The sequence below is a fragment of the Nonomuraea pusilla genome (assembly GCF_900109355.1).
Taxonomy (GTDB): Bacteria; Actinomycetota; Actinomycetes; order Streptosporangiales; family Streptosporangiaceae; genus Nonomuraea; species Nonomuraea pusilla.
The window spans coordinates 1-55,170 of record NZ_FOBF01000005.1 but is presented as its reverse complement, the minus strand read 5'-3'; the positions used below and the strand labels follow the sequence as shown (position 1 = coordinate 55,170).

Below are 55,170 nucleotides of genomic sequence, written 5' to 3'. Positions count from 1 at the left end.
CGACCAGGTGACCACCGCGCACCGGGGCCGGGCAGAAGCCGCAGGGCTCACCCTGACCACCGAGGTCACGGGCGCCCCCACCCTGATCGCCGCCCCCGTACGGCTCCGCCAGGCCATCGGCAATCTCGTGACCAACTCCCTGCGCTACACGCCGCCCGGCGGGCACATCACGCTGAGCGCCCGCCAGGACGGCGACCACGTGATCATCGAGGTGACCGACACGGGCATCGGCATCCGCGCCGAGCACCTTCCCCACGTCTTCGACCGGTTCTGGCGAGCGGAGAAGTCACGCAACCGCCGCACCGGCGGCAGCGGCCTCGGCCTCGCCATCGTCCGCGACCTCGCCGAGGCGCACGGCGGCACCGCCACGGTCACCAGCACCCCGGGCGTCCGCACCACCTTCACCCTGCGCCTTCCGTCCCGCCCCTGATCGCCTCCCACCTCGACCGCCACGACCGCCACGACCGCCACGACGAGCTCGCCGCCGCGCGTGGTCTCGACGACGACCGTGCCGCCGTCGAGCGCGAAGTTCACAGGAATGAGGACCACCGCGAACTTTCATTCGCCCCCGGCGCCCCGAACACGGCCTCAGAATTCGCCGAAATCGGGGTGAAACTATCCGGTGGGTCCGGACAGGTACAGGGTGTCGGACCCATCGGACGGAGAGCAGGCAGCGTGAGCCACCATGACCGCAAGCAGCGCTTCGAGGTGATCTACGTTGCCAACTACGCCGACATCCTTGCCTACGTCCGGCGACGCACCGACTCCCACGAGGACGCCGCCGACGCCCTCGCCGAGACGTTCGCCACGGCCTGGCGCCGCCTGGACGACATCGCCGAGGGGCGGGACGCGCGCCTGTGGCTGTTCGGCGTGGCCCGCCGCGTGCTGGCCAACGGCCGCCGCGCCGAGTCGCGCCGCAGCGACCTGGTGGAGCGGCTCGGTCACCAGCTCGCCGTGTGGGCGGAGCACACCGAGGCCGGCGAGAGCCGGGCGGGCGTCCAGGAGGCGTTCGCGCGGCTGAGCCCCGGCGATCGGGAGATCCTCGCGCTGGCCGGCTGGGAGGGGCTGCGCCCCGACGAGATCGCCACCGTCCTCGGCTGCTCTCGCGCCAACACCCGGCTGCGGCTGCACCGGGCCCGCAAACGCCTGGCCAGGCACCTGGACGCGGCCGGCGTGGACATGGCCCGCATCGGCCTGCGCGCCGTCGCCATGACGAAGGGGGTCATGTGATGCACGAGATCGACCGCCTGGTGGCCGGCATCGCACCCGATCCCGGCCCCGGCACCACGCCGATCGCCAGGGAGTTGCTGGAGGAGATCACCTCGGTCCCCGTCGCCGAGCGCCCCCATCGCCGTACGTGGCTCGCCCTTCTCCGGCCACCCAGGTGGGCGACCGTGCCCGTCCTGGCCATGCTGGCGGCCCTGCTGTCCTTCGGCGTCGCCCAGACGCCCGCCTCCGCCGCGCTCGACATCGAACTGGTGGACGACCACTACGTGATCACGGTGAAGGACCTGCTGGCCGAGCCCGAGGTGTACCAGCGCGAGCTCAGGGCCAGAGGCCTCGACATCACGCTCAAACTGGTGCCGACCTCCGCGAGCCTGACGGGCCAGATGTTCGTGATCAACGACATGGACCGGTTGAGGTCCGGCAAGCCGGTGCCCGGCGAAGGCCCGATCACCACGATCGACGCCCCGGGACCGTGCGAACGCTTCTCCGGCTGCCCCATCGGGCTGAAGGTGCCGGTCGGCTTCGACAGGAAGGCGAAGATCAGTCTCGGCAGGCGGGCCCTGCCCGGCGAGAGGTACCTGATGCCGCCAGGCATCGCCATGCCCGGCGAGCCTCTGCACTGCGTGGACTACGTCAACAGGAGCGTCGCCGAGGTCTCGGCCCTGCTCCGCGAGCGGGGCGTCACACCGTCGTACATCCAGTACGGCAGGGCCCCCGCCCCCTCGGCCCCCGGCGGCTGGTACGTGCAGGACGGCGTCATGAGCGCCGACGGCCAGGCCCTCCTGCTGGTCGGCGCCGAGCCCGGCACCCAGCGCAGCCCAGTGCGGCAGCCCCGCTGCTGATCCCGGCCCCGCACCAGGAGCTTCCCCGGAACGCGCCCGCTTGGCGCGCGGCTTAGCGCGCGCGGCTCAGCGCCCGCTGAGCGCGCGCCCCCATCACCGCCATGCGTCGTCCTCGGCATGCGCGGGACCCCCGTCATGCCCCACGATCGGATCTCGCTTGCTCACCGCCACCCGTGTGGCGCCGCCCTCGCGGCGCCGCCTAGCCGCCCTCGCCGACCACCGCGTCTTCGCCGTGTCGCTGGCCCTGGCCGCCGCACTGCGGGTGGTGACGATGCTCGGCTACCGCCCCGCCACGCTCTACTGGTACGACTCCTTCACCTATCTCGACACCGCCGTGCACCCGGCCCCGTCGGCGACGTTCCACCCGATCGGCTACCCGTTGCTGCTGCGCGCGCTGCTGCCGTTCCACAGCGTGGAGCTGGTCGCGGCCGTCCAGCACGTCATCGGCCTGGCCACCGGGATACTGCTCTACGCGGTGCTGCGCCGCAGGTCGGCGCCCGGCTGGGTGGCGGTGTCGGCGACGGTGCCGCTGCTGTTCGACGCGTCCTTCCTGCGCCTGGAGCACGCGGTCCTGTCCGACACGCAGTTCATCTTCCTGATCGTCGCCGGGCCGGCCGTGCTGATGTGGTCGCCCCGGCTGTCCGTGCGCGCCGCCGCCGGAGCGGGCCTGCTGTTCGCCGCGGCCACGCTGACCAGGACGATCGCGCTGCCCCTGCTGCTGCTCGTCGTGCTCGTGCTGGCCGTACGGCGCGTGGGACGGCGGCCGCTGGCCGCGCTGGTCCTGGCCGGCGCCCTGCCGCTGGCCGGCTACGCCGCCTGGTACGCCCAGCACCACGGCCGTTTCGCCGTCAGCGGCGCCGACGGCGTCGCCCTGTGGGCCCGCACGATGACCTTCGCCGACTGCGCCCGCGTCCAGCCGCCGCCCGACCTGGCGCGCCTGTGCCCGAACGGGACGGAAGCCGACGCGGCCTCCGAGTACGTGTGGGCCCCCGGGTCCTCGCTCAACCTGCTGCCCGGCGACCGGTTCGCGCACAACGACCTCGCCCGCTCGTTCGCGATCGACGCGATCCTCGCCCAGCCGCTGGACTACCTGGGCGACGTCGTACGAGACACCGCCATCGCCTTCTCCTGGACCCCGATCCCGCACCCCGACCGCACCACCCCGGCGTTCGGCTTCAGGATCGGGCACTGGGAGCTGCCCGACCAACCGCTGATCGACAAGGTCCGACGGGAGTACGACCCGGACGTCCGGGGGCTGTCGTCGGTGTCGCCGTACGCGGACTTCCTCGTCGCCTACCAGTACGCCGCCTACCTGCGCGGCCCGTTCCTGGGGCTGATCCTCCTGCTGGGCGCGGTCGCCGCGGTGCGGCGGCCGCGCGTGGCGGCGATGCCTTGGGCCCTGGCGGTGGGCCTGCTGATCGGCCCGGTCGCGGTCCTGGACTTCGACCACCGGTACGTGCTGCCCGTCATCCCGGTCGCCTGCCTGGCGGCCGCCCTCGCCCATCCCCGGTGCGGGCGGTCGTGAGACGCCCTGGCTAGTACTCCGCGAGGCAGGCTTCGAAGACGGCGGTGAGTCGCTCGACGTCGGCGGGTGTCGGGGGCTCGGGGCCGAGGCGGCGGCGCATCGCGCCGATGCCGAGGAAGACCGCCGTCGCCATGCGCGCCCTCGCGTACGCGTCGGCCCCGGGGAGCTGCGCGGCCAGCGGGTTGAGCACGGCCGAGCGCAGCCGCTCGCCCACCAGTTCGGCGATCTCGGGATGGTTCGCCGAGCGTTCCAGCGTGCGGAGGATCGGGCTCTCCGGGTCGTGGTGCAGGCGCTCCGCGGCGTACTCGGCGAGGCGCCTCGGCAGGGTCGCCGGGTCGCCCTCGAAGACCCTGCGGACGCTCGGCTCTCCGGCCAGCACCGCGCCGAACAGCCCGGCCTTGGACCCGAAGTACCGTCCTACGAGGGCGATGTTCGCCCCCGCGGCCGACGCGATCATGCGTACGGTCACCTGCTCGTAGCCGTGCTCGCCGAACAGCTGCCTCGCCGCGTCCAGTATCCGCCGGCGGGTGGCCTCGCGGTCGCGCGGCCGCGCCTCCGTCACGTGGGCCTCCATCTGGGCCTCCATCACCTGGGCCTCCGTCACCCGGCCCGTGTCATCCGGTCTCCGTCACCCGGCGCCTGTCACCTGGGCGTTCACGCCCGCACTCTACTCAACCCGTACCCACTTGCCGCGCGGCTAGTAAACATGCGTATACTCGAATGCGGAAAAAGGCGTAAGAAGGGGATGTGGTGTCTTGGTAGCCCAGGCACACGCCGCAGCCCCCACGAAACGGCACTACACCCACCGCGAAATCCTCGAAGTCATGTCCGGGCTCATGCTCGCCATGCTCACGTCGATGATTTCGACCTCGGTGGTGGGCACGGCGCTGCCGACGATCGTGGGGGAGCTCGGCGGGCAGGACCAGTACTCATGGGTGGCCTCCGCCACCATGCTGACGATGACGGTCTCCACGCCACTGTGGGGCAAGCTGTCCGACCTGTTCGGACGCAAGCTGCTCTTCCAGACGGCCCTGGGGCTGTTCGTCGCGGCGTCGCTCGTGGCCGGTCTGTCCCAGGACATCGGGCAGCTCATCGCCGCGCGCGCCGTGCAGGGACTCGGAGTGGGCGGCCTGTCGGCGCTCTCCCAGGTCATCCTGGGCGACATCGTCTCCCCCCGCGAGCGCGGGCGCTACTCCGGCTACATGGGCGCCGTCTTCGGCATCTCCACCGTGGCCGGCCCGCTGCTCGGCGGCTTCATCGTGGACACCGACTGGCTCGGCTGGCGCTGGTGCTTCTACGTGGTGGTGCCCTTCGCCGTGATCTCCTTCGCGGTGATCCAGAGGGTGCTGAAGCTGCCCGCGGTCAAGCGCAACACCTCGGTCGACGTCTTCGGCGCGACGACCATCACGGCCAGCGCCACCGCCCTGATGCTCCTGCTGACGCTCGGCGGCCAGGAGTTCGAGTGGAACTCGTTCTGGACGTACTTCCTCGCCGCGATCAGCCTGCTCATGCTGGCACTCGCGGTGCTCGCCGAGCGCATCGCCCGCAACCCGATCCTGCCGCCCAGGCTGTTCCGCAACCGCACGTTCGTGCTCACCAGCGCCGCCTCGCTGTTCGTCGGCATGGCGATGTTCGGCGCGATGATCTACCTGCCGCAGTACCTGCAGATCGTCAAGGGCATGTCCCCCACCAACTCGGGCCTGATGACCCTGCCCATGGTGGTGGCGCTGTTCCTGGCCGGTGTGGTCTCCGGCAAGATCGTGACGCAGACCGGCAAGTGGAAGATCTTCCCGGTGGCGGGCCTGCTCATCGTGGCCGTGGGCCTGTTCCTGCTGTCGCGGCTGCACGTCGACTCCAGCGGGTGGCTCATCGGCTTCGACGTGGCCGTCCTCGGCATCGGACTGGGCCTGTCCATGCAGATGCTCATCCTGGCCGCGCAGAACGGCTCCGAGCTGCGCGACATGGCCGCCACCACGTCCGGCGTGTCGTTCTTCCGTTCGCTCGGCGGCGCGATGGGCGTCTCCGCGTTCGGCGCGATCCTCACCAACCGCCTCAAGGACGAGATGGCCACCATGCTGGCCGAGGCGGGCATCAGGCTGCCCGGCGGCTCGTCGCCGAAGCTGGGCAGCCCGGCCGAGATCCAGAAGCTGGCCGAGCCGATCAAGCACATCGTGCTGGAGTCGTTCACCCGCGGCCTGGAGACGGTCTTCCTGGTCGGCGTCCCCATCGCGCTGATCGGGTTCGTGGCCGCGCTGTTCCTCAAGGAGCTGCCGCTGCGCGCCGCCGCCGGGCCCGCCCCCGACGCCCCCAAGCCACTCAGCAAGGACGACCTCGTCCTGGCCGGCCTGCTGCTCGAACTCGTCGCCCAGCGGGTCGAGCGGGCGGGCGGCGAAGGCTCCGCGCTGCTGTCCGCGGTCGCCAGGATGGCGCCGCCCGACGGCCGCTCCGAGCGCGAACGGGCCAGAACCGTCGCGCAGACCGTGCTGCGGCCGACCTCACGCGCCCTGCTCGCGCAGGCGGCGCCCGCACAGCAACACCTCGTCTCAGGAGGAGTCACCCGATGATTCGCAAATTCGTGGGCACGGTGGCCTCGGTCCTGGCGCTCGTCGCCGGGCTGTGGCTGATGATCGCCCCGTTCGCCCTCGGCACCCAGCCGGAGAACGCCGACTGGACCGACCCCACCACGTCCGAGTTCTTCACCGGGCTCGTCATCGCCGTCGTCGCGCTGGCGGGCGCCCTCGCCTTCGCCGCGTCCATCCACGAGGAGCTGGTCGCGCGCGGGCTGGTGACCGTGCGCCGCAGGCCCGAGCCCGAGCCCGAGCCGGTGCCCGCCGCGCCGCAGGGCGCGTCGTCCGCCGAGCTCGCGAGCCTGCTCGCCCCGCTCGTCGAGGCGCTGCGCGAGGACATGAACAAGACCGCACACGCCGGGGAGCACCGCCAGAACGGCAAGGCCACCCTGGTGGGAGTGGAGGAGAACCGATGAAGGCCAAGCTGGGCGTCTCCGCCCTCGTCCTGCTGTTCCTCGCCGGCCTGTGGCTGGTCGCCGCCCCGTTCGCGGTCGGCTACCAGCCGAGGGGCGCCGCGTACGTGGACGCCACGCTGAACGACCTCTGGCTCGGCGGCTCGCTCGCCGCCGTCTCGTTCGTCGCCCTCGTGGTGTACGCCGCCGACGCCCTGCGTGAGCTGGCCCGGCGCGCCAAGCACGCCGAGAGCTGACGCGGGACGCGACGTGTCGGGCGGCAGCACCGACCCGCGGGAACCACTGCTGGGCAGGAACCCCGCGGGGGAGTTCGAGATCGGCAAGGACGGCGCCGGCCTGCTCGTGGTGGGCTTCGACGGGTCGGCACCGAGCCGCAACGCCCTGGCGTACGCCGCCGGGCTCGCCCGGCGCGACGGCGCGGCGCTGCTCGTCGTGTTCGTCGAGTCGCTCAACAGCGCGACCCTGTGGTTCTTCGCCGGGGCGCCGGTCGTCCCCGACGCCGCGGCCGACCTGACCGAGGACCTCAGGGACGAGCTGAAGGGCGCCGGCGTGCCCTGGCGCTTCGTCAGCGTGCGCGGTGACACCGCCCGTGAGCTGGAGATGCTCGCCGAGAGGTACATGGCGGACGCGATCGTGGTCGGCCGCTCCCGCTCCCCCTGGCACGCGCTGGGCGGGTCGGTGGCGGTCGGCCTGGCGAAACATGCCAGACGTACGGTGCTGATAGTGCCCTGACCTGGTGTGACGTCGCATATGGTGGCGAGATGAAACGTGCAGCCGCCATCGCGTTCGTGGTGCTCGCGTCCGTTTCGTGCGGCGCTACCGAGCCGGTCGCCTCGTCCGCGCCGACCACGCCGGGATCGCCCGCACCGTCGCCCGCGCCGTCGTCCGTCCCGCCGTCCACCGCGACCACGCCGGCCTCTCCGCGGACGCCTTCGCCCACCCGGACGGGTCCGCCGGCGTTCAGCGCCAAGGTCACGAAGATCTCCCGGGACCGCCTGCCGTACTCGTGGCGGCCCGGGTGTCCCGTCCCGTACCAGGATCTCCGGCTCGTCACCATGACGTACTGGGGGTTCGACGACAAGCCGCACACCGGCGAGCTGGTGGTGCGCGACACCGTCACCGACGACGTGGTGACGGTGTTCAGGAAGCTGTACGACTGGCGCTGGCCGATCAGGCAGATGAAGCTCGTCGACGCGTACAAGGCCGACGACTACGCCTCGATCGACGCGGACAACACGTCGGCGTTCAACTGCCGGCGGGCCACGGGGTCGAGCAGCTGGTCGAAGCACTCGTACGGGCAGGCCATCGACCTGAATCCCCTCGAAAACCCATATGTCACGGCAGACGGCGGCACAGCGCACAAAAACGCGAAAAAGTACGCTAGTAGGCCCATGTCGGGCAAAGGTGTGATAAATGCTGGTGACAAGGTGGTGAAGGCCTTCGCGAACGTCGGCTGGGAGTGGGGCGGCTACTGGTCGGGCACGAAGGACTACCAGCACTTCTCCAAGGGCGGAGGCTGAGGCACCCATCATGACGGCCGCATCATGACGGCGAAGGACGGCGACGGCTGGGCCGAGTGCGACCTGGGCCACCGGCACTGGGGGGTGCACGGCGCCTCCGGCCTCCTCCTCGTCCACCACGACGAGCAGGGCCTGCCGCACGTGCTCATGCAGAAACGCTCCTGGTGGAGCCACCACGGCGGCACCTGGGGTCTGCCGGGCGGCGCCCGCGACAGCCACGAGGACGCCGTCGCCGGCGCGCTGCGCGAGGCCCGCGAGGAAGCCGCGCTCGGCCCCGAGGGGCTGCGCGTCCAGGGCGTCTACCTCGACGACCACGGCGGCTGGACGTTCGAGACCGTGATCGCGGAGGCCCCCGTGCTGCTGGCCGCCGCCCCCGCCAACAGCGAGAGCACCGAGCTGCGCTGGCTGCCCCTGCCCGAGGTCGCCACCCGCAGGCTGCACCCCGGCTTCGCCGCCACCTGGTCCGAGATCCAGAACACCATCCGCCCCGAGACCGTCGTGCTCGACGTCGCCAACATCGTCGGCGCGCGTGCCGAGCACGGCTGGTGGAACGACCGGCTGGGCGCCGCCACCCGCCTCCTCGAAGCCGTCGCGGGACGGCGGCTGGAGCACCCGGTGCTGGCCCAGTGGTACCCGCGCCTGGTCGCCGTCGTCGAGGGCGCCGCGAGGAGCGTCCCCGACATCCCGGGCATCCAGGTGGTGGCCGCCACCGGCAGCGGCGACGACGCCGTCGTCGGCGTCGTCCGCCGGGCCAAGCCGTGGGAGCGCGTGCTCGTCGTCACCGCCGACCGCGGGCTGCGCGAGCGCGTCACCGAGCTGGGCGCGGAGACGGTCGGGCCGAGGTGGCTGCTGTCACAGCTCGGCGAGCGGGGCCGGCCTCAGGGACGCTGAGGCGACTCCGCCCCCGCTCCGGGAACGTGCGTCCGGGGCTTGAGGTTGCGGGCACGCTGGGCGGCTTGTTGGGATATGCCGGAATCCTCCTTCGCCTGACCGCACATCCGGGCCACCGCAGCCGCTATCGTGGTGTGCGCACTGGAGGGTTCGCATAGTGGACGAGTGCAGCCGCCTTGAAAGCGGCCAGGTCAGCGATGGCCTCGTGGGTTCGAATCCCACACCCTCCGCTCACTCCCGGGTTCCGGCGAACCCGTCGCCCACGCACGCCGCGAGCTGCAGGTAGGCGTCCCTGGTCGCCTCCTGCAGCCGGTCCAGGTCGATCTCCGCCCCCTCCTCCAGATGCGGGTCGTACGGAACGCGGATCACCGCCCGGCAGCGCGCCGCGAAGTGAGCCTCCAGCTTCGAGATGTCCACCGCCGACTTCGACCTCGGCCGGACGCTGCACAGCACCACCGTCGCGTTCCGCACCAGGTCGCCGTAGTGGTGGGCCTCCAGCCAGTCCAGCGTCGCCGACGCCGCCCGCGCGCCGTCCACCGAGGGCGAACTGACCAGCACGATCTGGTCGGCCAGCCCCAGCACGCCGCCCATCGCGGAGTGCAGCAGGCCCGTGCCGCAGTCGGTGATGCAGATCGAGTAGAAGTTCTCCAGCACCTGCGAGACGGCCTGGTAGTCGGCCCCGCTGAACGCCTCCGAGACCGACGGGTCGCGGTCGCTCGCCAGCACCTCCAGCCGCGACGGCGCCTGCGACGTGAACGCCCTGATGTCCACGTACCGCTTGACCTGGTTCCGCTCGGTCAGCAGGTCCCTGACCGTGGCCGACGTCTCCAGCACCAGCTTGTCCGACAGGGTGCCCCTGTCGGGGTTGGCGTCGACGGCGATCACCCGGTCGCCGCGCACCTGCGCCAGCGTGGCGCCCAGCCCGACCGTCGTCGTGGTCTTGCCCACGCCGCCCTTCAGGCTCAGCACGGCCACCCGGTGGTGTCCGGTCGTCACCGGCGTACGGGCCCGCGTCAGCAACTCGCGGCGGCGCCGCACCTCCGGCGGTTCGCCCGGCTTGATCCAGCCGCCCGACGCCTTGTAGACCAGGCGGCGCCAGCCCTTGGAGGGGGCGTTCCGCCGTCCGCGCAGCAGCGACTCGGGATCAAGGCTGTCGGCGTTGGGACGTCCCGCGACAGGCGCCCGCGGCGGAGCCGCGAACACCGGCACCGGCGCCGCCCGCCGCCGCCCCACACCGGAGGCCTGCCCCTGCTCACCGCGCTCCTCGCGTTCCTCGAAGGACGCCCGCCCCGTCGACGCGCGCCCCTGCGGGCTGACCTCGCCGCCCTGAACCGCGTGCCGACCATGCACCCGCCCGCCATCCAGGAGGCCGGACTCGGACTGCTGACCGTGCCCCGGGCCGCCGTCCTGGAGGCCCGGCTGCTGACCGTACGCCCGGCCGCCGTCCTGGAGACCCAGCTGGTGGCCGTGCGCCCGGCCGCCGTCCTGGAGATCCGGCTGGTGGCTGTGCGGGCCGAGGCGGCCGACGTCAGGGAGGCTCGGCTGCTGCGGCTGCGTGTCGGGCTGCGGCAGCACCCGCCGGTCGGCGGGCCGCCATTCCGGTACGCCGCCATCGCCAGAGCCCCCCGCCCCGAACGTCCCGGTCCACTCGACCCCGGGGCCCCAGAACGTCCCGGCCCCCTCGGACGCGGAGCCCGCGAACGCCCCACGACCCTCAGACCCGGAGCCCGCGAACGCCCCAGGCCCCTCAGACCTGGAATCCCCGAACGCCCCCGGCCCCTCAGAACCGGAGTCCCCGAACTTCCCGGTCCCCTCGGGCCCGAGGACCTCGGACGCCGCGCGTCCTTCCCCGGCCTCTGTGCCGAACGTCCCGCGCCGCTCGCGGGCGGCCGCTTCGAACGCCTCCTGCGCTTCGCGGGCCGCCGCGTCGAACGCCGCACGGCCCTCAACCGCGTCGAAGGCCGCAGGGCCCTCAGCCGCGTCAGGCGCCGTCCGCCCGTCGGCACCACCGGCAGCGCCGAGCGCGCTCTCTCCCCCGGCCGCGCCGGACGCCTCCCGCCCCTCGGGACCGGCCGTCTCGAACGCCGCCCCTCCCTCGGAACCGGCCGTCTCGAACGCCGCCCCTCCCTTGGGGGCTGGGGTGTCGAGCGGTGTGCGCCGGTCGTCCGCCTGCGGCTGGAAGGCGGAGCGGGCGCCGTCACCGGGCGAGCCGGGCAGGCGTCCGACCGTCGCGGAGCCCTCCGACACAGCCGCCTTGCCAGCGCTCTCGGAACCGGCCAGTCCAGAGTCCCCGGAAGCGGCGCGCTTCGGCAGGAGACCCGGTGTGGGGCCGTCCTCGGGGTCGGCGTCCCCGCGCTCCGCCTCCGCCTGCGGGGCGAGACGAGCGTCCTCGCCCGAACGGGACGACGCCGTGGGCAGACCGTCATCGTCCGAGCCCGCCGTCGCCTCGGACGCAGGCCGCCCGACGGCCCTATCTGCCGGGCTCGTGAGCCACGCCGTACCGGAACCCTCGCCGCTCGAAGGCCCTTCACCAGCGCGCCCATCGGCAGGAGACGCCTCCCCGAAGCGCGCACCGGCCAGCGGCCCGTCCCCGGAACGAACGTCACCAGCGCGCCCGCCGCCGGGGCGGGCGTCCTTCATGGAGGAGGAGGTGGAAGCGGGCGCCGTGGAAGCGGGCGCCGTGGAAGCGGGCGCCGTGGAGGCGGGCGCCGTGGAGGCGGGCGCGGTGGAGGTGGCGGGCCTGGAGGCGGAAGGCGTGGCGGTGGCCGGCGTGGAAGCGGGAGTCGTGGGGGTGGAGGTGCTATGGGTGGAGGGCGTGGCGGTGGGGTGGTCTGTCCAGAGGGGGCTGTCGGGAGGTAGCGGCCACGGCAGGTCCGCCGTGTCCTGCTCGCCGGGTTGCTCGCCGCCCGACGGGGTAAGCCGGGCGCCCAGCGACGGCAGGGTCATCCCGTGGGGGTCGGTGTCGTCAGCCTGGAGACCCCCGGGCCTCGCGGCCTCCTGGCCCTGGCCCTGATCCTGGCCCGGACCCCGGCCCTGGCCCTGGCCCTGGCCCTGATCCTGGCCCGGACCCCGGCCCTGGCCCTGGCCCTGGCCCTGATGATCCTGGCCCTGGCCCTGGCCCTGGCCCTGATGATCCTGGCCCTGGCCCTGGCCCTGGCCCTGGCCCTGATGATCCTGGCCCTGGCCCTGGCCCTGGCCCTGGCCCTGATGATCCTGGCCCGGACCCTGGCCCTGATCCTGGTCCCGGCCGTGGTCTCGGTTCTGGCCCCTGTCTCGGACCTGGCCTCGGGCCCAGCCCCTGTCCTGGTCCTGGTCCTGGCCTTGATTCTGGTCTCGGTCCTGGTCCTGGACGGGCCCGGTGGTGGGCTCGCCTGTGGTTCGGAGCGGCTCGTCGTGGCGGGGCAGGGGCCTGAGCGGGGCGTGGAACGGATCGTCCGTCTCGGTCGGAGCGGCGGCGGCGGCGGGTGCGGCGTCGTCCCTGCGCACGTCGGTTCTGGCGCTGCCGTCGCCCGTGGTGTCACGGGTGCTCAGCCACTCGGCGGCCTCGGACTCCTCCTCCGGCAGTTCCCCGGCCGCCCCCGGGCCGTACACGGAGTCGACGGCGGCGCGGAACAGCGGCGGGGTGGGCGTCTCGTGCTGCGCGTTCGCCAGCCCCCACGGGTCCTCCGGGTACGGCGAAGCGGCGGACACCTCGACGGGGCCGGTCTTGGCGCTGACGGTGACGCTGTTGTCCTCCGTGTCCTTGATCGCGTCGAGCCACGCCAGCTGTTCCTCGAGAGATTCCTCTCGATCGTGTCTTGCCACCGTGTTCCCCCTCGGGTGGGTCTAAAGGGGCAGCAAATTACCTTGCACATTAACGTGACGGGTTCCCGAGGGGCCGGGCAACCCACAACTTCTTTGCCCGGCTACCGTGGTCGGCATGCGAGCCATTGAGATCGCCGAGCCGGGCGGGCCCGAGGTGCTGCGGTGGCATGAGGTCCCGGAGCCGGAGGTCGGGCCGGGGGACGTGCTCGTCGAGGTGGCGGCTTCCGCGGTGAACAGGGCCGACGTGCTGCAGCGCCAGGGGTTCTACGATCCGCCGCCGGGCGCGTCCCCGTACCCGGGGCTGGAGGTCTCGGGCGTGGTGGCGCGGGTCGGCGCGGACGTCGAGCACGTCAGGCCGGGCGACGAGGTCTGCGCGCTGCTGGCGGGCGGCGGGTACGCGGAGCGGGTGGCGGTGCCGTGGCAGCAGGTCATGCGGGCGCCCGCCGGGGTGCCGCTGGTGGAGGCGGCCGGGCTGCCCGAGGTGGCGTGCACGGTGTGGTCGAACGTCTTCATGACGGGCCGGCTGCGCAGGGGCGAGACGCTGCTGGTGCACGGCGGCGCGAGCGGCATCGGCACGTTCGCGGTGCAGCTGGCGAAGGCGTTCGGCTCGCGCGTGGTCGCCACGGTGGGGTCGGCGGAGAAGGCCGAGCGGGTCAGGGAGCTGGGCGCCGACGAGGTGATCAACTACCGCGAGGAGGACTTCTCGGAGAAGGTGCGGGCCGATGTGATCCTCGACATCATCGGCGCGAAGTACCTCGCCAGGAACGTCCGGGCGCTGCGTACGGGCGGGCGGCTGGTGGTCATCGGCCTGCAGGGGGGTTCGAAGGCGGAGCTGGACCTCGGGGCGCTCCTGGCCAAGCGGGCGTCGGTCCACGCGACGGCGCTGCGCTCCCGTCCGGTGGACGAGAAGGGCGCCATCGTCCGTAGCCTTGTGGACAACGTGTGGCCCCTGGTCGAGGCGGGTGCGGTCCGGCCGGTCGTGTACGCCAGGGTCCCTCTCGCGGAGGCCGCCGAAGCGCACCGGATGGTGGATTCGGGGGAGCACGTCGGCAAGATCCTGCTAGTACGGTGAGTGTTATGAGTGCTGAAGAGAACAACACCCCCCACATCGTGGTGGTGGGCCCCGACTTCCAGGGTGGTCAGGGCGACAGCGGCGAGGAAGAGCGCTCGGTGACGAACCTGGTCGAGCAGCCCGCCAAGGTGATGCGCATCGGCAGCATGATCAGGCAGCTCCTGGAGGAGGTCAGGGCGGCTCCCCTCGACGAGGCCAGCCGCAAGCGGTTGAAGGAGATCCACGAGTCGTCCATCAAGGAGCTTGAGGACGGTCTCGCGCCTGAGCTGGTGGAGGAGCTGGAGCGGCTGTCGCTGCCGTTCCACGACGACCACGGTGAGCCCCCGACGGAGGCGGAGCTGCGCATCGCGCACGCCCAGCTCGTCGGCTGGCTCGAAGGGTTGTTCCACGGCATCCAGACCACGCTGTTCGCGCAGCAGATGGCGGCCCGCGCCCAGCTTGAGCAGATGCGCCGCGCGCTGCCCGGGGTCCCCCAGGGCGACGAGGGCCCGCGTCCCCACGGCTCCGGCCCCTACCTGTAGCCCCCGGCCACCTAGGTGTAGAGCTCTTCGAGCACCAGGGCGACTCCGTCGTCGTTGTTGGCGGCGGTCACGTGATCGACCGCCGCCAGCACCTCGGGGTGGGCGTTCGCGACCGCGTACGACGTGCCTGCCCAGCTCAGCATGGGCAGGTCGTTCGGCATGTCGCCGAACGCCACCACGTCGGCGGCCTCGACGGCGTGTTCGCGGGCGAGCGCGGCGAGCGCGGTGGCCTTGGTCACGCCGTGCGCGCTCATCTCGATCAGGCCTCTGCCGCTGGAGTGGGTGGCGGTCACGAGGTGGCCGACCAGCTCGTGGACGGTGGCCAGGAGTTCGTCGGGGCCCATGCCGGGGTGCAGGGCGAGCAGCTTGGCGCAGGGCCGTGACGTCAGTGACGCGGAGTCGGCACAGACCACGTTCTGTGCCTTCCTGTCGAGCCGACCTATGAGGAAATCCGACTCATGCGCAAAACCGCCCTCATACTCGACAGAAAATGCCAGACCGGGCACGTTCGCTCTTAGCTGAGCGACGACTTCCTGGAGCGCGTCCACGGCGATGAGGTGGGATTCAACTATCCGTTCCGTATGGAGGTCGTAGACGAGGGCGCCGTTGGCGCACACCGCGAGCCCGCGGTGACGCACCGCGTCCGCCACCGGACGCATCCACCTGGGCGGACGGCCCGTCACGAACACCAGGGCCGCCCCTGATTCCTCGACCCTGGCGAAGGCCGCGACGGTACGGGAGGACACGGTTCCGTCGGTGCGCAGGGCGGTTCCGTCGAGGTCGGTGGCCACGAGACGCGGCGTCGCAAGGCTGTGCATAACAGGTTCCAGTTTGCCCTGTGATGCGTGTGGACAGAAATCTTCCCGGGGACGGGAACACCGACGCGCCAGAATGGTGTTAGATGTGATGGCGTTGTATTAGCTGATCCCGTAGTGAAAACCAGCATGACTTTGTCTGAGCCACCCCGGGTGCTTGCTGTACGACACACCGGAACCCACGAGGTGTGGGTTCCATAGATTCACATCCTGAGGGAGAGCTTTTATGGCTCAGGGAACCGTCAAGTGGTTCAACGCCGAGAAGGGCTTCGGCTTCATCGCCCCGGACGGCGGTGCGCCGGACGTGTTCGTGCACTTCTCCGAGATCGTCGGCAGCGGCTACCGTAGCCTCGAAGACGGGCAGCGGGTCGAGTTCGAGATCACGCAGGGCCAGAAGGGGCCGCAGGCCTCCCAGGTCCGCTCCATTTGACCTAGCAGCAAGGTAGGCCGGGGTTCGCTTCCAGCGGGCTCCGGCCTTCTGCTGTCCGGGGTGCGTACCGGATCACAAATGTGACTCAACTCACCTAACGGACGAACTCCCCGCCCAGGGGGGCCGTCAACCCGTACATGAGGTACGGATGGTTGTGCCACCCGGCGACCCTGTCTGCGGTGATCGTGCTGCTCATCAACGACCACCTGCTGAAGGCGGTCTGGCCCGGGTTCCTCACCGGCAAGCTGAGCGACGTGGCCGGCCTCGTCGTGGCGCCGCCGCTCCTCGCGCTCCTGTTCCTCCGCCGCGCCGACCTGGCCGCCACGCTCCTCACCGGCGCCCTCTTCACGCTCGTCAAGACCACGCAGACGGGCGCTGAGCTCGCCTCCCAGGTCTGGACCCTCGTGGCCGGCCCTTCGCGCGTCCTGGCGGATCCCACGGACCTCCTCGCCCTTCCGGCGCTCGCCCTGGCGTGGTGGATCCGCTCGGCCCCCACTCCCCCGACGCGCCTGCGCGTGCTGGCCGGCGTGCCCCTCGCCGTGCTCGCCGTGACCGCCACCGGCGCCGTCACGTACAGCGCGGCCGTCTCCGTCGAGGCGGACGACCGCCGCGTCGTCGTCCTCCTCAGCGAACAGACCGGCGGCATGACCGGGCTGGCCTCCGAGGACGGCGGCGTCACGTGGACCGCCTGGCACGGCGGCCCGGCCGGCCTGGCGCAGACCGCCCGGTGCGTCCCCGCGCAGCCGCGGCGCTGCTACAGGATCGTCCCGGGCAGCGCGTCCGTGGCGGAGTCCGACGACTACGGGGTGACCTTCCACGCCTCCTGGACGCTCTCTGAGGGCCGCAGGGAGTACCTGGAGAGAACCTACCCCGGCGCGCCCGGCCGGTACGGCCCGCAGGCCCTGGCGGTGCAGGCGCGGCCCGGCGGCGGGCACGTCGTCGTGGTCGCCGACGGCGTGGACGGCGTCGTCGTCCGCGACGTGCGGGGCGAGTGGCGGCGCGTGGGCTGGCCCTCGGTGATCAAGGCGCCGCGGAGCAACCCGGTGGCCGCCGAGCAGCGCCTCGCGCTCGCGCTCGCCACCATGGTGGCGCTGGCCGGCATCGGCACGGGCCTGCGCCGCCTCTTCCTGGCGTACACGCTCACGGTGGCGGCCACCTGCTGGGGCGTCTACCTCGTGGCCGACGCGGTCCACGAGCGCTACCTGCCGAGCCTCGACGTGGAGCAGGCGCTGCTGGGCGGCGCCGTCGTGACGCTCGCCGGCACGGCGTGCCTCGCCCTGGCCCTCGCCGGGCAGCCGAGAGCCAGGACGGTGCTCATCTCCCTGGGCCTCGGGACGCTCACGTACGCCGCCGCGACGCTGCCCTTCCACGGCTGGGCCGCGGGCGTGCCGGACGAGTACGGGCAGGCGGTGGTGGCGGCCGTCGTGCTCACCGTGGAAGTGCTGCTCGGCGGGCTCGCGCTGCTGCGGCGCGACGCCCGCCGGGTGGCGTCACTTGCGCACGGGCTCCAGCACGTCGAGCCCGACGTACGGCCGCAGAGCCTTGGGCACGACCACTGAGCCGTCGGCCTGCTGGTGGTTCTCCAGGATGGCGACGATCCAGCGGGTGGTGGCCAGCGTGCCGTTGAGCGTGGCGAGGTGCTGCGGCTTGCCGTCCTTGTCGCGGAAGCGCGCCGAGAGCCTGCGCGCCTGGAACTCGGTGCAGTTGGAGGTGGAGGTCAGCTCGCGGTAGCGGCCCTGCGTCGGGATCCACGCCTCGCAGTCGAACTTGCGCGCCGCCGACATGCCGAGGTCGCCCGCCGCCGTGTCGATCACGCGGTACGGCACCTCGATCTTGGCCAGCATGTCGCGCTCCCAGGCCAGCAGCCGCTGGTGCTCGGCGCGGGCGTCCTCGGGCCGCACGTAGGAGAACATCTCGACCTTGTCGAACTGGTGCACCCGGATGATGCCCCTGGTGTCCTTGCCGTACGAGCCGGCCTCGCGCCGGAAGCAGGACGACCAGCCCGCGTACCGCAGCGGCAGCGTGTCGCCGTCGACGATCTCCTGGGCGTGGTAGCCCGCCATCGACACCTCGGAGGTGCCGACCAGGTAGAGGTCGTCCTCGGGCAGGCGGTAGATCTCCTTGTCGTGGGCGACGTGGAAACCCGTGCCCTGCATGGTCTCGGGCTTCACGAGCACCGGCGTGATCATCGGCGTGAACCCGGCCTCGATGGCCTGCTGCATCGCCATGTTGAGCAGGCCGAGCTGCAGCCGCGCCCCCACGCCCTTCAGGAAGAAGAACCGCGAGCCCGACACCTTCGCGCCGCGCTCCATGTCGATGGCGTCGAGCGCCTCGCCCAGCTCCAGGTGGTCCTTCGGCTCGAAGTCGAAGACCCGGGGCTCGCCGTGGGTCTCCAGGACGACGTAGTCGTCCTCGCCGCCGGGCGGGGCGTCCTCCTCGACGATGTTGGGCACCGTCTGCAGGAGGTCGTCCAGCTCCGCGCCCAGCTTCTCCGCCTCGGACTCGGCCGCCTTGACCTGGCTCGCGAGGTCCTTGGCGCGCTGGAGCAGCGCCGCCTTCTCCTCGCCCTGCGCCCTGGAGACCGACTTGCCCATGCTCTTCTGCTCGGCGCGCAGCGACTCGAACGAGGTCAGCGCGGAGCGACGGCGCCCGTCGAGGTCGAGCAGCGTGTCGACGACGGAGTCGTCCTCACCGCGGGCACGCTGCGACGCCCGTAGCCGGTCGGGATCCTCACGAAGGGTACGCAGGTCAATCACAAGGAAAAGGCTACCGGCGCGGGGCGGCGGCTCGCCCCCCGATTACACCCGCCCGGCTCTGATGCGCTCCAGCCAGTCGGCGGCCTCGGCGAACTCGGTGTCGGCGGTGCCCCGCTTGATCACCGGCGCGACCCCGTCGGCGCGCGGGTAGCTGCCGAGGAAGCGCACCTCGCCGCAGATGCGGTGCAGGCCCGCGATGGCCTCGCCGACCCTGGCGTCGGCCACGTGGCCCTCGAAGTCGAAGTGGAAGAAGTAGCGGCCGATGCCGTCGCCGGTGGGCCGCGACTCGATGCGCGTGAGGTTGACGCCCCGCACCGAGAACTCGGTGAGCATCGCCAGCAGCGCGCCGGGGCGGTCGTCGGCCAGGAACACGACCAGCGTGGTGCGGTCGGACCCGGTCGGCTCGGGCAGCGCGCAGGGACGGCTCACCCGGACGAACCTGGTCACCGTGTCGGACCTGTCGCCGACGCGCGACGCCAGCTCAACCAGCCCGTAGTGCTCGCCCGCGATGCGGGCGGCGATGGCGGCGTCGTACGGCGACCCCGGCAGCGACACCTCCTGCGCCGCGGCGGCCGTGGAGGGCGCGGCCACCACCACCGCGCCTGGCAGTTCGCGCGAGACGAACGCGCGGCACTGCGTGATCGCGGCGGGATGGGTGTAGACCCGCTTGATGTGCGCGATCTCCGTGCCCGGCCTCGCCAGCAGCGAGAACTCCACCGGGAGCAGCAGCTCCGCGGTGATCAGCAGCGGCTCGCCCCACGCGAACTCGTCGAGCGTCGTCGTGATGGCGCCCTCGATCGAGTTCTCCAGCGGCACGACCGCGCCGTCGGCCTCGCCGGAGCGGGCGGCGTTGAGCGCCGCGGGGACGTTCGCGCACGGCAGACGCTCGGCGGTGGGATCCAGGAGCCTCAGGGCCTCTTCGGTGAAGGTCCCTTCCGGTCCGAGATAGGCGAGTCTGGGCATGCTTACAGCGTATCCGCAGGTTGCGGCGTCGCGCCGCCGTTTCCGGCGCCGTGTCCGCCATCGGGAGTGGCGGCCTGCGCCGACGCCGTACGCCGCCGCGGCAGCCAGGACGCCAGCAGCCACACCAGGACGATCGCCCCCAGCCCGTACCCGTTCTGGACGATCTTCCCCAGCACCGGGCTCACCACCGGGATCTCGGCGGCCTTCAGCGAGACCCCCCACCAGGGCACCGGCACCACGTAGTAGAGCCACACCCCCGCGGCCACCCACAGCCTGACCCGGTCGCGCCCGTCGCCCACGAGGGCCGCCAGCACCACGACCACCCAGGCCAGGTGGTGGATCCAGGACACCGGCGAGACCAGCACCGCCGTGAGCCCGACCAGCGCGACCGCCGTCACCGCGTCGCCCGCCGCGTACGCCCGCCGCGCCGCCGTGAAGCCGTACCAGGCGGCCACCGCCGCGAGCGCCAGCCAGAGGCCCGCCGTCACCGCGTCGTTCAGGTACAGCCTGATCAGCATGCCCCTGAGCGACTGGTTCGTGGTCGCCGCGTTGCTGCCCAGCCGCTCCGGGTCGAGCAGCGCCGAGAACCAGAAGGCGGCCGCGTCACGCGGGATCACCGCGAACGGCAGCAGCGTGAGCAGCGACGTCGTGAACGACGCCATCCAGAACGCCCGCCACTGCCGCGTGACGAGGAGGTAGACGAGGAAGACGCCCGGGGTGAGCTTGACCGCCGTCGCCAGCCCGACGAGGAACCCGCGCGGCCACCACGGCCGCCTGGCCACGCAGTCGGCCAGGCACAGCATGACGAGCAGGATGTCCACCTGCCCGAACCTGACCTGGTCGCGGATCGGCATCAGGTACGTGCAGGCCACCATGAGCGCGGCGAACGCCCAGGGCGCGTACGCGGCGAGCGGCCGGCGGGCGAGCGCGTCGCGGAAGGCGAACCAGACCGTGACGCCGAGCGCGGCGAAGACGCCCGCCGTCCACACCCACTGCGCGGTGTCCCAGGACATCACGGCCAGCCCCACCGCGAGCATGGCCGCGACCGGCGGATAGGTGAACGGCAGCAGTTGCGGCGCGGGCGTGGCGAACTCGTACACGGGGCGGCCCTGGAGCAGCATCTGGCCGCCGGTGCGGTACACGTCGAGGTCGACGAGGCGCTGGTCGTCGGGGTTGGTGAGCCAGGCGTGCACCAGCGGCGCGGCGGCCGCGGCGACCACCAGGGCCGCGAGCGCCCAGGCCCACCACTGCCGTGCGATCGCCCGCACCTCGACTCGTGTCACGATGTGGCACGTTACCGTGGCTGTTGTTCGGTCGAGGCGCAGAGTCGGGGGGTTTCCATGCCGTACGCCGCCACCGCCCCCCACGGGGCGGAGCTCGGGCGGGCCGCGCGGGCGCTCGCGGCGCTGCTGCTCGGGGCCGTCCTCGCGGCACTCACGCTCGCCGCCCCCGCGTCGGCCTCCGCCGCCGAGCAGGCGCGCGGGCGGGTGGCGCTGATCGGCGTGCCCGGCCTGGAGTGGAGCGACGTCAGCCAGGAGGCCACCCCGAACCTCTGGGCGCTGGTCGGCGCGGGCGGCTCGGCGTCGCTCTCGACGCGGGCCGTGCCGCCGCCCGACCGGGGCGTCACCTGCCCGGTGGCCGGCTGGCTCACGGTGTCGGCCGGGCAGCGCGCGGGCGCCGAGGGCCGGGGCTGCCCGGCGGTTCCGCAGCCGAGGCCCGCCGAGCCGGCGGCCACGGGCCCGGGGCCCGCCGCCGTGCCCGGGTGGGACCACCTGGCGGCGTACCAGGCGGGCACCGGCTACGACGCGAGGATCGGCACGTTGGGCGCTCTCGTCACCGCCGGGGGCGGCAAGGTGGCCGCCGTCGGGCCGGGGGCCGCGCTCGCCGCTGCCGACAAGTCCGGAAATATCGGCATGTACGCGGCCACCGTGGAGGAGCTCGGCGACCTCACCCCGTACCACCTGATCGCGCTCGACGCCGGCGACGTCGCCGCGGCCTGGTCCCGGCAGCCGCTCGACGAGTACGGCGTCCCCAGCGCGCTGCCCCCGGCCGAGCGCCGCGCCGCAGTCACCCAGGCCGACCGGCAGGTCGGCGCGCTCGTGGGCAAGCTGCCGCCCGGCACCACGATCCTCGTGGCGGGAGTCTCCGACGTCACCCCGAACGCCCACCTGCACGTCGCCGTCGCCACCGGCCCCTCCCCGTCCGGCGGGCCCTACCCGCGCGGCCGCCTCACCGCCACCTCCACGCGGCAGGACTCCCTCGTCACCATCACCGACCTGACCGCCACCGCCGTCCAGGCCCTCGGGCTGACGCCGCCGCGCGAGGTCGTCGGCCGCCCCTGGCAGTCCGGCGGCCCCGCCTCCGAGACCGCTTCCGAGACCGCTTCCGAGACCGCTTCCGAGACTGCCGCCGCGACCGTCACCGCCCTGGCCGACGGCGACCTGGCCAGCCAGGTGCTGCGCGACGTCCGCGGGCCGTTCTTCACCGTGCTGGTGACCGTCCAGCTGCTCTTCTACGCCCTCGCCGCCCTAGCCCTGCGCCGCCGCCGTCCCGCGCCCGGCGCCGCGGCGGCCTCCCGCATCCTCGTGGCGGTCCAGGTGGTGGCCGTGCTGAGCGGAGCCGTCGCCGTGTCCACGTTCCTCGCGCAGCTCGTGCCCTGGTGGAGCCTGCCGGTGCCGATGCTGTCGGTGATCGTCACGATCCTCGGCATCGCCGGGGCGATCACGGCGCTCGCGTTCGCCGGGCCGTGGCGCGCCCACGTGCTCGGGCCGCTCACCGTCGTCGCCGCCACCACCTCGCTGGCGCTGCTCGCCGACGTCATGACCGGCTCCGCCCTCCAGGTCAACGCCGTCACCGGGTACGAGCCCGTCACCGGCGGCCGCTTCTACGGCTTCAGCAACATCGCCTTCGCCGTCTACGCCACCGGCACCATCCTGGGCCTGGCCGGTGCCGCCCAGTGGCTGCTGCGCCGGGGGCTGCCCAGGCTCGCCGTGGTGCTCGCCTGCGCCCTGTACGGCGGGTTGGCCGTCTTCGCCGACGGCTGGCCCTCCTGGGGCGCCGACTTCGGCGGCGTCCCGGCGTTCGTGATCGGCCTGGCCGTCTTCCTCATCCTGCTGTCCGGCAGGCGGGTCTCCGTCGTGAAGCTGCTGCTCGTGGGGCTCGGGGGCGCGGTACTCGTCGGAGCGCTCTCCGTGTTCGACTGGCTGCGGCCCGCCGCGCAGCGCACCCACCTCGGCGCGTTCGTCCAGCAGGTGATCGACGGTCAGGCGTGGACCGTCGTCGGACGCAAGTTCAGCGCCATGGTCGGCGTGACCGTCGGCAACTGGTCGCTGACGCTGCTCTCGCTGGTCGCGCTCGCCTTCCTGTTCCTCGTGCTGAACCGGCCGTCGCGCTGGGGCGCCGCCGCGCTCGGCGAGGCGTACCGGCAGGCCCCCACGCTGCGCGCCGGCCTGATCGGCGCCCTCACCTGCGCCTTCCTCGGCTTCCTCAGCAACGACTCCGGCATCGCGATCCCCGCGATGGCGCTCACCGTGGCGGTGCCGCTGACGCTCGCGGCGTGCGTACGGGCGCTGCAGCTCGCCACGCCCACACGACCAGGACGCAGGTCAGGGCGAGCAGCACCCACGCCATCCGAGGCCTGACCACCTCACCCAGCCACGCCAGGTCCTCCGGCTGCCCGTCCACCCGCGCCGGGAGGTACGCCAGCGACAGCGCCAGCAGGTGAGCCACCGCGAACCCGTCGACGGCGGACGCCCCGACCAGCGCCAGCATGCCGAACGCCAGCCCGTCGTACCAGGGCAGCACGTACGGGGTCGCGAAGACGTACGCGACCGTCAGCGCCGCCGCCACGACCGTCGCGTCCACCTCGCCACCCCCGAACGGCCGCGCCAGGAACCCGCCCGCGCCTCCGGGGACAGGCCCGCGTGCCGCCATGCGCAGCAGCGACCACGCCACCAGGGCGAGCAGCAGCAGCGAACCGACCTGGATCTCCCCCCGGTACGCGCCCGAGCCCAGCGCCCCCTGCAGCCAGCCCTGCACGAGCTTCCACAGCGACGCCCACGACACCGACTTGCTGGTACGCGACACCGGCGCCAGCGCCTCGGGCCCCGCGACCGCGTACCCGACCACGACCACCGCCACGGCCGCGCCCGCCATGACCGCCAGCCGTGCCGGACGCCTGCGCAGCTCCCACGCCGGGCCCAGCGCCACCAGCCCCGCGTTCAGCTTCACCGCGACGCCCAGCCCCAGCAGCAGCCCGGAACCCAGCGGCCTGCCCCTGGCCAGCAGCGCCGCCACCATGCAGGCGATCGCCAGGGTGTCGGCGTGCATGCCGGCGACCAGGTGGTACAGCAGGAGCGGGTTGGCCGTCCACAGCAGGGCCGCCCGCAGCCGCCTGGCCGGGTCGTGCCGGGTGAACCGGTCGATCAGCAGGCCCGTGGCGATGAACGCCGCCGCGTTGACCAGCGCCAGCACGAAGATCGTGAGCCGGGTCGAGTCGCCGCCCACCCAGCTCGCCGCCGCCTGCACCGCCGTCGCGACCGGGCCGTACACGCTGGGCTCCTCGCGCCACGGCGCCTCCACCGCGTCGGCGACCGGGTCGCCGGGCAGGTCGGCCGCCCCATGCGTGTACGGGTCCAGCCCGAGCGTCACCATGCGTCCGTACGCGGCGTAGTTGAGATGGTCGCCGGACCCGGACGGCGGCAGGAACGCGAGCACCCCGGCCGCCAGACATCCGAGGACGACCAGCGCCCTCGCCCGCGGCAGCCAAGGCCGCCACCCCACCGCACCACCGGAGGAGGCGGGGGCGGCCGGGATCGCCGACAGGACCGCCAGCAGGCCGAACCCGCCCAGCACCAGCCCGGCGGCGGCCAGCGCGATCACGAGGTGCCCGTCGGGCCGCGCGTCGAGCCAGTACGGCGGCTGCCACCCGGGCCCGCCCAGCCCCGGAACCATCGCGGACGGCCCGAGCAGCCCGATGACGACCGTCACCACGACGGAGGCGCCAACGGCCGCGACGCCCACCTTCGTGAGCCGGTCCCGTGCCCTGCCCTGCCGCGTCTCCGGAGTCACCCGCAAATTCCAGCACACCCACCCACCGGCGACGCCCACCCCCATGAACCCGGAACGGGCGCTTCGGCCCGGGCAGAGCCGCCCAGCGCCCCTCGCGAGGCGAGCGGAAGGGGCGGCCTCGCCTGGCCGAGCCGCCCAGCACCTCTCCCGACGCGAGCTGGAGCGGCGGCCTCGCCTCCTCCAGTCGGGTGCCCCGGTCGCCGTCTCTCCCCGGGGAGTTCGTGGAGCCGTTCGAGGGGATCGGCGGGTGGTTTGTGGCGGTTTGGGGGGTGGAGGCCGACGGTGGGGAGGTTTGGGGTGGGCGTGAGCTGCGGCTGGTCAGCGCTTGGGGTGAAGTTTGTTCAGGTTTTCGGCGATCAGCGGCTCTCGGGTGGCCAGGGCGCGGGCGACGTCCCTGAGCTGCCTGGCCCGGTGGAGCTGCGCACGCCAGTCGGTGCCGGTGGCGCGATGGGACATCTCGACCTCCACCTCCGACACCCGGAACCCCTTGCGGAGCAGGTCGATCGTGAGCGCCGTCTCGACGCCGAAGCCGTGCGCCAGCGGCCGCGCGGCCTCGAAGGCGGCCCTGGTGAGGCAGCGCTGACCGTTCAGCGGCTGGGCGGCCTCGAAGCCGGTGGCGCGGCGGATGCCGTCTCTGGACAGGCGCACCACTAAGCCGTGCCCGCCCAGCTTCACGCGGGTCATGAAGACCGCGATCGTCATGTCGGCGGCCCCGGACCGTACGGGCTCGATGAGCGGCGCCGCGGCGCGTGCCGTCTCGCCCAGGTCGGCGTCGAGGAACAGCAGGTGCCGGGGCGGGCGGTCGTCGTCGAGCAGCCGCACCGCCTCCGCGCCCGACTCCATCGCCGCGGCCTTGCCGCGGTTGCGGCTGTGACGTACGACGCGTGCGCCGGCCGCGCGGGCGATCCGGCCCGTCTGGTCGGTCGAGCCGTCGTCGACGACCACGACCAGCCCCACTCCGGGCAGGGCCTTGGCGGCGGCGACGGTGGACGCGATGCGGTCGGCCTCGTTGACGGCCGGGATGACGACGGCGGTGTCGTCGGTGACCGCCTCCGTCATGATCCCTCGGCGATGAGGAGCTCCTGCGGCACCTCTTCGTGGACGGTGAACACCGAGTCGAGGCCGGTGACCTGCAGGATCTTGCGCACCGCCGGACGCGGGGCCGCCACCTCCAGCGCGCCGCCGCGCTCCTTCATGCGTTTGAGCGCCGACAGCAGGACGTTCATGCCGGTCGAGTCGCAGAAGTCGACGCCGGACATGTCGATGACCACGCGGGCCGGCCCTTCCTGCAGCAGCCGAGTGAACTCGGACTGCAGGTGGGGCGCCGTATAGAGGTCGATTTCGCCGGTGATCGCGACGAGTGCATGGCCGGCGTGTGATCGGGTCGAGACCTTGAGCTCCACATGGGCAGGCTAGCGGGGCGCGCGCTTCCGGTCACGTTGTCACGCCGATAGGGGAACCACAGGTTTTTGTCCTCCGTTTGGGCTTCATCACAACGGAGAGTACGCGAAGCTTGACACGACGACACCGGCACCGGACCCCGGGCACGGAGCTCGCGACCATGGAGAAGGAGGGGCTGGGGCACGCCAGACGGGCCCCGCGTCTATGAAAGCCGACCGAACCGATGACCCCCAGCGGCAGATGCTCAGGGAACGCCTGGAGAGCATCCTCATCACCACGGAGAAGGCCAAGTCCTGGCACGACGAGGCGGAACGCCTGCGTGACCTGGTGAACCAGGATGGTTACGTGCCGATCCGTACCCGGCTGGCGAGCGAGGACCTCGACTTCCTCGCGGGCGCCCGCGCCGAGTTGCTCAGGCTCTCCGAGCTCGGCATCCGGCTGCTCGACCTCCACCAGCCCCGCGACGCGGGCGGCATCACGAGCGACACGGCGCACCCCATCCTGCGGTGCCGCAGCTGCATGTGGCGCTGGCCGTGCCCGACCTTCCGCGCGATGACCGAGTCCTTCGGCCCCGGCACCGACCCCTCACTCCCCACCACCCCCTCCTGACCTCCACCCCGCCCCAAGCTCCCCGCCGTCCCCTGCTGACGTTCAGATCCACCGCGCCCTGAGCTTCCCGCCGTCTCCTCCAGCCCTGGGATCCACCGCGCCCTGAGCTTCCCGCCGTCTCCTCCTGGCCCTCCGAACCTCCCGAGTGACCACGCCCCGAGCTCCCCGTCCGTCGCCGCTCGGAGCTCCCCGTTCCGCCCGGCTCCGCGCTCACCGATCCCTCCCGGCTTCGAGCCCCTGACACGCCCCGGTCCCGAGCTCCCTCTTCCCGAGCCTCCTCCGTCCAGAAGAGCCCCGGCACCCGGGTCAGGACCGCAGGAGGGGCAGGCGGATGTCGAAGCGGCAGCCCGGCCCGTCGTTCACGACGCCGATCGTCCCGTCGTGCGCCTCGACGATGCCCTGTGCGATGGCCAGCCCGAGTCCCGCGCCGCCCTCCGCGGTCGGGGTGCGGGCGGCCTCCCCGCGGAAGGCCACGTCGAAGACGCGCGGCAGGTCCTCCTCGGGGATGCCGCCGCACCAGTCGGCCACCGACAGGCAGGCCATGCCTCCGGCGTCCACCCCGGCCCGCAGGACGACCGTGCGGCCGGGCGGTGTGTGCCTGATGGCGTTGACGACGAGGTTGCCGAGCGCCCTGCCGAGGGCGCCCGGGTCGGCCTCGACGGGCACGCTCGCGGCGGCCTCGGCGGTCAGGACGACGCCCTTGGCCCGTGCGACCGGTTCCGCGCCGGCGAGGGTGTCGGCGACGAGGTCGGCCAGCCCGATCCTGACGCGGGAGAGCCGCAGCGCGCCGGCGTGGATGCGTGACAGCTCGAACAGGTCGTCCACCATGGCGGACAGGCGTCCGACCTCCAGCTTCATCTGCCTGTGGTAGCGGGAGACGGTGGCGGGGTCGCGGACGACGCCGTCCTCCAGGGCTTCCGCCATGGCACGCAGGCCCGCGAGCGGGGTGCGCAGGTCGTGGCTGACCCAGGCGACGAGTTCGCGCCGGGCGCCTTCGAGCGCGCGTTCCCGCTCGTACGCCTCCTCCAGGCTGCCGGCGATGGTCTGGAGCTCGGCGGGCAGGCCGCGCGGGGCGGTGAACGGCGTCGCGCCGACGGCGGCGACGAGCCGCCTGCTCTCCCTGACGACCATCCTGGCCAGGACGAACGCGGCCCCCAGCCCGACGAGCCCGCCGACGGCGACGATGGCGAGCACGGAGTCCTTGACCGGCCCGTCGATGATCATCTCCATGATGCCCACGACGACCCCGGCCAGCGTGGCCGACACGGCGACGACCACGACCACGGCCAGCATCACGCCGATGGACCGGGTACGCAGCCGCCAGATCACGCCGACGCCGAGCGCGGCCACGACGAGCCCCAGGCCGGCGGTCACGGCCACGACCATCCACAGCTCGCCGAGGGGCGCGGCCGCGTAAGGGGTCACGGCCCTGTGTCCATCGGCTCGTACCGGTAGCCGACGCCCCACACGGTGACGATCCTGCGCGGCTCGGTCGGGTCGGGCTCGATCTTCTCGCGCAGCCGCCTGACGTGGACGGTCACGGTGGAGGAGTCGCCGAACGACCAGCCCCACACCTGGTCGAGCAGGGCGGCCCTGCCGAACGCCTGCCTGGGGTTGCGCATCAGGTAGGCGAGCAGGTCGAACTCCCTGGCGGTGAGCGTCACCTCGGCGCCGCGCAGCCGCACCTCGTGCGCGCCGACGTCCACGACGAGGTCGCCGTCGCGCAGCACGCCGGTGCCGGGGATGACGGTCGCGCCCCTGGCGCGGCGCAGCACGGACCGCACCCGCAGGGCCAGCTCGCGCGGGCTGAACGGCTTGACCACGTAGTCGTCGGCGCCGGTCTCCAGGCCGACGACGCGGTCGATCTCCTCGCCGAGCGCGGTCAGCATGATCACGGGGACGGGCCGGCGTTCCCTCAGCTTCCTGCACACCTGCAGCCCGTCGAGCTTGGGCAGCATGAGGTCGAGCACCATGAGGTCGGGGGGTGCGGCCAGGGCACGGCGCAGCGCCTCGGCGCCGTCGCCCACGCACTCGACCTCGTGCCCGTCGCGCTCCAGGTACCGGGCCACCACCTCGGACACGGTCGGATCGTCCTCGACCACCAGGATGCGCGTGTTCATCCCCTCACGGTACGGCGGAGCCGCCCGGGGGCGACATGGACGTCATCGGTTCGTAAGCCTCGCGGATCATGCCGGGAGGACGTACGGTTGCCTCATGAGTAGAGTCGTGATGCTCGTCTTAGGGACCTTGCTGGGCCTGTTCGTCGTGTTCAACTTCGTGGTCCCGATGCTGGTCGGCCTGGTCAAGCTGGCATTGATCGTCGGTGTGGTCGCCCTGCTGGTCTTCATCGCCGTCACCGTCGTGGGCAAGTCCTCGAAGCTGCGGTGACGCTTTTCCTGCTCGATCCGTGGCTGGCCGGCGTCACCATGGTGGCGATCCTGCTGCTGGCCACCTGGGCGGCGCGGCTGCTGCCCGTGCTCGGGGGCGACCAGTCGGGTCCGCCGCCGGGCTACGCGCGCCGTACGGCGTTCCAGCGCCTGCGCGATCCCGACGCGGCCGGGCGTCCGCGTCCCCGAGCTCCTTAGTTCCGCCCCGCTTGCGTGTCAGGCGGGGCTCTCGTCCGTGAGCCCTGTTTCTTCCCTCTCGTTCATTGGAAGGGCTCATGATCGATTCTCTTGTCACGTTCGTCATCGGCATGTCCGGGGGCAGCGCCGCGCTCGGCATCGTGCTGTTCACGCTGGCGGTGCGGCTGCTGCTGGTGCCGCTCGCGGTGCGGCAGGCGCGGGCGGCGCGGCTCGGCCGGCGGCTCGCGCCGCGGCTGCGGGAGCTGCGCGAGCGGTACGCGCGCGATCCGCAGAGGCTCGCGGAGAAGACGCGGGCGCTGTACGCGGAGGCGGGCGGCTCCCCGTTCGGCGGCATCGGGCCGGCGCTGGCGCAGATGCCGTTCCTGTGGCTGATGTACCGGGTGGCGACGCACCCGACCGCGCTCGCGGGGCAGGACCTGCTGGGGGCTCCGCTGGGTCAGCACCTGGCCGGGGTGATCGGGCATTACGGTCTGATCAGTTGGCCGGTTTCGGTCTTCGCGCTGATCATCGTGCTGGTCCTCGTGCTGGCGTGGTGGTCGTCGCGCCGGATGGAGGTGCCGGAGGGGCAGCCGCAGGCGGTGACCCGGCTCATGCGGCTCATGCCGTACGGATCGGTGCTGGCCGCGGCCGTGCTCCCGCTGGCCGCCGGGCTGTACCTGCTGGTCTCCACCGCCTGGACGGCCGGGGAGCGCGCGGTGCTGACGGCGCGCACCGCCTGAGGCCGGGCGAAGGCGCCGAAGGCGACGGGGAGCGCGGCGCGGCTCGCCCGACGGCGTGAACGGGCGCGAGGACGGGGTGGCTAGCCGGCCTCTCTCAGGCTGGCCACCTTCCCGTTGACCTGGCCGTTCATGGAGCCGTTGACCTGCCCGTTCACCGACGCGGCGGGGGCGGGCAGCACGGCCCACACGGTCTTCGTCTCGCCGTCGTGACGTACTCCCCAGCTCTCGGCCACGTACTCGACGATGCCGAGACCGCGGCCCCCGAGCGACGACAGCGTGGGGCGGCCGGCGCGCGGCTCCGTGGCGGCTCCCCCGTCGCTCACCGCCACCTCGATGCGGTCGTCGCTGCGCAGCCAGGCCACTCTCACCATGCCCGACGGCAGCGGGTGCGCGTGCCGCAGCGCGTTGCTCAGCAACTCGCTGACCACCAGCACGGCGTCGTCGATCGCGGTGGCGAACACCCCGCAGTCCTGCAGATCAGTGCTCAGACGCTGGCGGGCGACGGCAACGCTGGACGGCGCGTACGGCAGCAGCACCACGCTTGACACACCCACCTCCCCGTTCCCTGTGCCCCCCGTGGGAACACTCCCCGGTACGACCGAAATGCCCCGTTACTCAATCCCAGAAACCGCATCTCGATCACAGCTTGTACACATTGGACGATAGATCAGCGCAACTGTGACCACCTCGTTACCGCATCGGTGTGTCGGATCGGATAGGGGAAGCACGTCTCATGACGAGCCTCATCCTGGTGCCGCCTCCCGGTCGCGGCTGCGCGGTCACGTCGCCTCCCTGTGCCCTGGCCAGACTGCGGACGATGTAGAGCCCGAGCCCCACTCCACCAAACCTCCTCCTGTCGCCGCTGTCCACCTGGACGAACCGCTCGAAGATCCGTTCTCGGTCAGGCGGGGCGATTCCGACGCCCTCGTCCTCGACGACGGCGACCACCCGGTCGTCCTCCCGCCAGGCCGCCACCCTGATCAGCCCGCCCGCGGGCGAGTACTTGAACGCGTTCTCCAGCAACTGGCCGAGCACGATGTCGGTGGCGAGCGCGTCGCCCAGCACGTACGGCAGGCCGTCCTCGACGTCCACCTCGACCCGGTGCCTGTCGGACAGCACGGGCAGCCCCAGCGTGGCCGCCCTGACCCGGTCGGCCAGGTCGAACGCCTCGATGCGCACCGCGAGCTCCTCGGCCCCGGCCCGCGCGCCCAGCAGCAGGTGGTCCATGAGCTGCCCGAGCGACCTCGCCCGCTCCGCGATCGTGTGGACGGCGGAGCGGCGCTCGTCGTCGGTCAGCTTGTCCCAGCGGGAGTCGAGGGTGCCGGCGAACCCCCGCACGATCGTGATCGGGGTGCGCAGCTCGTGGCTGGTGGTGGCGAGGAAGAGGTCCTTGGCCTCCTCCAGCTCCTTGGCCGTGGTGACGTCACGGAAGTCGATCACCAGCTCGCCGGTCTCCTCGATCTCCGCGCTCACCACCTCCAGCCACCGCCCGCTCTTCAGCTGGACCGTGTACGTCTCGCCCGGCGACGGCACGGGGAACGGCGTCGGCCTGCCGAGGACCGCCTCGGGGGCGTAGCCGGTCAGCTCGGCCGCTGCCGGGTTCCACCGCGACACGCGGCGCCGCTCGTCGAGCACGGCGATGCCGTCGGCGCTCGCGTCGAAGACGGCCCGCTCGTGCGCCCGCTGCCGCACGGCCTCCTGGTAGGCCACGGCGTTGCCGACCGCGATGCCGGCGTGGCCGGCGAGCAGTTCGAGCAGCTCAAGCTCGACGTGGCCGGGGGTGCGGCGGGCGAACAGCGCGTACAGCGCGCCATAGGGACGCCCGCCGACCGCGGCGAGGCCGAGGGCGATCGTGTGCAGGCCGGGCATCCGGGCCCACACCAGGCCGCCCAGGCCCTGCGACTCCAGCAGGACGGTCTTGCCGGTGCGCAGCAGCTTGTCGACCAGGCTCGTGCGCAGGTCGGTGGTGGTGCCGCGGATCTCCTCCGGCAACTGGTACGTGCTGACCAGCCGCAGCCTGTCGTCCTCGATGAGGACGAAGCCGCCGCCGTCGGCGCCGGTCAGCTCGGTGAGGCTGGCCGAGATGCGGTCGAGCACGGCGGGCAGCTCCAGCTCGGCGTTGATGTCGCCGACCACGTCGGTGAGCCGGCGGACCAGCCGCGCCCTGCGCGCCATGCGGCTCCTCGCCGCCTCGTCGGTCTGGACGAGATGGTGGACGCAGACGTAGCCGGCGACCGAGTTGCCGACCATCAGGGCGGCGGTGTCGACGCGCACGTCGAGCAGGGTGCCGTCCCTGTGGAAGCGGCGGGTGCGCAGCGACACCTGGCCTCCGGTGCGGACCCGTTCGAGCACCGCGTTGTGCTCGGCCGTCAGCTCGGCGGGGACGATCGGGGGCCTGCGCCCGAGCATCTCCTCGGCGGACCAGCCGAACAGCCGCTCGGCGGCGGCGTTCCAGACGAGGACGGTCTGGTCCCTGTCGAGGGCGACGACGGCGTTGGGGGAACCGGCGAGCACCGCGCGAGCGATGTCCTCGTCACTGCCGGCCCATGCGTCACCCACACCTCCATAGTGCACGTGGCGCGGTGGGTGCGTCGGGCGATCCGTCCGATACGCTGCGGTCACGGCTTTTTCTGGTGGGTGAAGAGGGTGAGCGTATGTCGGGCAACGATCTCGACGCCCTGTTGCGCGTGACCTCTCCCACCTATCGGGGAAAGAGCCCGCCCGACATCGCGTTCGGCACGTACGACGGCGCCGTGGGCAGGCTGACGCTGGCGGTCACCGCCCGGGGCATCGTGGCCTGCAGCTTCGAGGACGAGAACCGCGTCTTCGAGCAGGTGCTGAAGCACGTCGGCTCGTTCATCGGGCCCGACCCGCGCCGGCTCGACCCGGTGCGCAGGGAGCTCGACGCGTACTTCTCGGGCCGCCTGCGGGCCTTCGCCACGCCGGTGGACCTGTCGCTCGCCATGTCCTTCGCCCGTACGGTGCTGCAGAAGACCATGGCGGTGCCGTACGGCACGACCACGACGATCGAGGCGCTCGGCGAGCTGATCGGGCGGCCCAGGGCGCTGCGCGCGATCTCCAACGCCCTGGCGGGCAACCCGGTGTGCGTGATCGTGCCGTGCCACCGCGTCGTACGCGCCGACGGCACGCTCGGCGACTACGCCGGGGGCGTGGCCGCCAAGCAGCACCTGCTCACCGTCGAGCAGCGCGCCTCAGCCGCCCGCTGAGCGCCCCGACGAGCAGCGTCGCGAGCGCGGCCACCAGGGCGGCGCCGAGCGCGCCGTTCATCCACGGCTGCCGGGTGAAGCCGATCGCGTGGCGCACGGCCGCCCAGAAGCCGTCCCACCCGGCCATGGTCGGGCTGGAGGTGGTCAGCCAGTACGCGACGAAGCCGAGCGCCCACGGCGCCAGCATCGCCGGGCGCGCGGGGGCGTCCTCGCCGGTGTCCCAGTTCCGGGAGCCGCCGAGCAGGAAGTAGTCCACGGCGAGCACGGCGAACATCGGGACGAACACCGCGCCGATCACGCCGAGGAAGGCGCCGTACGAGGCGACGTCCACGACGAGCGCGATGGTGACGGTGAGCACGCCGATGACGGTGGAGAAGACCCTGCGGTCGACGCGCGGCATGAGGTTCTGCAGCGAGACGGTGGTGGAGTAGACGTTGGCGAACGACTGGTCGGTCTCGCGCAGCACCAGGATCGCGAAGAACAGCGCGCCGAGCGGCGCGGCGACGAACGGCGTGAACACGGCCGTGCCGTCGGCGTTCACGGCGCCGGCTCCGGCGATGGCGACCGCGTACACGCCGAGGCCGAGGCAGGCGACCTGCGCCAGCGTGTAGCCGCCGACGATCCCGGTGAACGCGGCCCGGCCGGAGCGGGAGTGGCGGGCGAAGTCGGCGGCCATCGGCACCCACGACACCGACAGCGCGATCACGTAGTCGACGGCGGGGGCGAAGCCGGTCCAGGTGCCGCCGGTGTGGGCGGGCGCGTCGCGGAGGAACACGACGGCGAACCAGGCCATCGACACGATCACGCCGACGGTGACGTAGCGCCGCAGCAGCCGGACCGAGCCGAGCGGCCAGATGCTGAGCACCGTCGTGAGCACGCCCGCGACGAGCACCCACACCTGGTACGGCACCCCGGGGAAGATCGCGCTGGCGGCCTTGGCGATCACCCAGAGCTCGAACGCGCCCCATCCGAGCATCTGGACGATGTTGAGCACCGTCGGCACGTACGACGCCTTGGCGCCGAACAGGCCGCGCAGCAGCACCATGGCGGGCTGCCCGGTCTGCGTGCCGGGGATGGCGGACAGCCCCACCATGGCGGTGCCGATGAGGCTGCCGACGACGGCGGCCGTGAGGGCGGCGGCCAGGCTGAGCGGCGCGTTGCCGAGCGGGTCGAGCAGGAGCAGCGCCCCCGAGAAGCCGAGGAGGCTGACCCCGAGGTTGGCCCAGAGGGCTCCCTGGTCGAGGACGCCGAGGGTCTTGGGCGGCGCGCCTTCGAGGGTCAGCGGAACTTCGTCGACGACATGCGCCATCGCACACTCCCTACGCCGGCATTATCCGGACAGGTTCAGGCGGTCGGCAGCGGATCTGTAGCTGCCCTCTCAGCCCGGCACCCCGAGCTCCCGCGACGATCTGAAGTTAGCGCCCTCATCATGCCGTAATGGCGGGAGATCCGCCACAGTGGGGTGTTCGACCGGCGTTCAGGCGACGTACGGAGGTTGTCCCGTCTCGCTCACCATGGCCCGGTGCGCGCCCTCCCACGACTGCATGCCGCCGCCGACGTTCACGGCCTCGCGGCCGAGGCGCGACAGCCACGCGGCCACCTGCATCGAACGCCCGCCGACCCGGCAGACGACGTACACGGTGCGGTCGCCTGGCACCTCGTCGACGCGCCCCTGGATCTGGGACATGGGGATGTGCACGGCGCCGGGCGCGTGGCCCGCCACCCACTCCTCCTGTTCGCGCACGTCAAGCAGGTAGGCGTCGTCGGGGACGTCCTTGGCCTCGATCTCTGGAACGGTCATGCGTCCATCATCTCGCGCCGCGGGCGTGAGCACGTACCGTTGCGTGAGCCGCTACTTGAGCAGCCGGGACAGCCTGCGGTCGGCGAGCGGTTTTCCGCCGGTCTGGCAGGTGGGGCAGTACTGCAGCGCCGAGTCGGAGAACGACACCTCCCTGATGGTGTCGCCGCAGACGTCGCAGGGCTGCCCCGCCCGGTTGTGCACCCGCAGGCCCGACTTCTTCTCCGCCTTCAGGTCCTTGGCCGCCAGCCCGCGCGCCCGCTCGACGGCCTCGCGCAGCGTCGCGACGACGGCCTCGTGCAGGTCGGCCACCTGGGCGTCGGTGAGCGTCCCAGCGATCTTGAACGGCGACATCCGCGCGGCGTGCAGGACCTCGTCCGAGTAGGCGTTGCCGATGCCCGCGACGACCTTCTGGTCGCGCAGCAGGCCCTTGATCTGCATGCGGCTGCCGGACACGATCCGCCTGAGCGTGTCGACGGTGAACGACGGGTCGAGCGGATCGGGGCCGAGCGCGGCGACGCCGGGAACCTCCCGCGGGTCGCGGGTGACGTACACGGCCAGGCGCTTCTGGGTGCCCGCCTCGGTCAGCTCGAACCCGGGGGCCAGGCCGTCGTCGCCGGGGGCGAACCGCACGCGCGCGGCCAGCGGCCCCTTGCCCGGGCGTACCGGCTTGGCGCCCGACAGGTCGTCGCGCCAGCGCAGCCAGCCCGCCCTGGCCAGGTGGACGACCAGGTGCAGGCCGTCGCAGTCGAGGTCGAGGAACTTGCCGTGCCTGGCCACGCCCGTGACGGTCAGCCCGCCGAGCGCGGTGACCGGCGGGTCGAACGTCTTGAGCGCCTGGACGGCCACCACGTCGACCGCCAGGACGGTGCGCCCCACGGCCCGTTCCTTGAGGAACTCTGCGAGGGACTCCACTTCGGGAAGTTCCGGCATGCCCCCAGGGTACGGTCCGCCGTCCACAGGCTGTGGAAACTACGGCACGTCCCAGAAGGCCAGCTCGTGGGCCATGCCCTCGGTGAACAGAGCCTCCGCCCGCACCGGGTCGGGGTCGGCCTCGTCGATCATCTGGGCGATCCTCACCGTGAGTGCCGCGAACCCGGGATCGGCGTACGTGTCCACCCACGCCCGATATCTCGGCTCAGTCGGCGGGTTCTCCGCCAAGATCTTGCCGAGGGTCGAATATCCCCACATGCAGGGGTAGAGCGCGGCCAGCCCCTCCCCGTACGACGCCGCCGACTCCAGCAGGAACCGCGTGTACGCCTCGCACGCCGGCCCCTTGACCGCGCCCTCCAGGTCGGCGCCGAACTCCGCCGACAGCGACCGGTGCAGCCTCAGCTCGTCGTGGTACGTCGCGTGCGCCAGGTCCACCAGGTCGCCCAGGTGCCCGTCCGGCGCCTGCCAGGCCAGCCGCGCGAACACCCGCACGTAGTCCAGCAGGTACAGGTAGTCCTGCTCCAGCCACGAACGGAAGACCGGCTCCGGCAGGTCGCCGCGTCCGATGCCCACGACGGTCGGGTGCGCGAGCTGCTCCTCCAGCAGCGGACGGCCGATGGCGTGCAACTTCTCCGAGATAGCCATGTCTGGGAGGTTAGTGATGAAGCATGACCGTCACGCGCGCCGCCCCCGGCGCCGGGCGGCGGGGATCGCGGCCGCCCGGCCCGCGACGTCAGCGCGCGTCGAGGATCTCCTTGGGGACCGGACGGTCCTCCTTGAGCGCGTTGAACAGCGCGAGGGCCTTCTCCCTGTCCCACTTCACGCCCACGCCGCCCCCGACGTTCTCGTTGCCGCCGAACGGCACCACCGTGGTCTGCGGGCTGTCACCCATGGCCAGGCCCAGCGACAGCATGTCGAACACGCCCGTGCCGGGATCGACCTCCACCGCGTCGGTGGCGCTCATCGCCAGCGGGATCGACGTGAACGGGTTGATGAGCACGCCCGGGCTCGCCGCCTTCTTCACCACCGCGCCCAGGAACTGCCGCTGGCGCTTCGTACGCTCGAAGTCCGGCAGCGCCCCACCCTTGCGGGTGCGGACGTAGCCGAGGGCCTGCGAGCCGTTCAGCACCTGCTTGCCCTTCTTCAGCTTCAGCCCGGCCTTCGGGTCGTCCACGGCGGCCCGCACGTCGATCTCCACACCGCCGACGGCGTCGACGATGTCGACGAACCCGGCGAAGCCGATCTCCATGTAGTGGTCGATGTGCACGCCCGTGACCGTCTCCACGGTTCGCACGAGCAGCTTGGGGCCCCCGGTGGCGTACGCGGCGTTGAGCTTGTCGCGCCCCCGGCCCGGGATCGTGACGGCGGAGTCGCGCGGCAGGCTGACCAGCGTGGGCCTGCCGTCGCCCTCGGGGATGTGGAGCAGCATCATCGAGTCGGTGCGCTGCCCCACGGCGCGGCCGGTGGCGAGCCTCCTGCGCTCGGCCGCCGACAGGCCCTTGCGGCTGTCGGAGCCGACGAGCAGCCAGTTGGAGCCCGGCGTGTCGGCCACGCGGCCGTCGTAGTCGTCGAGCGCGCCGTCGATGCCCTTCAGCCGGGAGTCGATCCAGAACACCAGGCCCACGGCGGCCACCAGGAGCGCCGCCAGGACCGCCGCGACGATCTTGATGATCGTCCGGCCCGACGGGCGCCTGCGCGGCCCTCTGGGGCGCTCCTGGGGCCGCTCGCCGCCCGTCTCGCGGCGGGGGGTCAGCGGCTTGACGGGGCCGCCGCCGGAACGTTCCCTGCCGTAGACGCGCGACCTGCCCCTCGGCTCCTCCCCTGGAGGCGGGGGCGGGGGCGGCGGCGCGTCGGAGGGCCCGACGGCCGGGAGCTTGTGCGTGGGCGCGTCCGAACCGCCGGACGGGATGTGGTGGGCGGGGGCACCGCCCGAACGCGGGCCGTCGCCGGGCCTCTGGGGCAGGGGGCGGCCGTCGCCTGGCGGGCGCATCGCCCGCGTCCGGTCGTCCTCAGACACTTCTCCTTCTTCCTTCGCTTGTCATAGACGCTACGTCCCAGCTCCGGCGGGTGAAGACGGGTCGTCATGGTTTTCCCACGGAAAAGTAGGCGGACCTTGACGCGGGGCCCTGGGGAAACATAGATGCCACCTGCGTCGTTACGGTTGTGGGACCACCTCTACCGAAAGGATGATCGTGTCCGCTGCGGACCCGTGGAGTCTTTGCCCGTGCGCCTGCACGGGTTCCTCTGAAGGCTCACTCAGGTGAGCGCCTATCTGGGCCTTCTGGCCCTCTTCCTTCTGACCGCGGCGACAGGCTACTTCGTGGCCCAGGAGTTCGCGTTCGTCGCCGCTGACCGCGGGCTGCTGCGTGAGCAGGCCGCCGCGGGCGACCGCGCCGCCGAGAAGGCCCTCCAAGTCACCTCCCGCCTGTCGTTCATGCTCTCCGGCGCGCAGCTCGGCATCACCGTCACCGCGCTGCTGGTCGGCTTCCTGGCCGAGCCCGCCATCGCCGTGATCGTACGGCCCTGGCTGGAGGGCTTCGGACTCCCCGACGGCGTGATCACCGGAGTGTCCGTGGCCGTCGGCGTGTTCGTCGCCACGGTCGTGCAGATGGTGCTCGGCGAGCTGGCCCCGAAGAACCTCGGCATCGCCAGGCCCGAGCCGGTGGCCAAGTTCCTGGCCGCCTCGACCCTCGTGTACCTCGCGGTCGTCGGCCCGGTGGTGCGGCTGTTCGACTCGGCCGCCACCGGCCTGCTCCGCCGCGTCGGCATCGAGCCGGTCGAGGAGGTCGAGCACGGCGCCACGCCGGAGGAGCTCTCCCGGATCATCGAGGAGTCGGCCAGGGCGGGCGAGCTGCCCCCGCGGCTGTCGGAGCTGCTCGAACGGGCACTGGAGTTCGGCGACCGCACCGCCGAGGAGATCATGGTGCCGCGCCCGCGCGTGGTCGTGCTCCGCGCCTCCCAGCCGATCTCCGACCTGCTCGGCGTCATGCGCGAGTGCGGGCACTCCCGCTACCCGGTGCTCGGCGACGACGGCGACGTCACGGGCGTGACCGGCGTGCGCGAGCTGCTGGCGTCCGGGCTGGACGAGGGCAGGATCGGCCGCGTCACCAGGCCGGCGCTGCTGGTGCCCGACTCGCTGCCGTTGCCCGCCGTCCTCGACAGGATGCGCGGCGCGCGCGACGACATCGCCTGCGTCATCGACGAGTACGGCGGCCTGGCGGGCGTCATCACCGTCGAGGACCTGGCCGAGGAGCTGGTCGGCGAGCTGCTGGACGAGAACGACCCCGAGCCGGCCGGCCCCGTGGAGCGGCCGGGCGGCGTCTGGGAGGTGCCCGGCTGGCTGCGGCTGGACGAGGTCGAGCGGGCCACCGGCGTCGCGCTGCCGGAGAGCGACGACTACGACACGCTCGCCGGGCTCGTCCTGGCCAGGCTGGGCCGGATGCCCGACCCGGGCGACACCGTGGTCGTGCCGGTCACGCCGGACACCGACCTGTTCGCCGAGGACGAGGAGGCGCGCGAGCACCTGGCGGAGCTGACCGTGATGTCGCTCAACCGCCGCGTCCCCGAGTGGGTGCGGCTCGCGCCCGTCCAGCACGCGGAGGCCGCCCGATGACGATGATCGTCGTGAGCCTCGCGCTGCTGGCCTTCAACGCGCTGTTCGTGGCGGCCGAGTTCGCGTTCGTCTCCTCCAGGCGTCACCGGCTGGAGGAGATGGCCTCCGGCGGCAACCGGCTCGTCAGGGTCGCCGCCAGGTCGGCGGTGGGCGGCGGCCGGCGGCTGTCGCTCATGCTGGCGGGCGCCCAGCTCGGCATCACGCTGTGCACGCTGGGGCTCGGCCAGGTCACCGAGCCGGCGATCGAGCACTTCCTGGAGCCGGTGTTCGGCGTGGCGGGCGTGCCCGAGCCGCTTCGCCTGCCGATCGCGCTGACGGTCGCGCTGGCGCTGGTCACGTTCCTGCACATGGTGGTGGGCGAGATGGCGCCCAAGTCGTGGGCGCTGACCCACCCCGAGCGGGCGGCGCTGCTGCTCGCCCTGCCGTTCTCCGGCTTCACCCGGCTGATGCGGCCGCTGCTGACGGCCCTGAACGGGCTCACCAACGTGGTGCTGCGGCTGTTCGGCGTGCAGCCGCGCGACGAGCTGGCCACCACGCGCACGCCGCGCCAGCTCGCCATGCTGGTCGGCGAGTCGGGGCGGATGGGGCTGCTGGACAGGGAGGAGCACGACCTGCTCACCCGGGCGCTGCGGCTGCAGGCCGAGGGCATCGAGCGGCTGATGGTGCCGATCGGCCAGGTCGTGGCGGTGCCGCAGCACGCGGGCTCGGCGGAGATCAGGGCCACGGCCGCCCGCAGCCGCCACCTGCGGCTGCTGGTGACCGGCCGCGACGGCCCCGTGGGCGTGCTGCACGCCCGCGACGCTCTGCTCCAGCCAGCCGGCACGGCGGGCGAGCTGGCGCGGCCCGTGCCGAGGCTGGCCTGCGTCACGCAGGTGCCGGAGGCCGTGACGGCGCTGCAGGAGGCGCGGGCGCACCTGGCGCTCGTCACCGGGCAGGGCGGCACGGTGATCGGCATGGTCAGCCTGACGGACCTGCTCGGCGTGCTGCTCGACACCAGGGCGAAGGCCGCCTGACCCCCGAAAGTGTGACGTAAAACACACGCCCGGCCGCAAGCCATCCGAAAGCCGGATGCAACCGGCCGGGCGTAGCGTCCAGGGACGGCCGCCCGGCGTGCCGACCCGCTTGATAAAGAAAGAGCCCCGGCTCTTGCGAACCGGGGCTCATTTCGTCAATGTGGGTCTGCCGATTTCATCGGCGAACCAGTGGGCGAGGAGGGATTTGAACCCTCACGTCCTTTCGGACACACGGACCTGAACCGTGCGCGTCTGCCGTTCCGCCACCCGCCCGTTTGTGGGTGCGGAGAAACATTAGCACGGAACAGCCAGTGGTACCGAACCCGGATACGATCGCATAAGACACGGGAGCGGATGAGCAGGGCGCGGGTGCCGACCGACGCCGGATCACCGCCACCGGGAACGAGCGGAAACCGGGCGCCGGAAGCGTACGGGGGCCGCGATCATATGCACGGAGGAAGGGAGGTACCCGGTGGGAGTCCTTCAGCGCTTCGAGCGAAGGCTCGAAGGCTTGGTTGAGGGGGCCTTTGCGCGGGCGTTCAAATCTGACCTTCAGCCGGTCGAGGTCGCCAGCGCGGTTCAGCGGGAGATGGACGAGCGGGCGGCCATCGTCGCGCAGGGACGCACGCTCGTGCCGAACGACTTCGTGGTCGAGCTGTCCACCACCGACAGCGAGCGGCTCGAGGTCTACGCCGACAGCATCAGTCACGAGCTGGCCAACCTCGCCAGGGAGTACGCCAAGGAACAGGGCTACTCCTTCGTGGGACCGGTCCGGGTCCGCTTCGAGACCGCCGGCGACCTCGCCGTCGGGCTCTTCCGCATCCGCTCGGGCGTCATCCGCGGGGCGACGGTCGAGCAGGACGAGATCCGCCAGCCGACGAGCGACGTGCCCCCGTCGAAGCCGCACGCCTTCAACGGCCGGCCGAGGCTGCTCGTCTCCACGCAGGACGACCCGCAGGGCGACCGCTCCTACGAGCTCACCACTCCGGTGACGCTGCTCGGCAGGGGCACCGACTGCGACCTCCGCCTGGTCGACCCCGGCGTGTCCCGCCACCACGCGGAGCTGCGCGTCGAGGGCCAGCAGGTGGTCCTCGTCGACCTGGGCTCCACGAACGGCACTTTCGTCAACGGCCAGCCGGTACGCAGGATCGAGCTCCAGAACGGCACGCGAGTGACGCTGGGACGCACGACCCTGGTGTTCCGGCGCGATTAGGGGTAGACAGACGGTCCATGTCCGAGCTCACGCTGCTGCTGATCCGGCTCGCCTTCCTGGCGGCGCTGTGGTTCTTCGTCATTGCCGCAGTCGGCGTGATCCGGACAGACTTGTTCGGATCAAGCACGGCTCCCGCGGGTCCACGCAAGGGCATCAGGCCCGCCAAGCCGGCGGCCAAGCCCAAGAGCAAGAAGGGCGAGCCCCGCCAGCTCGTCGTCACCGGTGGCCCGCTGCAGGGCACCACCATTAACCTCACGGAGACGCCCATCACCATCGGCCGGGCGAACGACGCCACGCTGGTAGTCAGCGACGACTACGCTTCCAGCCGGCATGCCCGGCTCTTTCCTCAGGACGGTCAGTGGATCGTGGAAGATCTCGGTTCGACCAACGGCACGTATCTCGACCGCTCGAAAGTCACCCGCCCGACCCCGGTGCCGCTCGGTGTTCCGATCCGCGTCGGCAAGACAGTCATTGAATTGCGCAAATGACCATCGCACTCCGCTACGCCGCCCGCTCGGACGTCGGCCTCCTCCGCGAGGGGAACGAGGACTCGGCGTACGCCAGCGGCCGCCTGCTCGCCGTCGCCGACGGCATGGGCGGGCACGCACACGGCGAGGTGGCGAGCTCCGTCGCCATCGCCGCCATGGCCTCCCTTGAGGAGGTCCAACAGGGGGGCGACCTGCTCAACGCCATCGAGGCAGCGGTGCGCGACGCCAACCGCCGGCTGCACGAGATGGTGGGGCGGGATCCCAGCCTCAAGGGCATGGGCACCACGCTCACGGCCATGCTCTGGAACGGCACCCAGGTGGCCCTGGTGCACGTCGGCGACTCGCGCGCCTACCTGCTCAGGCGCGGGGAGCTGTACCAGATCACCCATGACCACACGCTGGTGCAGCAGCTCGTCGACGACGGCCGCATCACGCCCGAGGAGGCCGCCACCCACCCGCAGCGCTCGATCCTGCTGCGCGCGCTCGACGGCAGCGGCGAGGTCGATCCCGACCTCACCCTCCGCGAGGCGCAGGTGGGCGACCGCTACCTGCTCTGCTCCGACGGCCTGTCCGGGGTGGTCAGCGCGGAGACGTTGCACGCCACGCTCACCAACATCGACGACCCCGAAGAGGTCGTCCGCCAGCTCATCGACCTGGCGAACAGGGGCGGCGGGCCCGACAACATCACCTGCGTGCTGGCCGACGTGCTGGAGGTCGCCGACGACCAGCAGCCTCCCAGCGAGGCGGCCGTCGTCGGGGCGGCCGGCATGAACCGCCTCCGAACGAGCGCCCCGGACACTCCGCCGGGGCGAATGAGCGCGGTGACCGCTCCCCAGCCGGTGATCGCCGACGACGACTTCGACGAGCCGGTCGCCCACGCGACCGGCCGCAGGCGTCGCCGCGTGTGGCCCGTGCTGGTCACCGTGCTCGGCATTGGCGTCGTCGCCGTGGGCGTCGGCGGTTACCTTGGATACGAGTGGACCCAGGACCAGTTCTTCGTCGGTGCTAGGGACGACGAGGTGGTCTTGTACCAGGGGATCCAGCAGGAGGTGGGGCCCTTCCAGTTCTTCTCCGTCAAGCAGCACACAGGCAAGCAACTGTCCAAGCTGTCTCCGGCCGACCAGGCGCTGATCAAAGGCGGCATTCCGGTCACCACCGTCGCTGAGGGCATGACGAGGATCAACAGTTTGAAGTTCTCCCAGGACCAGACAGACGAGACGCCGCCCGTGACGGCCTCCCCCACGCCGACCAAGTCGAAGTCGCGGTAAATGAGCGAAGTGGTCGAATCCCCCGTTCCCATGCCCGCGAAACGGCGCATGGCCCAGCTCGTCATGCTCGCGGTCGCGGTGCTGATCGTCATGGGCGCGTACGCGAACGTCGGCCTGGCGATGAACGGCGAGGTCCCCTCGGGCATGCTGACGTACGGCCTGGGCCTCGGCGGGCTGATGCTGGCCGCGTACCTGGTGCTCGCCAAGTTCGCACCCTGGGCCGACCCGCTCATCCTGCCGCTCGTGACCCTGATCAACGGCCTCGGCTGCGTCATGATCTTCCGGCTGGAGTCGGTGCCCATGGCCGGCGCCTCCTCCAACAGCCAGATCATGTGGACCGCCCTCGGCGTCGTGATGTTCTCGGTCACGCTGGTCGTGCTGCGCGACCACCGCATGCTGCAGCGCCTCACGTACACGGCGGGCGCCGTCGGCCTGGTGCTGCTCGCGATCCCCGCGGTGCTGCCCGGCAGCCTCAGCGAGGTGCAGGGCGCCAAGATCTGGATCCGCATCGGGGGCTTCTCCATCCAGCCGGGCGAGTTCGCCAAGCTGGCGCTCGTCGTCTTCTTCGCCGGCTACCTCGTCGCCAAGCGCGACGTGCTGGCACTCGCCGGGCGGCGGCTGCTCTTCATCGACCTGCCCAGGGCCAGGGACCTCGGCCCGATCCTCGTCACCTGGGGCCTCAGCCTGCTCGTCCTGGTCTTCGAGAAGGACCTCGGCACGTCGCTGCTGCTGTTCGGCACGTTCATCGCGATGATCTACATCGCCACCCAGCGCACGTCTTGGGTGCTCATCGGCGTCCTGCTGTTCGTCGGCGGCGCCTTCGTCGCCGGGCAGCTCTTCGACCACGTCGGCGCCCGCTTCTCCGCCTGGCTCGACCCGGGCAGCCCGATCTTCTACGGAAACGCCCCGGTCTGCCTGGAGGACCCACCGGGCGACCCGCTGTGCAGCAAGAGCTACCAGATCATGCAGGGCCTGTTCGGGTTCGGCGCGGGCGGCATCCTGGGCACCGGCCTCGGCCAGGGCCACCCCGAGCTGATCCCGCTGTCCTTCTCCGACTTCATCTTCGCCGCCACCGGCGAGGAACTGGGCCTGACCGGCCTGATGGCGCTGCTCATGATGTACGCCCTCCTCGTGGAGCGCGGCCTGCGCAGCTCGATCGCGGCCCGCGACCCGTACTCGAAGCTGCTGGCGGGCGGCCTGTCGTTCATCCTCGCCTGGCAGGTGTTCATCATCGTCGGCGGCGTGACCAACCTCATCCCGCTCACCGGCCTGGTCACGCCCTTCATGTCCCAGGGCGGCTCGGCCCTGCTGGCCAACTGGATCCTCATCGCCCTGCTCGTCCGCATGTCGGACTCCGCGCGCAAGCCGCCGCCGCAGGCCATCCAGAACGAGGGAATGACGCAGGTGTTCCAGCGATGAACAGTCCGCTCAAGCGCGTGGCCGTGGCCTGCCTGGCGATGTTCGCGCTCCTGATGATCAACGTGAACTGGCTCCAGGGGGTGCGCGCCGAGGAGCTGCGCTCCGACAACCGCAACACGCGCAACTACTACGAGCGCTACGCCATCGAGCGCGGACGCATCACCGCGAGCGGCAAGGAGATCCTGGCGCAGTCGGTCGAGACCAAGAGCAACAAGTTCAGGTTCGTCAGGCAGTACCCCGAGGGCAGGCTGTACGCGCACGTCACCGGGTTCTTCTCCCCGGAGAGCGCCGACGCCATCGAGGGGGCCGAGAACAAGCTGCTCGACGGCTCCAGCGCCGACCTGCTGCTGCGCAGGAGCATCGACCTGTTCACGGGCGAGCCGACCAAGGGCGCCAACGTCGACCTGACGATCGACCCGAGGGCGCAGAAGGCCGCCTACGAGGCGCTGAAGGCCAGCGGCAAGCGCGGCGCCGTCGTCGCGCTCAACCCGAAGACCGGCGGCATCCTGGCGATGGTCTCGCTGCCCACGTACGACCCGGCCGAGCTGTCGGGCACCGACAAGGGCAAGGTGTTCACCCGCTACGACCAGCTCGCCAAGGACAAGAACCAGCCGCTGCTGAACCGCGCGATCCGCCAGACCTACCCGCCCGGGTCCACGTTCAAGGTGGTCACCGCGGCGGCGTACCTGGAGGACGACGACTCGCGCGACGGGCAGACGATCGTCGACGCGCCGCAGCGGCTGCCCCTGCCCAACACGAACATCAGCCTGCCCAACTACAACGGCGCCGCCTGCGGCAGCGGCAAGGTGCCGCTCGTGTACGCGCTGGAGAAGTCCTGCAACACGCCGTTCGGCAAGATCGCCATGGAGCTGGGCTACGACAAGATGCGTGAGCAGACGGTCAAGTTCGGCATGGGCGAGCAGATCGGCGTGCCGATGTCGGTCGTGCAGAGCGACTTCGGGCCGAAGGAGGACCAGGCCGCCCTGGCCATGGCCTCCATCGGCCAGCGCAGCAACCGCATGACGCCGCTGCAGATGGCCATGATCGCCGCGGGCATCGCCAACGACGGCGTGGTCATGAAGCCGTACCTGGTGAACAAGATCACCGACGCGAAGGGCGACACGGTCGACGAGGCCGACCCCGAGGAGCTGACCGACGCGGTCAGCACCGAGACGGCGCACAAGCTGCGCGACATGATGGTGAGCGTCGTCAACAACGGCACCGCCAACCTGGCGCAAGTGCCCGGCGTCCAGGTGGCGGGCAAGACCGGCACCGCCGAGACGTCCGACGGCGCGCCGCCGCACGCCTGGTTCATCTCGTTCGCCCCCGCCGAGAACCCGAAGGTGGCGCTCGCCGTCATCGTCGAGTCCGGCGCCGCGAACGTCGGAGCCGAGGCCACCGGCGGCCATACCGCCGCGCCGATCGCCAAGGCCGTGCTGGAGGCGATCCTGAAGTGACAGACGGTAACGTGCTTGGCCATGCGGCTCGGTAACCGCTACCTGCTGATCTCCCGCATCGCCGCAGGCGGTATGGGAGAGGTCTGGCGTGCCCGCGACGAGCTGCTCGGCCGCGAGGTCGCGGTCAAGCTGCTGCACAGCCACATCCACGCCGACCCCTCCTTCCGCGGCCGGTTCCGCAACGAGGCCAGGATCACCGCCGCGCTGTCCGACCCGGGCGTGGCCCAGGTCTTCGACTACGGCGAGGAGCACGACCTCGCCTACCTCGTCATGGAGCTGGTGCCCGGCGAGCCGCTGTCGGCCATCCTGGCCCGCAACGGCGCGCTGGGCCCCGACGTCACCCTCGACGTCGCGCACCAGACGGCCAGGGCGCTGCACGCGGCGCACGCGGCCGGCATCATCCACCGCGACGTCAAGCCGGGCAACCTGCTGGTGACGTCCGACGGAGTGATCAAGGTCACGGACTTCGGCATCGCGCGCGCGATGGAGGCCGCGCCGATGACGCAGGACGGCATCGTGCTCGGCACCGCCCAGTACGCGAGCCCCGAGCAGGCGCAGGGCCTGCCGCTCACCCCGGCCACCGACCTGTACTCCCTCGGGGTGGTGGCGTACGAGTGCCTGGCCGGGCGCACGCCCTTCCAGGGCGACAACCAGGTGGCCATCGCGCTGCGGCACCTGCACGACCCGCCGCCCCCGCTGGGCGTGGACGTGCCCGCCCCGGTGCGCGACCTGGTCATGGGGCTGCTGGCCAAGCAGCCCGAGTCGCGGCCCGGTTCCGCGATGGAGGTGGCCGACCGGGCGTACGTGCTGCGTGACGCCCTCGCCGAGGCCGCCGGGCAGGGGGCGGGACGCGGGGCCGACCTGAGCGCGCTCACCGACCCCGACGGCTTCCACGTCCGCGCCCCCGGGCCCGACGGCTTCCACGCCGGTTCCCCGGGTCCCGACGGCTTCCACGACGGTTCCCCCGGGCCCGGCGGTCTCGGCGCCCGCACGCCCGGCCCCCGGGTCTTCGGCGTCGCCAGGCCCGGCCCCGACGGCTTCCGCGTCCCCACCTCCCAGGACGGCGGCGACCGCACGGGCCCGCTCGAACCCGTCACCGTCGCGCACGGCCCCCTGCGGAAGCGGCCGGCCGGGCGCGGCCAGTACGTACGGCGCAGGGGAGGCAGGACGCTGGCGTTGGTGGCGACGGCCGGGTGCGTCGCGGCGGTCGGCCTGAGCGCGATCACGTTCGCGCACCAGGAGGGGCCGCCGGGGGCGACGGCGCCGCCCGAGGTGTCGGAGCCCACACGCGCCGCCCCCACCGTGTCCGACCAGCCACGTCCGGTGCGGACGAAGGCCAGGACCCGCCGCCCGCCGGTGGTTCCGGTCAAGTCGACGCGGCCGGTACCCTCGCGGTCGGCTACGGTAATCAAGTCGGCTACTCCCACGAAGAAGCCGACGCCGAAACCGACCCCGTCCGCAACGACCCCGGTCCCGACTCCCACGCCAACCGCAACGCCCAGCAGTACACCGACAACTCAGGCACCAACCGTCTCGCCTTCCCCGATAGGCACCAACCCGCCAAAGGGGCAGACGTGATGCGCCAGGGGGTCGATGATGGACACCGGCGGCCCCCCGAGCAGGCCGGTACCGAAGATGAACGGTAAGGGACAGTGCAGGAAATGACTCAGCCTCGGCTACTCGGAGGTCGTTACGAGCTCGACGGTGTCGTCGGGCGCGGCGGCATGGCCGAGGTGTATCGCGCCCGAGACCTCCGGCTGGACCGCGTCGTCGCGATCAAGACGCTCCGGTCCGACCTGGCGCGCGACCACACCTTCCAGGCGCGCTTCCGCCGTGAGGCGCAGTCGGCGGCCTCGCTGAACCACCCGGCCGTCGTCGCGGTCTACGACACCGGCGAGGACGTCACCGACGGCACTCCCGTGCCCTACATCGTGATGGAGTACGTCGACGGCAGGACGCTGCGCGACCTGCTGCGGCAGGACCGCCGGCTGCTGCCGGAGCGCGCGGTCGAGCTGGTCGACGGCATCCTGCGGGCGCTCGACTACAGCCACCGCGGCGGCATCGTGCACCGCGACATCAAGCCGGCGAACGTCATGATCACCCGTGCCGGCGACGTCAAGGTGATGGACTTCGGCATCGCGCGCGCGATGGCCGACTCCGCCGCCACCATGACGCAGACCGCGCAGGTGATAGGCACCGCCCAGTACCTGTCTCCCGAGCAGGCGCGGGGCGAGCGCGTCGACGCGCGCAGCGACATCTACTCGACCGGCTGCGTGCTCTACGAGCTGCTCACCGGCCAGCCGCCGTTCACCGGCGACTCCCCCGTCGCGATCGCCTACCAGCACGTGCGCGAGGAGCCGATCCCGCCGTCCCAGATCGACCCCGAGATCCCGCAGTGGGCCGACGCCATCGTCCTCAAGGCCATGGCGAAGGACCCTGGGCAGCGCTACCAGAGCGCGGGCGAGATGCGGGCCGACATCCAGCGGGCGATGTCCGGCATGCCGGTCGACGCCCAGACCATGGCCATGACGAGCAACTACGGCCAGGGCACCAGGATGATGACCGCCACCCAGGCGGCCACCGGCCCCGCCACGCAGCGCACCGGCGCGGTCCCGCCGTACGAGTACGACGGCGACGGCGGCGGGCGCGGCGGCGGAGGCCGGCGCAGGGCCTCGGGTGGCGGCGGCAACGGGCTCAAGACCGCCCTGTGGATCATCATCCCGCTGCTCATCATCGGCGCGTTCGTGACGGTCGGCTACGTGGTGTTCGGCGCGAAGGACAGCCCGAACGGCCAGGGCGTCAAGATCCCTTCGCTGGCGACGCAGAAGCGGCAGTACGCCGAGAGCCAGCTCTCCTCGCTGGGCCTGAAGGCCGAGGTGGTCGAGCAGGCCGACGCCGACGTCGACGAGGGCACCGTCATCAAGACCGACCCGCCCGAGGGCACCGAGGTGCCGAAGAACTCCTCGGTCAAGCTGTTCATCTCGACCGGCCCCGAGAAGAAGAAGGTCCCCGAGGGGCTCATCGGGCTGACACCCGAGGAGGCCAACCAGGTGCTGGCCGACGCGGGCCTGCGCGGCACCGTCAAGACGAAGGCGTCCACCAAGCCGCAGGGCAAGATCTTCGACACCCGGCCGAAGGCCGGCGAGGAGATCGCGGCCGACGGCACCGTGACCCTGTACGTCCCGAGGGAGCTGGGCGAGGTGCCCTCGGTGATCGGGTTCACGGAGCAGGACGCGCGCAGCGCCATCACGGGCGCCGGGTTCAAGGTGAAGGTCGTCAGGCAGGCCAACGAGCAGGCCGAGGGCACGGTCGTCCAGCAGAACCCCGGCGAGGGCGCCAAGCTGCAGCCCGGCACGACGATCACGATCGTGGTGTCCACCGGGCCCGACACCGCTCCCCCTCCCACGCAGGAGCAGCCGACGACCGACCCGACGACCGAGCAGCCGCCCACCGACGACCAGCCGCCGACCGACGACTTCCCGACCGAGGACACCCCGATCGAGGACGGCGGGCTCAACGGCTGACCCCGGCAGAACGCGAGAGGGCCGCCCATCCGGTGGGATGGGCGGCCCTCGGGCTGTTCCAGGAGGAAAACGAACGCCCCCGCCGCTCGGGGGCAACGGCGGGGACGCTCACTTGGTAGTCGGGCCGCCGCAGGAGTTCGTTACACGGTTTCCCGGCTGATTCTCGACTCGACGTCGCGCAGCCAGTTCCCGAGCAGCCGGTGGCCGTGCTCCGACAGCACCGACTCCGGGTGGAACTGGATGCCCTCCACGGGGGCCGTACGGTGGCGCAGGCCCATGACGAGGCCGTCGCCGGTGCGGGCGGTCACCTCCAGCACGGGCGGCACGGTCTCCGGGAGCACGGCCAGCGAGTGGTAGCGGGTCATCCGCACCGGCGACGGCAGCCCGGCGAACACGCCGCGCCCGTCGTGGCTGATCGCGCTGGTGCGGCCGTGCACCAGTTCGGGGGCGCGGGTCACGGTGGCGCCGTACGCGACGGCGATGGCCTGGTGGCCGAGGCAGACGCCGAGCAGCGGCTGCCCGCGCGACGCCGCGTGGCGCACCAGCGGCACGCTCACGCCGGCCTCCTCCGGCGTGCCGGGGCCGGGGCTGACCAGGACGGCGTCGAACCCGTCGGCGTCGCCCACGCGCACCTCGTCACGCGGGCGCACGTCGCAGTCGGCGCCCAGTTCGCGCAGATACTGGACGATCGTGTGGACGAAGCTGTCGTGATTGTCCACGACGAGCACGCGGGTCATCTCTGTACGGTCACCTCGTCGAGCTGTACGGCCGGTTCGAGCAGCGGGAACACGACGTACCAGAGTACGGCCACCGTGAGGGCGGCCAGCGCGGCGGCCAGCACGATCCTCACGCCGGTGCCGCCGGGCAGCTTGCGCCACAGCCAGGCGTACATGTCATTCCTTCCTCGGCTCGGTCTTCTTCAGCACGCCGTGCACGATGAGGCGCTGCGCGGCGGAGTACTCGGGATGGCAGGTGGAGAGCGTGATGTAGGCGCGGATGGGCTTGATGTCTGGCTTGCCGGGGACGGGGGCGATGACGTCCACCTCGCTGGGGTCCACGATCTCCTTGGACGTCACGCGGTAGGTGTAGCGGGCCTCGCGGGCGTCCACGATGATCTCGTCGTCGCGTTCCAGCTTGCCGATCTCGTTGAACGGCGCCGCGTACGTCGTCCGGTGGCCGGAGAGCACGAAGTTGCCGATCTGGCCGGGGAGCGCGGAGCCCGGGTAGTGGCCGGGGCCGCGCTTCAGGTGCTCGGTGTCCACGCCCTCGACCACGGCGTACCGGTAGTCGCGGCCCAGCTTGGGGATGCGCAGCATGGCCACGGCGCTGCCCAGCTTGATCTTGCCGAGCAGCTTCTGCCCGTCGCCGTGCTGCTCGGTCAGCTCCCGCTGCAGCAGGAGTTGCTGCTGCTCGGTGTACGCCCCCGTCCCCCAGAGCAGGTAGGCGCAGAACAGCATGACGATCAGGCCCGCGGTGATGAACAGTTCCCCCGCGGTGCGCAGCACGGCCCGCATCGGCCCAGCGTAGGCAGAGGCATCGGCGGGGGGATCGCCATGTCGTGCGCGTGGCGACTATCCTGGGCAACGCTTCAACTAGGCTTAACGAAGAGCCTGTGGATGATCCGGATGCCCAGGCCCTAGCAGGAGTTACCCAGTGCCCAAGTCCAAGGCTCGCAAGAAGGCGGTCTACACCCCGCCGCAGAGGTCGCAGCAGGTCAAGATCAGCCCCCGCTGGCTGGCGCCCACGATGGTGGTGTCGTGGATCATCGGGATCCTGTGGATCTCGGTGTACTACGTCGCACCGCAGGCGCGGTTCCTGAGCGACCTGCAGAACTGGAACCTGCTGATCGGGTTCGTTTTCATCATCTTCGGTGTGGTTCTTTCCACCCGCTGGCGTTAGTTCTTTCCACAGGCTTTTCCACACCCTGGGGAAGTCAGAGCGCCGCCAGGATCGCTGAGATCCGGACCATCACCAGCACGGCGAGCAGCGCCAGCGTGCCCACGGCGGCCAGCGCCTGCCAGACGGTCCGGCTCTTCGCGGGCGCGTACGCCATCGCCGCGGCGAGGGCCGAGCCGGTGATCAGGCCGCCGACGTGGCCGGTCCAGCTGATGCCCGAAACCGTGAACGTGATGACCAGGTTGAGGACGATCAGCAGGGCGATGCCGCGTACGTCCATGTTCAGCCTGCGCCCCACCACGAACACCGCGCCGAACAGGCCGAAGATGGCCCCCGACGCCCCGACCGTGGGCTGGGCGAGCGGATCGAGCCAGAGGCCCAGCACCGACCCGCCGAGCGCGCTGAGCAGGTAGACCGCCAGGAAGCGCACATGGCCGAACGCGCGCTCCAGGTAGGGGCCGATCACGTACAGGGCCCACGAGTTGAACAGGATGTGCACCACGCCGCCGTGCACGAACGCGGCGGTGAGCAGGCGGTAGTACTGGTCCTGCACCGCCACCCGGAACGGCAGCATCTCCAGCTGCGCGGTGGCCAGGCCGTTCGTGAGGTACTGCGCGCCGAAGACCAGCAGGTTGAGCGCCAGGATGGCCCACGTGACGTACGGGGTGGCGACGACGGCGCCGCCGAAGGTGGACCTGGCCTGCCGCACGCCCCTGTTGCCGTCGGCCACGCACTCGGGGCACTGGAAGCCCACGGCCGCGTCGCGCATGCAGTCGGGGCAGATGGGGCGGTCGCAGCGCTGGCACCGCACCCACGTCTCCCTGTCGGGATGCCGGTAGCACGTCGGCACCGTCTCAGCGGGGTGCTGCTCGGGCTGCGAGGGCGGGCTCGGCGGCTGGCTGGTCATGACACGAAGCCTATGATGTCGGCGGGCATGCCGCGTCGCTACCGCGGCAGCGCCACCTCAACGCCGCCTCAACGCCGCCGCAGCGCCATCTGGGCACCACCGCAGTGCCTCCCGGCCGCCGCCGCAGTACCGCCCGGGTGCTGCCCGGCCGCCGCCGCAGTACCATCTCGGCGCCACCGCAGTGCCTCCCGGCCGCCGCCGCAGTACCGCCCGGCCGCCGCCGCAGTGCCGCCCGGGTGCTGCCCGGGTGCTGTCTGGCCGCCGCCGAGGTGGCGCCTGGGTGCCGTCTGGTGCCGTCTGGATGCCGCAGTGCCGCCTGGGTGCGCTCCGACGCCGCCGCCTGGGTGCCGCGGCAGTGCGGTCTCGGGTGCGTCAGGGTGTCGGCTCAGCGCCGACTGACTGCCGCTGAGTACCGCCTGCCGCCCGAGTGCCAGGTAATGGCCGCCTCGGTGCCAGCAAGCCGCCTCAGCCCCGTGGCCTCAGCCCCGTGGCAGGGGCCGCCTCGGTGCCGCGGCAGGGGCGGCAGGGGCGACAGGGCGTCACGGGGCGGAGCCTGGCGTCGGGGACGCCGGGCCCTCCACCGCGGACGGCACGCGCGGGGCGCGCGCCGGTCATCAAGGCGCCGACCACCGTGGCACCGGCCGTCAGAAGCCGGCCACCCCGGCACCGGCCATCAGGTGACGGTCACCCTGGCACCAGCCACCCTGCACCGGCAATCAGTGACGGCCGCCGTGGCACTGGCCACCGTGGCAGCGGCCGTCAAGTGACGGTCAGCGTGGCGACGGTGGCGCCAGTCGTCGGGTGGTGGTCGTCAGCGCCGGTTGTCAGGCCTGGACGCGGTCGATCGTCACCGACTCCAGGACGACGTCCTCCATCGGGCGGTCGTTGCGGCCGGTGCGGACCTTCGCGATCGCGTCGACGACGTCCTGCCCCTCGATCACCTCGCCGAAGATGGTGTGCCGGCCGTTCAGGTGCGGCGTCGGCACGACGGTGATGAAGAACTGCGAGCCGTTGGTGCCCTTGCCGAAGCGGATGCCCGCGTTGGCCATGGCCAGCAGGTACGGGCGGTTGAAGTAGAGCTCCGGGTGGATCTCGTCGTCGAACTCGTATCCGGGGCCGCCGATGCCCTGACCGAGCGGGTCACCGCCCTGGATCATGAAGCCGGAGATCACCCGGTGGAAGATCGTGCCGTCGTAGTAACGGTCGGTGCTCTTCTCCCCAGTGCCCGGGTGCGTCCACTCACGGGCGCCTTCGGCCAGCTCCACGAAGTTACGGACGGTTTTCGGGGCTCTGTTGGGGAAGAGCTCGACCTTGATCAGGCCATGGTTGGTCTGGAGATTTGCGATCAGCTTCTCAGCCACGAGACAGCTGCCCCCCTCTGTGGACAGGGTTGGTTCTGTGCGATGTACGGGTCATGGCCGTGAGGCCTCCCCGCCCATCCTCCCACGAGCGCCCATGATTGAGCCGCCTTGTCCAGGGAAGGTCAGGCTCGGGGCCCCAACGACAGGGGAGGTTGTCGTGTCCCTGACACTGAGAAGACGCCGCGTGGTAGTGGAGGTTCCCACCACGTGGACGGGCCGTGTGAAGGCCCAGGCCGTACGGACCGGCCAGCGGATGGCGCCCATGGCGGACCTCGCCAGAGAGGCCGCCGCCGAGCGCCTCGAAGGCGCCCGTCACTGGGCGGCGCCGCGGCTGGAGACCGCGGCGCACCGTTTCGAGGACCAGGTCGCGCCCGCGGTCAGCTCCATGCTGACCGCCGCGGCCGAGAGGATCAGCCCGAAGCCGCGGTCGCGGAGATGGCCGGCGCTCATGCTGGTGACCGGCATCGCCGTGGGCGCGATGGGCTACCTCTTCTACCGCCGCAACGCCCAGCAGTGGACCGAGCACATGAAGGACTCGGCATCCGACGCGTCCCGCTGGGTCGGCGAGAAGGCGGAGCAGGCGTCGAACGCGGCACAGGAGGCTTCGCAGAAGCTGTCGTGATCGCGCCGCAAGCGGAAAGCGCGCCCCCGGCACCACGCCGGGGGCGCGCTCGCCGTCTCCCCCACCGCCCCTCCGACGATGCGCGCCCTCGAACAAGCGCGCCCTCGAACAACCTGCGCCCGAAGCGCCCCGCCGCCTGCCCAACTCGCCGCGCCCCCGCCGAGCCTCCGATGAGCCACGTCTCAAGAAGCCGCGCTATCGAAGAAGCCGCGCCGGGAGCGCCCCGCCGCCTCCCCCGTGAGCCACGTCTCAAGAACCCGCGCCGGGAGCGCCCCGCCGCCTCCCCCGCCTCGCCGTGCCCTCCGACGACGCGCGCCGGGAGCGCCCCGCTGTTTTCCCCGCCTCTCCGCGCCCCCGTCGGCGCCGTCTGTTCTAGCTGTACTTGGTCATGAACTTGGTGTCAGTCGGCTGATGGGTGGCCGGCCGCCGAGGGCTGAGTGTGGTCTCGCGGTGTTGTAGTGCTTCAGCCAGGGGCCGAGGGCCTGGGTGCGGTGCTGGTTGCTGGTGTAGGGCCGGTGGTAGGCCCATTCGGTGGCCAGGGTGCGGTTGAAGCGTTCGGCCTTGCCGTTGGTCCACGGGCAGTGTGGGCGGGTGAACTTCTGGCGGGCTCCCAGTTCGGCGCAGGCTTGCTGGAAGGCGTGGCTGATGCGGTAGTTCTTGGCGTTGTCGGTCAGGACCCGGTGGATGCGGGTGATGCCGTG

At 72.0% G+C, this 55,170-nt stretch carries 57 protein-coding genes, 2 tRNA genes, 1 pseudogene and 1 riboswitch (1 of these 61 only partly in view); of the genes and pseudogenes, 34 read left to right on the top strand and 26 right to left on the bottom strand.

All coding sequences use genetic code 11. From position 1 onward, the window contains the following. The 4 genes from BMX74_RS11995 to BMX74_RS11980 form a co-directional block, all read left to right on the top strand. On the top strand, positions 1–430 hold the 3' end of the coding sequence (locus tag BMX74_RS11995; RefSeq protein WP_091100245.1) for a sensor histidine kinase. The gene continues 1,346 nt to the left of window position 1, outside the view; 430 of the gene's 1,776 nt are visible here — the last part of the coding sequence; the start codon falls outside the window, past its left edge; it ends in the stop codon at positions 428–430. Between the two features lie 245 nt (positions 431–675). Then, positions 676–1,230, top strand: coding sequence for an RNA polymerase sigma factor (locus tag BMX74_RS11990; protein ID WP_055504351.1), 555 nt, complete (start codon positions 676–678; stop codon positions 1,228–1,230). Beyond that, positions 1,230–2,069 (top strand): hypothetical protein, encoded by an 840-nt coding sequence (locus tag BMX74_RS11985; RefSeq protein ID WP_055505362.1) that lies wholly within the window; start codon positions 1,230–1,232, stop codon positions 2,067–2,069. The genes BMX74_RS11990 and BMX74_RS11985 overlap by 1 nt, the downstream gene beginning before the upstream one ends. Before the next feature lie 157 nt (positions 2,070–2,226). After that, positions 2,227–3,594: a hypothetical protein gene (locus BMX74_RS11980; protein ID WP_055504350.1), complete on the top strand. Its 1,368-nt coding sequence runs from the start codon at positions 2,227–2,229 to the stop codon at positions 3,592–3,594. Between the two features lie 10 nt (positions 3,595–3,604). On the opposite strand, the gene BMX74_RS11975 is transcribed toward BMX74_RS11980, so the two are convergent. Beyond that, positions 3,605–4,168, bottom strand: a complete 564-nt coding sequence (locus BMX74_RS11975) for a TetR/AcrR family transcriptional regulator (protein ID WP_091100729.1) — start codon at positions 4,166–4,168, stop codon at positions 3,605–3,607. A 181-nt stretch (positions 4,169–4,349) separates the two neighbouring features. On the opposite strand from BMX74_RS11975, the gene BMX74_RS11970 reads away from it, so the two are divergent. From BMX74_RS11970 to BMX74_RS11940, 7 genes are all read left to right on the top strand, one after another. Further along, positions 4,350–6,158, top strand: coding sequence for an MDR family MFS transporter (locus tag BMX74_RS11970; protein WP_091100243.1), 1,809 nt, complete (start codon positions 4,350–4,352; stop codon positions 6,156–6,158). Next, positions 6,155–6,577, top strand: coding sequence for a hypothetical protein (locus BMX74_RS11965; protein WP_143078626.1), 423 nt, complete (start codon positions 6,155–6,157; stop codon positions 6,575–6,577). The genes BMX74_RS11970 and BMX74_RS11965 overlap by 4 nt, the downstream gene beginning before the upstream one ends. After that, positions 6,574–6,810: a hypothetical protein gene (locus tag BMX74_RS11960; RefSeq protein ID WP_055504347.1), complete on the top strand. Its 237-nt coding sequence runs from the start codon at positions 6,574–6,576 to the stop codon at positions 6,808–6,810. The genes BMX74_RS11965 and BMX74_RS11960 overlap by 4 nt, the downstream gene beginning before the upstream one ends. Positions 6,811–6,823: 13 nt before the next feature. Further along, positions 6,824–7,306, top strand: a complete 483-nt coding sequence (locus tag BMX74_RS11955) for a universal stress protein (RefSeq protein ID WP_055504346.1) — start codon at positions 6,824–6,826, stop codon at positions 7,304–7,306. Positions 7,307–7,335: 29 nt separating this feature from the next. Beyond that, entirely contained in the window at positions 7,336–8,094 is a 759-nt protein-coding gene (locus tag BMX74_RS11950) for a M15 family metallopeptidase (RefSeq protein ID WP_055504345.1), read from the top strand. A gap of 24 nt (positions 8,095–8,118) precedes the next feature. Then, on the top strand, positions 8,119–8,985 hold the full coding sequence (locus BMX74_RS11945; RefSeq protein WP_091100241.1) for an NUDIX hydrolase: 867 nt from the start codon (positions 8,119–8,121) through the stop codon (positions 8,983–8,985). Between the two features lie 143 nt (positions 8,986–9,128). Then, a tRNA-Ser gene (locus BMX74_RS11940) sits at positions 9,129–9,215 on the top strand. Position 9,216: 1 nt separating this feature from the next. On the opposite strand, the gene BMX74_RS44920 is transcribed toward BMX74_RS11940, so the two are convergent. Together BMX74_RS44920 and BMX74_RS46625 are read right to left on the bottom strand one after the other, a co-directional pair. After that, positions 9,217–11,232, bottom strand: a complete 2,016-nt coding sequence (locus BMX74_RS44920) for a MinD/ParA family ATP-binding protein (protein WP_256256899.1) — start codon at positions 11,230–11,232, stop codon at positions 9,217–9,219. A 355-nt stretch (positions 11,233–11,587) separates the two neighbouring features. After that, a pseudogene (locus BMX74_RS46625) lies at positions 11,588–11,683 on the bottom strand (hypothetical protein); the annotation flags it as partial. Between BMX74_RS46625 and BMX74_RS45500 the strand changes: the two are divergent. Genes BMX74_RS45500 through BMX74_RS11910 form a run of 4 tightly spaced genes read left to right on the top strand, consistent with a single transcriptional unit; the run spans position 11,636 to position 14,382 of the window. Beyond that, positions 11,636–11,998, top strand: a complete 363-nt coding sequence (locus BMX74_RS45500; RefSeq protein WP_256256897.1) for a hypothetical protein — start codon at positions 11,636–11,638, stop codon at positions 11,996–11,998. The pseudogene BMX74_RS46625 and the gene BMX74_RS45500 overlap by 48 nt on opposite strands. Then, positions 11,935–12,918 (top strand): hypothetical protein, encoded by a 984-nt coding sequence (locus BMX74_RS44000; RefSeq protein ID WP_177227318.1) that lies wholly within the window; start codon positions 11,935–11,937, stop codon positions 12,916–12,918. The genes BMX74_RS45500 and BMX74_RS44000 overlap by 64 nt, the downstream gene beginning before the upstream one ends. Beyond that, a complete protein-coding gene (locus BMX74_RS11915) occupies positions 12,905–13,861 on the top strand; it encodes an NAD(P)H-quinone oxidoreductase (protein ID WP_055504341.1) in 957 nt (318 codons plus the stop codon). Before BMX74_RS44000 ends, BMX74_RS11915 begins: the two co-directional genes overlap by 14 nt. 5 nt (positions 13,862–13,866) lie before the next feature. Continuing rightward, the gene (locus BMX74_RS11910; RefSeq protein WP_055504340.1) at positions 13,867–14,382 is read left to right on the top strand and encodes a bacterial proteasome activator family protein; all 516 of its coding nucleotides are present in this window, start codon (positions 13,867–13,869) and stop codon (positions 14,380–14,382) included. 11 nt (positions 14,383–14,393) lie between these two features. Here BMX74_RS11910 and BMX74_RS11905 read toward each other — a convergent pair whose 3' ends face one another. Beyond that, the gene (locus BMX74_RS11905) at positions 14,394–15,200 is read right to left on the bottom strand and encodes a Cof-type HAD-IIB family hydrolase (RefSeq protein WP_055504339.1); all 807 of its coding nucleotides are present in this window, start codon (positions 15,198–15,200) and stop codon (positions 14,394–14,396) included. A 223-nt stretch (positions 15,201–15,423) separates the two neighbouring features. On the opposite strand from BMX74_RS11905, the gene BMX74_RS11900 reads away from it, so the two are divergent. Together BMX74_RS11900 and BMX74_RS11895 are read left to right on the top strand one after the other, a co-directional pair. After that, positions 15,424–15,627 (top strand): cold-shock protein, encoded by a 204-nt coding sequence (locus tag BMX74_RS11900; protein ID WP_020542378.1) that lies wholly within the window; start codon positions 15,424–15,426, stop codon positions 15,625–15,627. A 179-nt stretch (positions 15,628–15,806) separates the two neighbouring features. Then, on the top strand, positions 15,807–17,186 hold the full coding sequence (locus tag BMX74_RS11895; RefSeq protein WP_143078625.1) for a hypothetical protein: 1,380 nt from the start codon (positions 15,807–15,809) through the stop codon (positions 17,184–17,186). On the opposite strand, the gene serS is transcribed toward BMX74_RS11895, so the two are convergent. Genes serS through BMX74_RS11880 form a run of 3 tightly spaced genes read right to left on the bottom strand, consistent with a single transcriptional unit; the run spans position 17,118 to position 20,629 of the window. Continuing rightward, entirely contained in the window at positions 17,118–18,383 is a 1,266-nt protein-coding gene (gene serS, locus BMX74_RS11890; protein ID WP_055504337.1) for a serine--tRNA ligase, read from the bottom strand. The genes BMX74_RS11895 and serS overlap by 69 nt on opposite strands. 42 nt (positions 18,384–18,425) lie before the next feature. Further along, positions 18,426–19,346 (bottom strand): prephenate dehydratase, encoded by a 921-nt coding sequence (pheA, locus tag BMX74_RS11885; RefSeq protein ID WP_055504336.1) that lies wholly within the window; start codon positions 19,344–19,346, stop codon positions 18,426–18,428. A 2-nt stretch (positions 19,347–19,348) separates the two neighbouring features. Beyond that, positions 19,349–20,629 carry a glycosyltransferase 87 family protein gene (locus tag BMX74_RS11880; protein ID WP_256256895.1) on the bottom strand — a complete coding sequence of 427 codons (1,281 nt, stop codon included), beginning with the start codon at positions 20,627–20,629 and terminating at the stop codon, positions 19,349–19,351. Positions 20,630–20,686: 57 nt separating this feature from the next. Here BMX74_RS11880 and BMX74_RS11875 point away from each other — a divergent pair, with 57 nt between their 5' ends. Continuing rightward, positions 20,687–22,987 carry a hypothetical protein gene (locus tag BMX74_RS11875; protein ID WP_143078624.1) on the top strand — a complete coding sequence of 767 codons (2,301 nt, stop codon included), beginning with the start codon at positions 20,687–20,689 and terminating at the stop codon, positions 22,985–22,987. Here BMX74_RS11875 and mptB read toward each other — a convergent pair. The 3 genes from mptB to BMX74_RS11860 all read right to left on the bottom strand — a co-directional run bounded on the left by mptB (position 22,872) and on the right by BMX74_RS11860 (position 25,819). After that, complete coding sequence (mptB, locus tag BMX74_RS11870; protein WP_256256894.1) at positions 22,872–24,416, bottom strand: polyprenol phosphomannose-dependent alpha 1,6 mannosyltransferase MptB; 1,545 nt, start codon at positions 24,414–24,416, stop codon at positions 22,872–22,874. The two genes, BMX74_RS11875 and mptB, sit on opposite strands and share 116 nt — an antisense overlap. A gap of 318 nt (positions 24,417–24,734) precedes the next feature. Continuing rightward, the gene (locus BMX74_RS11865; protein WP_091100231.1) at positions 24,735–25,475 is read right to left on the bottom strand and encodes a glycosyltransferase; all 741 of its coding nucleotides are present in this window, start codon (positions 25,473–25,475) and stop codon (positions 24,735–24,737) included. After that, positions 25,472–25,819, bottom strand: coding sequence for an STAS domain-containing protein (locus BMX74_RS11860; protein ID WP_055504332.1), 348 nt, complete (start codon positions 25,817–25,819; stop codon positions 25,472–25,474). Before BMX74_RS11860 ends, BMX74_RS11865 begins: the two co-directional genes overlap by 4 nt. A 202-nt stretch (positions 25,820–26,021) precedes the next feature. Here BMX74_RS11860 and BMX74_RS11855 point away from each other — a divergent pair, with 202 nt between their 5' ends. Continuing rightward, positions 26,022–26,426 (top strand): hypothetical protein, encoded by a 405-nt coding sequence (locus BMX74_RS11855; RefSeq protein WP_055504331.1) that lies wholly within the window; start codon positions 26,022–26,024, stop codon positions 26,424–26,426. Between the two features lie 306 nt (positions 26,427–26,732). On the opposite strand, the gene BMX74_RS11850 is transcribed toward BMX74_RS11855, so the two are convergent. Together BMX74_RS11850 and BMX74_RS11845 are read right to left on the bottom strand one after the other, a co-directional pair. After that, positions 26,733–27,851: a sensor histidine kinase gene (locus BMX74_RS11850; protein ID WP_236714795.1), complete on the bottom strand. Its 1,119-nt coding sequence runs from the start codon at positions 27,849–27,851 to the stop codon at positions 26,733–26,735. Next, positions 27,848–28,546 carry a response regulator transcription factor gene (locus tag BMX74_RS11845; RefSeq protein WP_055504330.1) on the bottom strand — a complete coding sequence of 233 codons (699 nt, stop codon included), beginning with the start codon at positions 28,544–28,546 and terminating at the stop codon, positions 27,848–27,850. Before BMX74_RS11845 ends, BMX74_RS11850 begins: the two co-directional genes overlap by 4 nt. A 94-nt stretch (positions 28,547–28,640) precedes the next feature. Here BMX74_RS11845 and BMX74_RS43995 point away from each other — a divergent pair, with 94 nt between their 5' ends. From BMX74_RS43995 to BMX74_RS11835, 3 genes are all read left to right on the top strand, one after another. After that, the gene (locus tag BMX74_RS43995; protein WP_176573384.1) at positions 28,641–28,814 is read left to right on the top strand and encodes a hypothetical protein; all 174 of its coding nucleotides are present in this window, start codon (positions 28,641–28,643) and stop codon (positions 28,812–28,814) included. Beyond that, a complete protein-coding gene (locus BMX74_RS11840) occupies positions 28,811–29,011 on the top strand; it encodes a DUF6412 domain-containing protein (RefSeq protein ID WP_055504329.1) in 201 nt (66 codons plus the stop codon). The genes BMX74_RS43995 and BMX74_RS11840 overlap by 4 nt, the downstream gene beginning before the upstream one ends. A 77-nt stretch (positions 29,012–29,088) precedes the next feature. Further along, positions 29,089–29,730 (top strand): YidC/Oxa1 family membrane protein insertase, encoded by a 642-nt coding sequence (locus BMX74_RS11835; protein ID WP_091100229.1) that lies wholly within the window; start codon positions 29,089–29,091, stop codon positions 29,728–29,730. A gap of 80 nt (positions 29,731–29,810) precedes the next feature. Here the strand turns inward: BMX74_RS11835 and BMX74_RS11830 are convergent, their stop codons facing one another. Together BMX74_RS11830 and BMX74_RS11825 are read right to left on the bottom strand one after the other, a co-directional pair. Then, positions 29,811–30,278, bottom strand: coding sequence for an ATP-binding protein (locus tag BMX74_RS11830; RefSeq protein WP_337959845.1), 468 nt, complete (start codon positions 30,276–30,278; stop codon positions 29,811–29,813). 142 nt (positions 30,279–30,420) lie between these two features. Continuing rightward, the gene (locus BMX74_RS11825; RefSeq protein ID WP_091100226.1) at positions 30,421–32,289 is read right to left on the bottom strand and encodes a PAS domain S-box protein; all 1,869 of its coding nucleotides are present in this window, start codon (positions 32,287–32,289) and stop codon (positions 30,421–30,423) included. A gap of 95 nt (positions 32,290–32,384) precedes the next feature. Here BMX74_RS11825 and BMX74_RS11820 point away from each other — a divergent pair, with 95 nt between their 5' ends. After that, positions 32,385–32,957 (top strand): methylated-DNA--[protein]-cysteine S-methyltransferase, encoded by a 573-nt coding sequence (locus BMX74_RS11820; protein WP_055504325.1) that lies wholly within the window; start codon positions 32,385–32,387, stop codon positions 32,955–32,957. Here BMX74_RS11820 and BMX74_RS11815 read toward each other — a convergent pair. The 5 genes from BMX74_RS11815 to BMX74_RS11795 all read right to left on the bottom strand — a co-directional run bounded on the left by BMX74_RS11815 (position 32,923) and on the right by BMX74_RS11795 (position 37,705). Further along, positions 32,923–34,266, bottom strand: a complete 1,344-nt coding sequence (locus BMX74_RS11815) for a purine-cytosine permease family protein (RefSeq protein WP_055504324.1) — start codon at positions 34,264–34,266, stop codon at positions 32,923–32,925. The two genes, BMX74_RS11820 and BMX74_RS11815, sit on opposite strands and share 35 nt — an antisense overlap. Then, positions 34,257–34,370, bottom strand: a riboswitch (TPP riboswitch). (Overlaps the previous gene by 10 nt.) A 64-nt stretch (positions 34,371–34,434) precedes the next feature. Continuing rightward, positions 34,435–34,758 carry a rhodanese-like domain-containing protein gene (locus BMX74_RS11810; protein ID WP_055504323.1) on the bottom strand — a complete coding sequence of 108 codons (324 nt, stop codon included), beginning with the start codon at positions 34,756–34,758 and terminating at the stop codon, positions 34,435–34,437. Positions 34,759–34,809: 51 nt separating this feature from the next. Continuing rightward, positions 34,810–35,688, bottom strand: coding sequence for an Fpg/Nei family DNA glycosylase (locus BMX74_RS11805; RefSeq protein WP_091100224.1), 879 nt, complete (start codon positions 35,686–35,688; stop codon positions 34,810–34,812). 39 nt (positions 35,689–35,727) lie between these two features. Further along, a complete protein-coding gene (locus BMX74_RS11800) occupies positions 35,728–36,333 on the bottom strand; it encodes a TenA family protein (protein WP_055504321.1) in 606 nt (201 codons plus the stop codon). 88 nt (positions 36,334–36,421) lie between these two features. Then, a complete protein-coding gene (locus BMX74_RS11795) occupies positions 36,422–37,705 on the bottom strand; it encodes an LCP family protein (RefSeq protein WP_256256893.1) in 1,284 nt (427 codons plus the stop codon). 243 nt (positions 37,706–37,948) lie between these two features. On the opposite strand from BMX74_RS11795, the gene BMX74_RS11790 reads away from it, so the two are divergent. After that, a complete protein-coding gene (locus BMX74_RS11790; protein WP_055504320.1) occupies positions 37,949–39,301 on the top strand; it encodes a hemolysin family protein in 1,353 nt (450 codons plus the stop codon). Continuing rightward, a complete protein-coding gene (locus tag BMX74_RS11785; protein ID WP_055504319.1) occupies positions 39,298–40,314 on the top strand; it encodes a hemolysin family protein in 1,017 nt (338 codons plus the stop codon). The genes BMX74_RS11790 and BMX74_RS11785 overlap by 4 nt, the downstream gene beginning before the upstream one ends. A 190-nt stretch (positions 40,315–40,504) precedes the next feature. Here the strand turns inward: BMX74_RS11785 and BMX74_RS11780 are convergent. After that, positions 40,505–40,587, bottom strand: a tRNA-Leu gene (locus tag BMX74_RS11780). Between the two features lie 199 nt (positions 40,588–40,786). Between BMX74_RS11780 and BMX74_RS11775 the strand changes: the two genes are divergently transcribed. The 7 genes from BMX74_RS11775 to pknB all read left to right on the top strand — a co-directional run bounded on the left by BMX74_RS11775 (position 40,787) and on the right by pknB (position 49,683). Further along, positions 40,787–41,527 (top strand): FhaA domain-containing protein, encoded by a 741-nt coding sequence (locus BMX74_RS11775; RefSeq protein ID WP_055504318.1) that lies wholly within the window; start codon positions 40,787–40,789, stop codon positions 41,525–41,527. Positions 41,528–41,544: 17 nt separating this feature from the next. Beyond that, positions 41,545–42,015 (top strand): FHA domain-containing protein FhaB/FipA, encoded by a 471-nt coding sequence (locus tag BMX74_RS11770; RefSeq protein ID WP_055504317.1) that lies wholly within the window; start codon positions 41,545–41,547, stop codon positions 42,013–42,015. Then, entirely contained in the window at positions 42,012–43,283 is a 1,272-nt protein-coding gene (locus BMX74_RS11765) for a Stp1/IreP family PP2C-type Ser/Thr phosphatase (RefSeq protein WP_055504316.1), read from the top strand. Before BMX74_RS11770 ends, BMX74_RS11765 begins: the two co-directional genes overlap by 4 nt. Before the next feature lie 30 nt (positions 43,284–43,313). Further along, positions 43,314–44,702 (top strand): FtsW/RodA/SpoVE family cell cycle protein, encoded by a 1,389-nt coding sequence (locus BMX74_RS11760; RefSeq protein WP_091100220.1) that lies wholly within the window; start codon positions 43,314–43,316, stop codon positions 44,700–44,702. After that, positions 44,699–46,159: a peptidoglycan D,D-transpeptidase FtsI family protein gene (locus BMX74_RS11755; protein WP_055504314.1), complete on the top strand. Its 1,461-nt coding sequence runs from the start codon at positions 44,699–44,701 to the stop codon at positions 46,157–46,159. Before BMX74_RS11760 ends, BMX74_RS11755 begins: the two co-directional genes overlap by 4 nt. A 21-nt stretch (positions 46,160–46,180) precedes the next feature. Beyond that, positions 46,181–47,737 carry a serine/threonine-protein kinase gene (locus tag BMX74_RS11750; RefSeq protein WP_055505357.1) on the top strand — a complete coding sequence of 519 codons (1,557 nt, stop codon included), beginning with the start codon at positions 46,181–46,183 and terminating at the stop codon, positions 47,735–47,737. 83 nt (positions 47,738–47,820) lie between these two features. Further along, positions 47,821–49,683, top strand: coding sequence for a Stk1 family PASTA domain-containing Ser/Thr kinase (gene pknB, locus BMX74_RS11745; RefSeq protein ID WP_055504313.1), 1,863 nt, complete (start codon positions 47,821–47,823; stop codon positions 49,681–49,683). Between the two features lie 140 nt (positions 49,684–49,823). Here the strand turns inward: pknB and BMX74_RS11740 are convergent, their stop codons facing one another. The 3 genes from BMX74_RS11740 to BMX74_RS11730 are packed head-to-tail and all read right to left on the bottom strand — an operon-like array spanning position 49,824 to position 51,197. Then, a complete protein-coding gene (locus BMX74_RS11740; RefSeq protein ID WP_055504312.1) occupies positions 49,824–50,420 on the bottom strand; it encodes an anthranilate synthase component II in 597 nt (198 codons plus the stop codon). Beyond that, entirely contained in the window at positions 50,417–50,575 is a 159-nt protein-coding gene (locus BMX74_RS43990) for a hypothetical protein (protein ID WP_091100218.1), read from the bottom strand. Before BMX74_RS43990 ends, BMX74_RS11740 begins: the two co-directional genes overlap by 4 nt. Position 50,576: 1 nt before the next feature. After that, positions 50,577–51,197, bottom strand: coding sequence for a class E sortase (locus BMX74_RS11730; RefSeq protein ID WP_055504311.1), 621 nt, complete (start codon positions 51,195–51,197; stop codon positions 50,577–50,579). Between the two features lie 139 nt (positions 51,198–51,336). On the opposite strand from BMX74_RS11730, the gene BMX74_RS11725 reads away from it, so the two are divergent. Next, the gene (locus BMX74_RS11725; RefSeq protein ID WP_055504310.1) at positions 51,337–51,582 is read left to right on the top strand and encodes a cell division protein CrgA; all 246 of its coding nucleotides are present in this window, start codon (positions 51,337–51,339) and stop codon (positions 51,580–51,582) included. Between the two features lie 34 nt (positions 51,583–51,616). Here BMX74_RS11725 and BMX74_RS11720 read toward each other — a convergent pair whose 3' ends face one another. Next, a complete protein-coding gene (locus BMX74_RS11720; RefSeq protein ID WP_055504309.1) occupies positions 51,617–52,486 on the bottom strand; it encodes a rhomboid family intramembrane serine protease in 870 nt (289 codons plus the stop codon). A gap of 824 nt (positions 52,487–53,310) precedes the next feature. Further along, a complete protein-coding gene (locus BMX74_RS11715; RefSeq protein ID WP_055504308.1) occupies positions 53,311–53,847 on the bottom strand; it encodes a peptidylprolyl isomerase in 537 nt (178 codons plus the stop codon). Between the two features lie 184 nt (positions 53,848–54,031). Between BMX74_RS11715 and BMX74_RS11710 the strand changes: the two genes are divergently transcribed. Then, the gene (locus BMX74_RS11710; protein WP_143078623.1) at positions 54,032–54,469 is read left to right on the top strand and encodes a YtxH domain-containing protein; all 438 of its coding nucleotides are present in this window, start codon (positions 54,032–54,034) and stop codon (positions 54,467–54,469) included. Between the two features lie 386 nt (positions 54,470–54,855). Here the strand turns inward: BMX74_RS11710 and BMX74_RS11705 are convergent. After that, positions 54,856–55,170, bottom strand: a 315-nt coding sequence (locus tag BMX74_RS11705) for an integrase core domain-containing protein (protein WP_143078622.1), incomplete at its 5' end; no start/stop codon positions are given.

Coding starts and splice junctions, on each gene's coding strand:
- BMX74_RS11805 (WP_091100224.1), bottom strand. CDS start 35,688: ATGCCGGAACTTCCCGAAGTGGAGTCCCTCGCAGAGTTCCTCAAGGAA.
- BMX74_RS11740 (WP_055504312.1), bottom strand. CDS start 50,420: ATGACCCGCGTGCTCGTCGTGGACAATCACGACAGCTTCGTCCACACG.
- BMX74_RS11800 (WP_055504321.1), bottom strand. CDS start 36,333: ATGGCTATCTCGGAGAAGTTGCACGCCATCGGCCGTCCGCTGCTGGAG.
- BMX74_RS11965 (WP_143078626.1), top strand. CDS start 6,155: ATGATTCGCAAATTCGTGGGCACGGTGGCCTCGGTCCTGGCGCTCGTC.
- BMX74_RS11900 (WP_020542378.1), top strand. CDS start 15,424: ATGGCTCAGGGAACCGTCAAGTGGTTCAACGCCGAGAAGGGCTTCGGC.
- BMX74_RS11760 (WP_091100220.1), top strand. CDS start 43,314: ATGCCCGCGAAACGGCGCATGGCCCAGCTCGTCATGCTCGCGGTCGCG.
- pknB (WP_055504313.1), top strand. CDS start 47,821: ATGACTCAGCCTCGGCTACTCGGAGGTCGTTACGAGCTCGACGGTGTC.
- BMX74_RS43995 (WP_176573384.1), top strand. CDS start 28,641: ATGAGTAGAGTCGTGATGCTCGTCTTAGGGACCTTGCTGGGCCTGTTC.
- BMX74_RS11730 (WP_055504311.1), bottom strand. CDS start 51,197: ATGCGGGCCGTGCTGCGCACCGCGGGGGAACTGTTCATCACCGCGGGC.
- BMX74_RS11785 (WP_055504319.1), top strand. CDS start 39,298: ATGACGATGATCGTCGTGAGCCTCGCGCTGCTGGCCTTCAACGCGCTG.
- BMX74_RS11960 (WP_055504347.1), top strand. CDS start 6,574: ATGAAGGCCAAGCTGGGCGTCTCCGCCCTCGTCCTGCTGTTCCTCGCC.
- BMX74_RS11915 (WP_055504341.1), top strand. CDS start 12,905: ATGCGAGCCATTGAGATCGCCGAGCCGGGCGGGCCCGAGGTGCTGCGG.
- BMX74_RS11855 (WP_055504331.1), top strand. CDS start 26,022: ATGAAAGCCGACCGAACCGATGACCCCCAGCGGCAGATGCTCAGGGAA.
- BMX74_RS11810 (WP_055504323.1), bottom strand. CDS start 34,758: ATGACCGTTCCAGAGATCGAGGCCAAGGACGTCCCCGACGACGCCTAC.
- BMX74_RS11770 (WP_055504317.1), top strand. CDS start 41,545: ATGTCCGAGCTCACGCTGCTGCTGATCCGGCTCGCCTTCCTGGCGGCG.
- BMX74_RS11750 (WP_055505357.1), top strand. CDS start 46,181: ATGCGGCTCGGTAACCGCTACCTGCTGATCTCCCGCATCGCCGCAGGC.
- BMX74_RS11905 (WP_055504339.1), bottom strand. CDS start 15,200: ATGCACAGCCTTGCGACGCCGCGTCTCGTGGCCACCGACCTCGACGGA.
- BMX74_RS43990 (WP_091100218.1), bottom strand. CDS start 50,575: ATGTACGCCTGGCTGTGGCGCAAGCTGCCCGGCGGCACCGGCGTGAGG.
- pheA (WP_055504336.1), bottom strand. CDS start 19,346: ATGCCCAGACTCGCCTATCTCGGACCGGAAGGGACCTTCACCGAAGAG.
- BMX74_RS11820 (WP_055504325.1), top strand. CDS start 32,385: ATGTCGGGCAACGATCTCGACGCCCTGTTGCGCGTGACCTCTCCCACC.
- BMX74_RS11865 (WP_091100231.1), bottom strand. CDS start 25,475: ATGACGGAGGCGGTCACCGACGACACCGCCGTCGTCATCCCGGCCGTC.
- BMX74_RS11950 (WP_055504345.1), top strand. CDS start 7,336: ATGAAACGTGCAGCCGCCATCGCGTTCGTGGTGCTCGCGTCCGTTTCG.
- BMX74_RS11720 (WP_055504309.1), bottom strand. CDS start 52,486: ATGACCAGCCAGCCGCCGAGCCCGCCCTCGCAGCCCGAGCAGCACCCC.
- BMX74_RS11835 (WP_091100229.1), top strand. CDS start 29,089: ATGATCGATTCTCTTGTCACGTTCGTCATCGGCATGTCCGGGGGCAGC.
- BMX74_RS11975 (WP_091100729.1), bottom strand. CDS start 4,168: ATGGAGGCCCACGTGACGGAGGCGCGGCCGCGCGACCGCGAGGCCACC.
- BMX74_RS11875 (WP_143078624.1), top strand. CDS start 20,687: ATGCCGTACGCCGCCACCGCCCCCCACGGGGCGGAGCTCGGGCGGGCC.
- BMX74_RS11765 (WP_055504316.1), top strand. CDS start 42,012: ATGACCATCGCACTCCGCTACGCCGCCCGCTCGGACGTCGGCCTCCTC.
- BMX74_RS11845 (WP_055504330.1), bottom strand. CDS start 28,546: ATGAACACGCGCATCCTGGTGGTCGAGGACGATCCGACCGTGTCCGAG.
- BMX74_RS11815 (WP_055504324.1), bottom strand. CDS start 34,266: ATGGCGCATGTCGTCGACGAAGTTCCGCTGACCCTCGAAGGCGCGCCG.
- BMX74_RS11910 (WP_055504340.1), top strand. CDS start 13,867: ATGAGTGCTGAAGAGAACAACACCCCCCACATCGTGGTGGTGGGCCCC.
- BMX74_RS11945 (WP_091100241.1), top strand. CDS start 8,119: ATGACGGCGAAGGACGGCGACGGCTGGGCCGAGTGCGACCTGGGCCAC.
- BMX74_RS11985 (WP_055505362.1), top strand. CDS start 1,230: ATGCACGAGATCGACCGCCTGGTGGCCGGCATCGCACCCGATCCCGGC.
- BMX74_RS11755 (WP_055504314.1), top strand. CDS start 44,699: ATGAACAGTCCGCTCAAGCGCGTGGCCGTGGCCTGCCTGGCGATGTTC.